The sequence below is a fragment of the Thermocrinis ruber genome (assembly GCF_000512735.1).
In the GTDB taxonomy this organism is placed as follows: Bacteria; Aquificota; Aquificia; order Aquificales; family Aquificaceae; genus Thermocrinis; species Thermocrinis ruber.
Genome location: NZ_CP007028.1, coordinates 1,386,553 through 1,441,158, shown reverse-complemented (window position 1 = coordinate 1,441,158; position 54,606 = coordinate 1,386,553). Strand labels below are relative to the sequence as shown.

Here is a 54,606-nt window from a genome sequence, read left to right as displayed (position 1 = left end):
TGGGTTTGAGCCTGGCCAACCGCACTCAATGTAATCTATACCAAACTCGTCAAGCTTTTTTATGATCCTGAGCTTATCCTCTATGGAAAAGTTTACTCCTTCTGCTTGGGAACCATCCCTTAAAGTGGTGTCGTAAATATAAACTTTCTCACTCATATTCATAAGAAAGTTTAAGCTAATAGTTTGCAAAAGGCAATACTTCTCAAGAGCGCCCGTGAGGGTTGCCGTACAGGTTTAGTAAGTATATAATTACTATCCATGTACTACCTTTCAAAAATAACACCCTTTTTCTTTGTTAAAGCCTTTGTTTTTCTTGGACTTTCTCTTTTTTTAAGGCATAGCCAAGACTGGACTCTTTTTGTACTGCTTTTGATATATGGCTTTGTTGGGTCAATGCTCGTTGGTGCTATGTATCAAATTGTGCCCAACTCCCAAAACAGGAAGCTGTTTTTGCCCCAGCTTTCCTATCTTACCTTCTTTTTGAACATTGCTGCCCTCCTTCTTTTTCTCATGTCCCAAAAGCTTTTGGGCTCTGTATTTTTGTTGTTTTCTTACATTCTTTTTTCTGTAAGTATTCTTCCCACCGTAAAGAACAGGTAACCCATAACAGTTAAGTTTCTTCTTTCCTCCTGGTTTTTTCTTATTCTCTCCGCTTTGTTTTTGCTTTTATCCCAGTTTGAGATCGTTCCCTTTCAGTTGGCGGTGCATAGCCTTACAGTAGGTTCCCTGCTCAATGCTGTCTATGGGGTAGAGTTAGCTTGGATCCCCATGCTAACAATGACCACGTTAAATTTCAAGGATGCCTTAAGGTTTTTCTACGCAAAGCAATTTTCCACATTACTTATGCTACTCTCCTTTTACATAACTACCATTAACCTATTAGCCTTTGCCTCTTTTGTGGAATTTGTCCTCTCTCTTCTGTTTTTACTTCAGATTTACAGGCTCTTAAGACAGAGAAGGATAAAGGTTCCATTGCCTATTGTGGTTAAGTTTTTCCTCTTTGGTATGGGACTTTTGCCCCTTGGTATGTTGGTGGGCGTTGCAATGTCCTTTGAGAGGGCATTGATCCCATTCTTTGTGGGCATACACTACGGTTTGCTCATATACGGCTTTACCGTCTTTACTGTGTTCGGAGGAGTAGCCCACTTGCTACCAAGGATACTTTACACTTGGAGATTTTCTGGCGTGCAGGGCGTTTCTATCAGCGACTTAGTGGACGAACCTGCCTTTCCAACATTCTTTAAGTTCTCTATAGTCTTTTACCTTTTATTTTTGCTACTTAGCTTACTCCCACACCCAGCGAGCTTAGTTTCCTCGGTGATATACCTAATTTTACTGCTATACTTTGCCAAGCTAACCTTTCTTAAGGGACTATCTGCGTTCCTATTCCTTCGTCGGTATTATAATTAAGCTTACATGACAAATCCTAACCTAAGAAAGACCATTGAGCTATATTCAACGAGGCCCTCTGAAGAGCTTGTTCAGTTTTTGAATGGGCTTTCAAAACCATCCTTGATAGCCCTTTGTATAGACCTTTTGACCCTTTACTTTAATGACAAAAACTCATCAAGGCTCAGAGAACTAACCACTTTGTGGATTTGTGGCTTTCAACCAAACTCGGAAAAGCTCGGATACAATGGATACAGAATGGATGTGGATGCTGGAGGAAGGGTTGATTGTGAGGTCAAGCCTCAAAATACGGATGACCCTAGGAAAAAACTAAACGGCGGTGGAAGTTTTAACGACTACACCTTAGAAAGGTTTAGTAGGGATTTGGAAAATAATCCTATAATTTTGGTTAGCGGTTTTGTGGGAGGGAAGCTTATATACATCTTTGAGTTTAGGTTTGAGTGTTTAAAGGAAAAGCTTAAGGGTTTGCTTGAACGCAGGTTTCCGGAGGGACAAAGAAGAGAGGGAGAATACTTACGTTCAGCCGGATTTTCCTTTAGGGATTATAAAGATTGTCCTTCTTTGAAACTTGCCTATTTAAGGGATGATTGGTACAGTTTTAAGGATTACCTCTCAAGGGACCTGACAAAATACTTTGAGGAATTTAGGAGATGGAAGGTTTAGAAAAGTTTATCAACCAAGTTATATGTGGTGATGCCCTGGAAGTTTTAAGGAAAATGCCAGATGAAAGTATAGATTTGGGTATAACCTCTCCACCATATAACAAAAAAGAAAAGCACGGTGGTTGGTTGGTGGATAAAGTCCGATACAAGGGCTACAGGGATGTTATGCCAGAGGAGGAGTATCAAAGCTGGCAGGTGGAGGTTTTAAATGAACTCTACAGAGTGATAAAGGAAGGAGGCTCCTTTTTCTACAATCACAAAGTGCGCTACGAGGACGGAAAAATGATCCATCCCTTACAGTGGCTACTTAAAACCAAGTGGAACATATGGCAGGAGATCATTTGGAACAGGAAAATTGCGGGCAACATAAGAGGATGGAGGTTTTGGCAAGTTGAAGAAAGAATTTATTGGCTTGTGAAAGGAAAGCCAAAAGAGTTAAAACCCAAGCACGCCAAATTAACATCCATATGGGAGATCCGCCCGGAGCAAGGACATAAAGAACATCCCGCAGTATTTCCCATAGAACTTCCCACACGGATCATAGCAAGCCTGCTTGAGGAAGAGGATGGAATTGTTATAGACCCTTTCTGTGGAACTGGAACAACCCTTGTAGCTGCTAAGCTTTTGGGAAAGAAATACATAGGGATAGATATCTCCGAGGAGTATGTGGAGTATGCAAAAAGAAGGCTTGAGAAAGCGGAAAAGGAAAAGGCAAGGGTTCTAAAAGAACTTTCCCTTCACAGTATAGAACTAACCTTCAAAGAGAGGAAAGAGAGAGGATTTTGGAACAAAAGGGCTTAGACTACGGAACTATCTGCGTTCCTATCCCTTCGTCGGTGAAAACTTCCAAAAGTATGGAGTGGGGCACACGTCCGTCTATTATATGCACCTTCTTTACTCCTTCCTTTAAGGCGGACATACAACTCTTGAGTTTTGGGATCATGCCTCCCTTTACCACACCCTCAGAGATAAGCCTTGGAATATCACGTGCATGCAAGGTGGATATGAGCGAACCATCTTTGTCTTTTACACCCTCCGTGTCCGTTAAAAAGATCACCTTCTCCGCCTTCAGGGCTTGTGCTATCTTTGACGCGCAGAGGTCTGCGTTTATGTTGTAAGCCTGACCACCCTCTCCTACACCCACCGGTGCAATAACTGGGATGTAGTTTCTTTCTAGGAGTGCCTGCAGGAGCTCCACGTTCACCTCCTCCACTTCCCCCACAAAGCCAAGGTCTTCCTCTGGCACTTCTAAACCAAGCTCTTTAAAGTAGCTTTCCTTGTCAAGCTTTTTTGCCCTCAATAGCTCCCCATCCCTTCCGGAGAGCCCCACCGCGTATATAGGTTTTTTGGTGTGGGTGTTTATAAGGGCAACTATGTCCTTGTTTATGTCCCCCGAGAGAACCATCTCCACCACATGCATGGTTTCTGCGTCCGTCTTTCTGACACCACCCACAAAATGCGCCTTTAGACCAAACTTTTCCAGGGTTTGGCTTATCTGAGGACCTCCCCCATGTACCACCACCACCTTTATACCCACATAAGCCAAGAGCACCACATCGCGGGCAAAGCTGTCCCTTAGTTGTTCGTTTATCATAGCGGAACCGCCATACTTTATGACAAAGACCTTTCCGTAAAATTCCCTGATGTAAGGAAGCGCAGACTGTAAAATCTTTGCCCTATCCAGCAGTGTTTGCATCCTTTACCCTCTCTATGTCTGCACCAAGTTGGTTTAACTTTTCCTCTAAGCCTTCGTAACCTCTGTCTAAGTGGTATATGTCCCTGACTGTGGTCGTTCCCTCCGCAATGAGCCCCGCCAAAACTAAACTGGCGCTTGCCCTCAGGTCTGTGGAAAAGACCTCTGCCCCGCTCAATCTTTCTACACCGTGCACGATGGCAGTTCTACCCCTAAGGCTTATGTTTGCCCCCATTCTTTGAAGCTCATTTACATGCTGAAAGCGATTTTCAAAGATGTTTTCCGTTATGTGAGAGATACCCTTTGCCACTGTGCACAGTACCATAAACTGGGCTTGCATGTCTGTGGGAAAGCCCGGATACTCTGCGGTGGATATTTCCAAAGGTTCCGGTCTCCCGTCCCCACAGACCTTAACCCGGTCTATGCCCAAGATTTCCACCTTCGCACCCGCCTCCTTTAACTTTTCTATCTGGGCACCCATGTGGTCTATCCTAACACCCTCTAAGAGCACCTCTCCACCCGTCAAAAAGCCCGCCACCGCCAAGGTGCCCGCCTCAATTCTATCCGGTATTACCTCATGCTCAAAGCCCGCCAAATCCTCCCTTCCCCTTATAACCATAGTCCTTCCTTCCACCTCTATCTCCACACCCATCTTTCTAAGAACCTCCACCAGGTCCATCACCTCTGGCTCCAGGGCAACGTTTCTGAGAACGCTTCTCTTTGGACATCTACTCAAAAACATAAGGGCATTCTCTGTGCCCGTAACAGTTATAACCTCAAAGGTATACTCCACCGGTTTTATTTTTTGAACCTCCATATGAAGGTAGCCCTCTTTCACGTTTATAATTGCCCCCCCCCTTTCAAAGACTTTTAGATGTTGGTCGATGAGCCTTGCCCCTATGGAACAGCCGCCGGGCATGCCTACCACCGCGCGACCAAACCGTGCCAAAAGGGGGCCAGCCACAAGGATAGAAGCCCTCATCCTTCTGACTATATGGTCTGGTGCAAGATAAGAGTTCAACGCCTGTGCATGGACAAAAGCCTTCCCCTCTTCAAAATGCACCTGTGCCCCAAGGGTGTTCAAGAGCTCAAAGGTAGTTTTAACATCCAAAAGATTGGGCACCCTTTTTACAATGCAGGGCTCTTCGGTTAAAAGGCTTGCTATGAGTATGGGAAGGCTTGCGTTTTTTGAACCGGAGACCTTTACCCTTCCCCTTAACCTCCTGCCTCCCCTTATCACAAGAAAGTCAGAGCTTAATGATGTGATGCTTTTCATCCTTCTTGATAACTATTTTAACCACTTCCCAGAGCTTGGAGTAATATATCAAAACGCCGTCATCCTCCTCCACGTAGTGGTGGGGCTCCTCCGAGTATATAACGATTATCCTGTCCTCTTCCTCCACAACCTTTGGGTAGTTCATATTCTCACCACTACGCAGGTGAGAGCCTCCTTCACTCCCTCCAAGGAGTGGATCTTGTTTATAACGAGCCTTCCCAGTTCGTCTTGATTTTTTACCTCCACAAAGACGATAATGTCGTAAGGACCTGTTACCACATCCGCGGTTCTGACGCCTTCAAAGGTGGAAAGGGCAAGCATTATTGACGGGATCTCCCTTGGGTCTGCCTTTATGAGTATGTACGCCTTTATGGAGTATTCAGACTCCAGCTCCATCAACTCGGTTATGGACATAGGATAGCTCTCTGGCCTTGTTTCCATCTTCTTTAACCTCCTCAAGGAGTATTTTAATCAACTTTTCACCATCTGAAGGATTCCTTTTTATCTCCTCAAGGGCAAGGTGCAAAAACCTCCTAAACTTTGGCTCCCTTTTTTCCACATCCGCCCAATAACTTTTGATTTTCACGATCTTTTCCTCTATTGGAAGAAGCTCAAGCCAACGGAAGAACTTTTCCACCTCGTCCCAGACGATGATCTCACCCTTCTCCTTTTCCCTGAGCCTACCCTTTAGGTTCTCTTGGGCTATACCCTTAAGGTCGTCAATGTTATACAGGAAGGCTTGGTCTATGCTTTCTATGTCTGGGTCTGCGTTCCTGGGTACAGAGATGTCTATGATAAACATGGGGCGATAGTCTCTCTTTTTCATTGCGTTTTCTACCATCTCCTTGGTGAGTACATAGCCCTTTGCACCTGTGGATACAAGAACTATGTCAAACTTATGAAGATGGTCTGCCAGTTCCTCGTATCTTAGCACGTTGCCCTCCAGCTCCCTTGCCAGTTCCAAAGCCCTCTGGTATGTTCTGTTGGCAATAAATATGCTTGCCTTTAGCTTTTTAAAGTACTTTGAAGCAAGCTCCGCCATCTCTCCCGCACCTATCAAAAGCACCTGCGCCTTGCTTAGATTTCCAAAGATCTGCTTTGCCAACTCTACCGCCACATAGCTAACGGACACTGCGTTCTTGCCTATGCCCGTCTCCGTGCGCACCTTTTTGGCAGTTCTCAGGGCCTTTTCAAAGACCCGGTTTAGGATCTTTCCAAGTCCTCCACACTCCTTGGCTAACCTAAAGGCCTCTTTAAACTGGTGTACTATCTGACTCTCTCCCACCACCATGGAATCAAGACCACTGGCAACCTTGAATATGTGCGCTACGGCTTCCTTCCCTTCCAAAAAGAAAGAGTACTTTTTATATCTGGGGCTTACCTTCTTTAGCTCCAAAAAGGCGGACACCAAAAGGTGCATCTGATAGTAGTCTTCTGCCACTGCGTAGGCTTCCACCCTATTACAGGTATTTAAAATTACAAGCTCCCTTACCCCGGAGTAAGATTTTACCGCAGTCAAAAGGTCGCAAAGTTCCTCCTTACTACAGGCTAAAAGCTCCCTTATCTCCACTGGGGCGGTTTTAAAGTTGTAGCCCCATGCAAATATGCGATCCATCATATACAAATATAACTCCTACCTGCACTTTTTCCAAAGCTCCAAAAACTCCTTTAACTTTCTCAGTGCCTTGCCTCTGTGAGAGATAAGATCCTTTTCCTCTGGAGCTAGTTCTGCCATGGTTTTTTCATAGGACTTTGGCTTGAAAATAGGGTCGTAGCCAAAGCCCCCTGATCCCCTAGGACTGTGTACAATCTCCCCTTCACAGGTGCCCTCGGAAAAGATGCACAGCCCCTCTTCCAAAACAAGGCACAGGACCGCCTTAAAGTACGCCCTCCTGTCGGAAACATCCTTCATAAGCCTGAGAAGTTTTCTTATGTTTGCCTCATCCTCCGAAGTTTGAACCTCCTCCCTTCCGCCCCAATCTATGGAGTAGAACCGACTGGAAAAGACACCTGGATAGCCCCCAAGGGATGGAACCACAAGCCCTGAATCATCTGCCAAGGTGGGAATACGGTATTTCTCAAAGTATGCCATTGCCTTTATGTATGCGTTTTCCATAAAGGAATTTCCCTTCTCTTCCACGTTCAACTTTTCCTCTGGCAGAATAACTTCTACTCCGAGAGGTTCTAACATTCGCTTAATTTCTCTGTATTTTCCCAAGTTTTGGGTTGCAAGTAGGATTTTCATTGAATAAAATATATTATCACGGGGTGTAGCTCAGGTGGTAGAGCGCTGGCTTTGGGAGCCAGAGGTCGCAGGTTCAAGTCCTGTCGCCCCGAGGGCCCGTAGCTCAGCTGGACAGAGCAAGGGATTTCTAATCCCTAGGTCGGGGGTTCGAGTCCCTCCGGGCCCGCTTGTTTTTATTCATGGCTTTGGCTTTTCCTCAGAGGTCTTTAAAACCTTCCCCGGTGTAAAGATAGACCTGCCCTTTCACGGAAATTCTAAGCTAAAAAGCAAAAGCCTTAGGGCTTTAGCCCAAGAGATTGCCGTTAGAATTCCCAACAACTCTACGGTGGTAGGTTGGTCTATGGGTGGCACCTTAGCTTTGCTTTTGGCTCTGCTCTTTCCCTTTAAGGTAAAAGCCCTACTTTTAATAGGTGCCACCGCATGCTTTCCTTGCCTTTGGGATAGGAAAAACCTAAAGGGCTTTTTGCTAAGGCTCAGGAAGGAAAGGGAGGAGTTTTTAAAGGAGTTCAGAGAGAGGGCATACCCAAAGCCTTTTGATGCAAGGGTGGAACTGGATGGAGCCCTTGAGCTTTTGGAGGATTACTTTTCCACAGACCTAAGAAGCTATATCCCTCATATAAATAAACCCGTTCTCTTACTTCATGGCACAGAGGACCCTATCGTTCCTCTCAGAGGTGCCCTTGAGCTTTACAATCTGAGCAGGAGGGCTAAATTAATAACCTTTGCTGGAGGACACTTCCCGGAAAATGAAGCTATTATCCTTAAGGTTTTCAAGGGCCTCAAGTACCTATGAGGATTGGGCTATTCCCCAAAGGCAGAGTGCGGAGATTTTAAAGCGCTTAGACACAATTGAGGGTTCGGTCCTTGATGTGGGTTGTGGCACAGGCTTTTGTAGTGAAGGTTTGGAAAAAGTGGTGGGTATTGACATATCTCAGAGCATGCTGAGGACGTACAGACAGAAAGGTTTTTTGGGTATTTGTGCTATGGCTGAGGCAATGCCCTTTAAGGACAAGAGCTTTGACTGTGTGGTAAGCAACTTTGCCCTGCACTGGACTTCCATAGACCAGAGCTTTAGGGAAATATTCCGGGTTTGCAGAAAGAAATTCCTCTGTGCCATGCCCGTTAAGGGAAGTCTTGAGCCTTTGGACTTCCCCTTCCTTTCTCCAGAGGATATCCTTGAAAGGCTTCGCCATCTTGGAGGAAAGCTGAGAAAGGTGGAGCTGAGAGAGTTGGAAATTCCCTTCAAAGGTTGGGACCTTTTAAGGTTCTTTCATTACACGGGTTCTTCTTACAATCCTTCAAAAGGGGATATTCTCAGAACCAAAAAGAGCGTTGAAAGACTCATCCTTTCCATTGACAATCCTAGCTTTTTGGTGTTATTCTTTTCCTGCGAGGTTCCGCAGTGAGGAGGGTAGCCATGACCTTTCTATCCTTGTTATTCTTGCTACTACTTTTTAGCATAGAAGGTTGTAAAGCGCAAAAAACGACCTCTTCTTCTGGGACTGCGCCACAACCTCAAGCGCAAGAGGTATCCGTTAGGTCTGGACTTCTGGCACAGTTTGAAAAGGAACTGACGGAACTTGTGGAAAGGGTCTCCCCATCTGTGGTAGCCATATACTCTACCCAAGAGGTTTCAAGGGGTTTTGGCGAGGATTTTCCTTTCTTCTTCCCATTCCAAATTCCACAGGAGAGGAGGTCCTTAGGCTCGGGTGTGATCATGGCCTATAAGAACGGAAAGTTTTACATCCTGACCAACAATCATGTGGTTCAAGGGGCAAAGAGAATAAGGGTAAGGTTTGACCCGCATACAGAAAAGGACGGAAGGCTGGTGGGAGGAGACCCCAAAACGGATGTGGCAGTGGTGGAGGTGGATGCTAAGGGCATAGAAAACCCTGAGGGTAGAGTGGCAAAGCTGGGAGATTCGGACAATTTGAAGGTGGGTCAGTTGGTGATCGCCATAGGAAACCCTTACGGTCTTGAAAGAACTGTGACCTTTGGAGTGATCTCCGCTCTGCGCAGGTCCATAGGGATAACCCAGTATGAGAGCTTTATTCAAACGGACGCACCCATAAACCCGGGCAACTCGGGAGGACCTCTAATAAACATAAAAGGTGAAGTTATAGGTATAAACACTGCCATAGTGGCGGAGGGTCAGGGTTTGGGCTTTGCCATACCCATAAACCTTGCCAAATGGGTGGCAGACCAGCTTATGGCTAAGGGTAGAGTGGTTAGAGGGTGGCTTGGTGTGGTTATTCAGGAGATCACGCCGGAGATCGCCGAAACCATAGGAGTGAAGGAGGGCATACTCGTAGCCCAGATCGCACCGGGTAGCCCTGCGGAGAAGGCTGGGCTCAAAGTTGGAGACATAATAGTCGCCGTTGACGGTGAAAAGGTCAGAGAGGTTAGGGATCTACAGTTTAAGATCATGAAAACACCCCCTGGTACTGAGGTAACCTTAACCATCATAAGGGGAGGAAAGGAACAGACCATTAAGGCAAAGGTGGGCGAAATGCCGGAGGAAGTTAGCTTTGGGAAACCACGGGAACAAGCGGGAGATCTGGGTCTGTTCCTCAGGGATCTATCGCCGGAGGAGGTAAGTAGGTTTGGAGTAAAGGGTGTCTTTGTGGAGGGTGTGGCACCCGGTAGTTTAGCCCAAAGGAGCGGTTTAAGGAGGGGAGACATAATCCTTGCGGTTAATAATGAGCCCGTGGAGAGTCTCTCTCAGTTTAATGAGAAGATAGACAGGGCAAGGAACGAGCAGAGGACGAGGGTGCTCCTTTTGATAAGGAGAGGCGGAAACAACCTATATGTAGTACTTTATTTGAGGTAAAGCGATGATTCCGGACAGCGAACAAGAACTTATAGCCCAATACTTAAAGAAGGTTTCAAAAATACCCCTCCTAAAGCCCGAGGAGGAAAAGGAGCTGGCAAGAAGGGCAAAGGAGGGAGACAAGGAGGCTTACAGAAAGCTAGTAGAATCAAACCTGCGTTTTGTTATAAGCATAGCAAAGCAGTATCTGGGTTATGGACTTCGTCTTTCAGAGTTGATAGCAGCGGGTAATTATGGGCTTATGGAAGCGGCAAAGAGGTTTGACCCCGACAAGGGTGTTAAGTTCATATCTTACGCAGTTTGGTGGATCAGGCAAGCTATAATGCAAGCCCTATCTCAACAGACTGGTGCGGTGCGCATACCTCTAAAACAGTCCCATCTGATCAATAAGATCAACAGTATATACAGCAAGCTATACAAGGAATACGAGAGGGAACCAACAGCGGAGGAGGTAGCAGAGGAATACACCAAGGAGATCTTGCAAAAGGAAATGGAAAGGGAACTGGGAAGGAGACCCACAGAGGAGGAAATCCAAAGGAGAATAGAAAAAGAGGGCTACAAGATTGATCCTGCGGAGGTGGAGAGGATTCTGCAAATATCCAAAATGCCCTTGTCCCTTGATGCACCCGTTGGAGAGGAGGAGGATACTTTCTTTGTGGATTTTCTCAGTAAGCATGGCACTGCCGATGTGGAAGAAAAGGTAATGAACGAAATTCTGAGCAAAGAAATAGAGGAAATGCTGGATAAACTGCCGGAAAAGGAAAGGCGAGTGATAGAGCTCAGGTTTGGATTGAGGGGAGAAGAGCCAAAAACATTGCGGGAGATAGGAGAGATATTAAACATTTCAAGGGAAAGGGTCAGGCAGTTGGAAACAAGGGCTCTAAGAAAACTAAGAAACATGGCAATAAAAAAACATCTAAAAGACTTTCTAAGCGGATGATCCCCTCTATCTTGCTTTTGGATAAGCCCAGGGGGCTTACCTCCTTTCAGTTGGTGGATACGGTTAAAAGGAAGTTTAAGCTGAACAAAGTAGGACATACTGGCACCTTAGACCCAATTGCCACGGGACTTTTAATCCTCTTACTTGAGGAGGCAACACGTTTTGCGGAGTTCTTTGTTAGACTTCCAAAAACTTACATCACAAAAATAGTTCTCGGTGCCATAACGGACACCTACGACGCGGAAGGAACCATCTTAGAAAGGAGGGATGTGAACGTATCCTGTGAGGATGTGGCAAAATTACTGCCCAATTTTACCGGCAGAATTCTCCAAAAGCCCCCACCCTACTCCGCAAAGAAAGTAGGGGGAGTTAGGGCTTACGAGTTGGCAAGAAAAGGTTTAGAAGTACCTCTAAAGCCCGTAGAGGTGGAGGTTTACAGTGCCAAGCTTTTGGAGTGCAACCTTCCACAGGTGGTCCTTGAATTTGAAGTTTCCGGAGGAACTTACATAAGAAGCTTGGCGCACGATATAGGTTTAGCCCTTAGATGCGGAGCCTATGTGTCGGAGCTAAGAAGAACAAAGATAGGAGACTTTAGCGTCAGTATGGCTCTCTCTTATGAGAGGCTAAACAGCCTTGAAGACCTCTGGGGCGTAATAATTCCCATATGGGAAGCTATGAGCTTTTTGCCGGCGGTCAGCTTGCGGACAAAAGAAGCCAGGCTTTTTAGAAACGGTGCAAAGATAAGGGCAGAGGCAAAGCACTATGGCTATGTTAGAGTCTTTTGGGATGAGGAGTTTCTTGGGGTAGGTCTATTGGAGGGCGGTTTTTTAAAGCCCTACAGGCTCATGCCTCTAAAGTAGTTTAAAAATCTCTCAAAAAGCGCCTTAACATCAAAACAGACTCTTTCTTGGCAAGTGTTTGGAAAACATGGGCTACATCTGAGGTTTAAGCTTATCTGAAAAACACTCTTTCCTATAGGTTTCCACACTACTGGGTCCGTAGGTCCATAGAAGATAAAAGTTGGCAAATCAAGGTAGGCAGAGAGGTGCGAAAGTCCGCTATCATTACCCACAAAAAACAGGGCAGACTTCAAAGCTTTGGCGATTTGCAAAGGTTGGTACATCTCCACAAAGTTCTTTACATGCGCCTTTAGCCACTGGTCTGCCTCTCCAACTAAGTACACACATTGGTAACCAAGCCCTGTGAGAAAGTTTTCAATCTCAAAAAACAACTCAATGGGTGGGTTTTTCTTTGGAGAACCGCTGGATGGATGCAAAACCACCTTTCCCCTAAAGGGTGAGTTTGGGTCTGCATCAAGGGGCAGTGTTTGGGAATAGTGAGAAGGAAGACCTAAGATTTTTAGATAGTATTCCAAAACCCACACCCTTTCATTTGGAAAGGGGTCTATTCCGTCAGTTCCGATTATTATCCTTTTGTCAAAGTCCTCCTTGGGCATTTCCGATAAAACTCTGTCTGCCCAACCCACCTCTTTGGCTATCTCAAAGTAATCGGTATTCCCTACTGTGGTTATGTGAAAGCCCTGCCCTTTGAAGATCTCTAAGATGGGGAAAGTGAGCAATGTATCTCCAAGCCCACCCCTTCTGTAGAGCAAAAGCTTCTTCAAACGTTTGTGTCTATTAGAAAAAGTGGCTGGTTGTATTCTACCGTCTCTCCGTTTTCTACAAGGATCTTTACCACCTTGCCCCTAACATCACTTTCTATCTCGTTCATCACCTTTAGGGCTTCTATTATGCACAGCACTTGACCGGGGGATACAATGTCGCCTACCTCCACGAAGGGAGGTGCTCCGGGAGAGGGTGCCCTGTAGAAGGTTCCCACCAGAGGGCTCCTAATCACGTGTAGCTTATTCTCTTCCAAATCTTCGGAGGGAGGAACCACCTCAATATGTTTTACCTCCCGTGGTGTTTCTACTTTGTGCACTAACTCCCTCTGATGGGTCTCTATCCTAAGCCTAAAATCTTGATGCTCTATCTCAAACAGTTTTATATCGCTGTTTTTTATAAGGTTTATAAGCTCCCTTATAAAATCTTTGTCCATCACTTGACCCTTTCTATGTAAGTGCCCGTCCTTGTATCCACCTTTATTATGTCCCCCTCTTCCACAAAGAATGGTACTTGCACCACCGCGCCGGTTTCCAACTTGGCGGGCTTAGAACCACCCGCAGCGGTATCTCCCTTAAAGGCGGGCTCCGTTTCCACCACCTTTAGTTCCACATGTCTTGGCAACTCTATACCTATGGGCTGACCCTTATATATAAACACTACAACCTCCATGCCCTCTTTCAGGAACTTTATTTCGTTTTCTATGTTCTTGGCGGGAACAGCAAGCATCTCGTAGGTGGTCTTGCTTACAAAGTAGTAATAATCACCGTCGTTGTATGAGTATTCCGCAAACACCTGCTCAAAGTCCGCCAGTTCTATGCTGTCGGAGGCCTTGTAGGTTATTTCAATCACATTGCCCGTGCTCATGTTCTTTGCCTTTACCCGCACAAAGGCTTGTCCTTTGCCCGGCTTCACGTGTTCATAGTCCAAAACTCTGTGGGGTTGTCCGTTATGCTCAATAAACATATCCCTCTGTATGCTGTTTATGTCTATCTTAACTCCCATGGCTTTATAATTTTACCACATGAGGAAGATAGAAATCACCGATGTATCCCTAAGAGATGGCATTCAGTCCCTCCTTGCCACAAGGGTAAGGACGGAGGATATGCTGGATATCGTTGAAATCCTTGATAAGTGCGGTTTTTACTCCTTAGAGGTTTGGGGTGGAGCCACCTTTGATGTGTGCTTGAGGTTTCTAAAGGAAGACCCTTGGGAAAGGCTCAGGAAGTTCAAAGAGAGGGCTAAAAACACTAAACTGGAAATGCTTTTGAGAGGTCAAAATTTGGTAGGCTACAGACACTATCCGGATGACGTGGTGGAAGCCTTTGTGAAAAAAGCTTACGACAATGGTATAGAAGTTTTTAGGATTTTTGATGCCCTTAACGATACCAGAAACCTAAGGAAGGCAATAGAAACTGCCAAGAAGGTGGGTGCCATTGTTAAGGGGGTTCTCTCTTATACCATAAGCCCTGTGCATACGGTGGAATACTATGTGGAGATAGCCCGGCAGTTGGTAGATATGGGCATAGACATAATATCCATAAAGGACCAGGCGGGGATTTTATCTCCAAAGGTCTCTTATGAACTTGTGAAAGCCCTGAAATCTGAATTTCCCAAATATCCGGTTCACCTTCATACCCAAACCAGTGCCAACTTGGCAGAGATGGCACAGCTGAAAGGCATAGAGGCTGGCGCAGACATGATAGACACTGCCTTTTACTCCCTCTCTTCCCAGACCTCCCACCCTGCGGGAGAGATCATGATATATGTGCTAAGGGAGTTTGGCTACCAAGTGGATGTGGATGAAAAGCTGTACCAAAAGGCTGGAGACCTATTTGTTCAAGTAAGGAAGAAATACAAAAAGTTTGATGTTTTGCCACCATACCCAGATGTGGGTGTTCTTTTGCATCAAATTCCGGGCGGTATGATCACCAATTTCATAAGCCAGCTTAGGGAACAGGGAATGGAAGAAAAACTCCCAGATGTTTTGGAGGAGGTGGTCCGGGTTCGGGAGGACCTTGGCTATCCACCTTTGGTAACGCCCACCAGCCAGATCGTGGGCTCTCAAGCCTTCCTGAATGTGCTCCATGGAGAAAGATACAAGGTTGTTACTAAGGAAGTCAAAGACTATGTGAAAGGTCTTTATGGCAGACCGCCCGCACCCATAAAGGAGGAGGTTCTAAGGAAGGTTTTGGGTGATGAGGAGCCTTTGTATCACATAAGACCCGCAGACCTTTTGGAGCCTGAGCTGGAAAGGATCAGAGAAGAAGCCATAAAGGCGGGAGCAAAGAGCGAAGAGGATGTGCTCTCTTATGCCCTCTTCCCATTGGTGGCAAAGGAGTTCTTTGAGTGGAGAGAAAAGGGAGAGCCTTACGTGCCCGAACTGGAGGAGAAGGAAGAAAAGAGGGAAAACATCCCGGTGGAGTTTGTAATCACCGTCCATGGAGAGCAGTACCATGTGCAGATAGCGGGAAGGGGTGAGCCCACCCAAGATGGAAGGACCTTCTTTATAAGGCTGGACGGCAGGTTAGAAGAGGTGCTACTTAAACCCGTCAGGGAGCTCAGCCCAACGGAGGTAGTTAGCGGAGACCTTTCAAGCCTTGGCACAGAGGTAAAACCCAAGAGGTCCAAGCCGGTAGCCTTGGGGGATGTGGCATCTCCCATATCGGGCAAAATAGTCAATATAAAGGTCAAGCCGGGGGATGAGGTGAAAGAGGGGGATGTGCTCTTTGTAGTTGAGGCTATGAAGATGGAGAACGAAGTGCATTCACCCATAAGTGGAGTTGTGGAGGAGGTTCTGGCACAGGTGGGCGAAACGGTCAATCCAGATGAGGTGGTTGTTAGGATCAAACCCAAAACATGAAGGTTTTCCTCTTGGAGGATGACACAGACCTTTTGGAGCTTTTAACCTACCATCTACAAAAGGAAGGCTTTGAGGTTGTTTCCTTTAGCAAGGGTGTTGAACTCTTGGAGAGGGTAAAGGAGGAAAGGCCAAACCTTTTTATATTGGATGTGATGGTACCCTCCTTGGATGGCTTTAAAGTGGCAAACATACTCAGGTCCTCTCCAGAAACTAAGGATGTTCCAATAATTTTTTTGACTGCCAAAACTGCGGAGGAGGACAAGCTAAAGGGTTTTGAGCTTGGGGCAGACGACTACATTACCAAACCCTTTTCCATAAAAGAGCTTTTGGCACGAATAAGGGCGGTTATGAGAAGGTACGGTGCCTTAAGGGAGGGTGGGATTGTAAGGCTTGGTAGTTTGACGGTGGATATGGAAAGGATGGAAGTAAGAAGGGGCAAAGAACCCATAAACCTAACAAAAACGGAGTTTGCCGTTTTGAAGACCCTTTTGGAAAACTATGGAAAGCCCGTAAGCAGGGAATATTTAGTGGAACATGTTCTAAAAAAGGAGGTCTATGATAGAACCATAGATGTTCATGTAAAAAACCTTAGGGAAAAGTTAGGAAAGGAGGGCGAGTGGATAAAGACTGTTAGGGGTGTGGGATATAAATTAGAAGAAGCATGAAATGGTTTATCCTTGCCTTCTTGAGTATATACCTCCTTATGAACCTCTATGTGTATCTTAGGTTAAGGCACAGGGCTATATTACCGGTCCTTGCTTTGGGCTTTTTCTCTCCCTTTTTGATGAGGTATGCGGACGCCAACTTCTCTCCTTCCCTTTCCTATATCATAGGTCTTGGCACCCTCCTCTACATGGGCTTTTTGCTATACTTGATTATATCTTTCCTCCTTTTGGACCTCTATTCTCTCTTTGTTAGGGCTATGCATTCCATCTTTGGGATAAACCCTCTACCAAGACCAAGCAAAAAGTTATCCATTGTCATAGCCCTTTCGCTTGCCCTTAGCCTGTCCGCTTACAGCTACTACGAAACCCTAAAGCCGGAGGTTTATCACTTTCATATAAAAACCGACAAGGTTTCACAGAGAATAAGGATCATGCATATCTCCGATGTCCATTTGGGACCTGTTATGGGGATGGACAAGATCAAACTTATAAAAGAGGTGTATGAAAAGTACAAGCCAGACCTTTTGGTATCTACGGGCGACTTGGTGGATGGAAACATGAAGAGAAAGGACGGACTGGCTCAAGCCCTAAGGGAAATGTCTCCGCCCTTGGGTAAGTTTGCGGTGCTTGGCAATCACGAGTACTATAGGGGTGTCCAGCAGGCTATAGAATTTACAGAGAGTGCAGGTTTTGTGCTACTCAGAGGTTCTTGGGTAGATTTGGGCTCCATTATTGTGGTAGGAGTGGATGACGACGACTGCCGGTTTTTTAATGCCTGCGTAGGACCTCTCAGCGAGTATGAGATCTTAAAAGACCTGCCAAAGGATAAGTTCATCCTTGTTTTAAAGCACAAGCCAAGGGTGGATAAAAGGGCGTTGGGACTCTTTGACCTTATGCTTGCGGGACACACCCACGGAGGGGTTTACTACCCTGTGGGAAAGTTTATCATTCCAAGACTATTTGATGCTAACGCAGGATGGGTAGAATTGGGAAAGGGAAGTGTCCTCTTTGTTAGCAAAGGTGTTGGCACAGGCGGTCCTCCCATGCGCTTTTTTGAACCACCAGATATGGCTATAATAGATATACAGTGAATAAGGTAGTCATAGTTGGAAGACCGAACGTAGGAAAATCCACCCTCTTTAACCGCCTGGTGGGAAAGAGGCTTAGCATAGTTCATGATATGCCCGGCATTACCCGGGACGCCTTGGAGGCAATCGTCCATTGGAAGGATAAAAGCTTTTGGGTGGTGGACACGGGAGGGCTTTTGGAGGACAAAGACTACATAGCCCAAGAGATCAGAAAAAGGGTTCAGGAGCTTCTAAACCAGGCGAGCGTGATCCTTTTTATGGTGGATGGAAAGGAAGGTATTACCCACGCGGACAGGGCAGTGGCGGAGCTCTTGTATCCATACAGGGAAAAGGTCTTCCTGGTGGTAAATAAGATGGATGTTAAAAAAGCAAAGGAGAACCTCTACGACTTTTACAGCTTGGGCTTTGAGAAGGTCTATCCTATATCCGCCCAGCATGGAAGAGGTGTGGGAGAACTGCTTGACGATGTGGTTAGTATGCTCCCGGAGGAGGAGGTTGCCCAAAGGGAAGGGCTGAGGCTTTCTTTTGTGGGCAGACCTAATGTGGGAAAGTCCTCTCTGGTGAATGCGGTGCTTGGTAGCGATAGAGTGATTGTCTCTCCAATACCGGGCACCACCCGGGATGCGGTGGAGGTCTATTTTGAATACAAAGGAAATCCACTGATCTTAGTGGATACTGCTGGCATAAGAAGACCGTCCAAGGTAGAGTACGGCGTTGAGTTCTTCTCGGTGGGAAGGTCCATAAAGGCTATAGAGATGTCCGATGTGGTTTGCTTGGTGGTAGACCTCTCGGAAGGTGTGGTTCATCAAGACCAAAGGATAGGAGGACTCATAGCAAGAAGATACAAAGGTTGTGTGATCGTAGGCAACAAGTTTGACCTGATAAACTCCACCGAAGAGGAAGTTAAAGAGTACTTGAGAAAAAGGCTAAGCTTTTTGGACTATGCACCCATTGTGCTGACCGTTGCCACAGAAGGTAAGGGAGTGAGAGAACTCTTAGACAACGTCCTATTGGTTTATCAAGATTACTGCAAACAGCACAAAACATCCTTTGTAAACCGATGCGTGGAGAAGGTTCTATCAGAAAAGGCACCGCCCGGCAGGATAAAAGTTTATTATGCATACCAAGAGAGCACAAAGCCACCTACTTTTGTGCTATACACCAACAACCCAGAAGAGTGGAAAAGCCACTACAAGAAGTTCTTTGAAAGAAGGTTGAGGGAATGCACTAACATAAAGCACGCACCCATTAGACTGATCCTGAGGTCTCGGGAAGAGTGATGAAAGTTTTCTTTGGTGGGAGCTTTGACCCGGTGCATCTGGGACACCTGCTCATAGCAAGGGACCTCTTGGAAGAGCTTAACATAGAAGAGCTTGTCTTTTTGCCCGCCTATCAATCACCGCTAAAGGAGCCTCACAGGGCAAGCCCGGAGGATAGGCTTGAGATGTTAAAGCTTGCAATTAAAGGGATGGAAAAATTTTCCATAAGCACACTGGAGTTAAACAGAAAGGGCGTATCCTACACGGTGGATACCGCCAGACAACTCTTCCAGGAGCTAAAAGAAAGACCCACCTTTTTGATAGGTGCAGACAGTGCCCTAACTTTGCATCTGTGGAAAGATCCCGACGAGCTGGTAAAGCTTGCCAAGTTCATAATAATAGACAGGGCTTCTAAGGGTAAGGAAGTGAAAACCTACTTCAAAGAGAGATTTCCACAGCTAAGGGAAGGTGAGGACTATCTCATTCTTAGCATAAGAAGGATTGATATATCCTCCACTGAGATAAGGCAGAGGATAAAAGAGGGAAAGAGCATAAGGTGGCTGGTGCCACAGGATGTGGAGGAGTATATTCTAAACAGGGAGCTTTATAGATGAGGGTGGGGTTCTACGGAGGAGTGGAAGGAGTAACGGGCAGTTGCTTTCTCTTAGAGGCAGATAACAAAAAGGTTTTGATTGATTGCGGGCTGTTTCAGGGTTTGGAAGAACACAAAAATTACGAACCCTTTCCCTTTAACCCGAGGGAAATTGACTATGTTGTGCTTACACACGCCCACATAGACCACTGCGGAAGAATACCCTTGCTCGTTAGGGAAGGTTTCAGAGGAAAAATTATCTCCACGGAAGCCACAAAGAGAATAGCCCTTTTGATGCTGTTGGATGCTGCAAAGGTGATGTATGAAAATTACAAGGTTCAGCTCAGAAAGCTACAACGTGTCGGCAAAGTTCCAAACCCTCCTCTCTACGAAGAGTACGATGTTTTAGAAGCTATTGAACTCTTCCGGATAACCCTACCTTACGACAAGGAGTTTAACATCACCAATAACCTGAAAATAACCCTCAAGGATGCAGGGCATATACTTGGTTCAGCTTTTGTGGAAGTAGAGGTATATGAGAACAAAAAGAGTAAAAGGCTTATCTTTTCTGGAGACCTTGGCAACAAAAACAAACCCATAGTTAGAGATCCTCAAAGACCATCAAAGGCGGACTATGTGTTTGTGGAAACCACCTACGGAGACAGAAACCACAAGAGCTTTGAAGAATCCAAAGAAGAGCTTTTGGATGCCATAAATTACGCCTTCAAGATGGGCGGTAACGTGATCATACCTTCTTATGCATTAGAAAGGGCTCAAGAGGTGCTATTCGTTCTGAGGGAATTTTATGAGATGGGAAAACTTCCCAAGTGTAAGATCTTTCTGGACAGCCCATTAGCCATAAGCTTAACCAACCTGTTTAAAAGCCATCCAGAGTTTTTTGATGAAGAGACCTACAGGATCTTTCTTGAGAGGGATCCGTTTAAACTTCCCAACCTCTACTACACAAGGGATGTGGAAGAGTCTAAAAGCATAAACTCTATAACCTCCGGTGCCATAATCATAGCGGGTTCTGGTATGCTGACCGGTGGAAGGATTCTATACCATCTTAAGTACAACCTTTGGCGACCTGAATGCGCTTTGGTTTTTGTGGGCTATCAACCCAAAGGCACCTTGGGAAGAAGGATCATAGAGGGGGAAAGCCCTGTCAGGATCTTCGGAGAAGAAATAGAGGTTAGGGCAAAGGTCTATACAATAAACGGCTTTTCCTCCCACACTGACCAAAAGGGACTGTTGGATTGGCTATCTTACACCCAAAATCCAAAGAAGGTCTTCCTGATCCACGGAGAAAGGGAAAAGATGACAATCTTTCAACAGAAGCTAAAAGAAAGCCTTGGCTTTGATGCGTACATACCCACATACGGGGAACTCTTGGAGCTTTAATATTTATCTCTATGGACTATACAGCACTTATAGATTACGGAATGGGAAATCTCAGAAGCGTAGAAAAGGCTCTGGAGTATGTGGGACTTAAAGTTATCAGAACATCAGATGCGGACGTGGTAAAAGGGGCAAGGGCGGTGGTATTGCCCGGTGTGGGTGCCTTCAGGGATGCAATGGAAAATTTGCACCGATTGAACCTCTACGGACCTATACTCTCCCACATAGAAAAGGGCAAACCCTTTTTGGGGATATGTCTTGGACTTCAGCTCCTTTTTGAAAGAAGCTTCGAGTTTGGAGAAGAAAAGGGTTTTGGTGTTTTGGAGGGAGAGGTAGTCTTGCTCCCACCGAAGGTAAAAATTCCACACATAGGTTGGAACCAACTGTGGAAGAAAAAGAACTCATCCCTGTTGGAGGGCATCAAAGATGGAGATTTTGTCTATTTTGTCCATTCCTACCGAGTGGTCCCAAAGAGGGCAGAGGTTATTCTGACCACCACCGACTACGGAGAGGAGTTTGTTTCTTCCGTAGAATATGAAAATATCTTTGCGGTGCAGTTTCACCCAGAAAAGAGCCAAAGGGTTGGGCTCAAGATCCTTCAAAATTGGGCTTTGGCAAAGGGGTTAATTTATAATTTCTGAGGAGGTGGTTGATAATGTCAAATAAGGCAATCTTTAACTTGCTTCTATTCTTGGTCCCTCTCTTTATCTTTTCATGCTCTACCACTGTGGCAGTGGGAGAAAGTCCAAGGTCAGAGGGCAGACCGCCCGGTTTGATAATAGCCTCTGATAAGGCCGTAGAAAACGGCAAAAAGCACCTTAGGAAAGGGAAATGCGATAAAGCTATACATGAGTTTAACAAAGCCCTGGCGAAAAATCCTAACAACTTTGAAGCCCTATACTGGTTGGGTGTGGCAGAGGGGATGTGCGGTTATTACTCCACAGCCTACGACAGGTTGATGTTGGCCCTAAGGTACTCTCCCAATAAGGGGTGGGAAGCAAGGGTAAATGCTACGATAGGGCTTGTATTGCTTCTGTCGGACAGGGACGAAGACGCCCAAATATACTTTGGTAGGGCAAGGATGATAGACCCAAGGAATGAGCTCGTGATCAGATACTACGAGTGGGAGCGGGAGATGAAAGGCAAAGGTAAAGGTAAAAAGGAAAAGTTCAGAAGGGAAGAGGGCTTTGAAGTGGTGTTAAGGTGGTTAGACTAAGCTTTCTGCATACTTTCTGCTAAGCTTAAACAGTTTGCTTGCCCTTTCTTTGTGCTTTTGCTTTTCTTCTTCCGACAGATTTGGGTCGTCAAGCATAAAGGACTCCACCTTTCCGCGCACATAAGCCCGGTAGCACTTAAAAAAGGGCAAAAACAGGTCAAACTCGGGGTCCTGACTCAGCCTTTTGTACTCCTCCTCATAAACTTTGGCTAAATCTTCCCTTCCGTTAAACTCCAACTCCATGGACAAAAAGCACATATCGTTTAGCACATCTCCGCACCTGAACCTTTCGTTAAACTCTATGCAGTCAAAGATGCAAATTCCCTCCTCCAAAAAGGCTACATGCTCCAGCCTTATGTCTCCATGTCCGTCCCTTATTCTTCCCTCCTTCATCCTCTTTTCAAAGAGAGGGGCGTACTTTTTGTAAAACTCTTCGGTGGCTGACTTTATAAAGTTATAATCCTGCTCCTCTATGGTTATTCCCACATACTTTTGGGTTTGCATGAAGTTTTCATCGGTGTTGAACTTCATAAGCTCAAGCCTTCCGAACTCATCCTTCCTTTCCGCCCTCTGGTGGAAGTCAAAGAGGTGCTTTGCCAACCTTCTGAGGTCTTCTTCTGTCAGTTTGTCCAAAAGATTTTTCATAAGCCTCTCCTCTGGAATCCTTCTCATCTTCACTGCATACTCTACCACTTCGCCCTCACCCTCCAAAAAGTACTCAGAGTTCACCTTGACCACCTCAAGAACGCCCACATAGACCCAAGGGCAGAGCCTCCTGTTGAGCTCCACTTCCCTAAGGCAATTCTCCCTTCTCTTTTCTAAGGTGGAATAGTCCAAAAAGCCAAAATTTACGGGCTTCTTTATCTTGTAGGCAAAGTCTTCTGTCAGTATTACCCAGCTGGCGTGGGTCTGCACCAACTCACCCTTCAACTTTTTAACAAGGGCATCTATCAGGTCTGTATTCACTGTGGGCACCTCCTACCAAGTCTTTTAAAGTTAGTTGGTGTCTTTTGAGGTAGTCCTCTATGCCTTCAAGGATTTTGAGGGGACTGAGTGGGTCAAAGAAGTTGGCGGTTCCCACCTGCACCGCAGACGCACCCGCCAGCATGTGCTGAAGGGCAGAATCCGTATCGTAGATGCCACCAACTCCTATGATGGGAACGGAAGTACCAAGGGCTTGATAGAGCTCCCAGACCATTCTAACCGCAATGGGCAGGATGGCTGGACCCGAGAGTCCACCCTTCACGGTGGATAGAACGGGGGTCCTTTTTTCCACATCTATTTTCATACCCAAAAGGGTATTTATGGCTACGAGCCCGTCCGCACCGTTATCCACGCAAACCTTGCCAAACAAAACCACATCTCCCGTGTTTGGAGACAGTTTAACAAGTACAGGCTTTTTTACCTTTCCCTTTATTTTACTTACCAACCTTCCCAAGACCTTTAGGTCATGCCCAAAGGCAAGCCCACCCTTTTTAACGTTGGGACAGGACACATTGAGCTCATAGGCTACTATTTTGTCCGCACTCTCCAAAGCCAAGCAAACCTCCAAGTATTCCTCCTCCGTCTCTCCAAAAACGTTGGCTATGAAGTGGGTGTCTATGTGCTCTATTTGGGGGTATATCTCCTTTAGAAAGGCTTCTACGCCCGGGTTTTGAAGTCCTATGGAGTTTAGCATACCGCAGGGAGTTTCTGCTATGCGTGGGGGTTCATTACCGATGCGTGGCTTTAGGGAAAGTCCCTTAGTTACCACCGCACCCAGCTTGGAGATGTCATAGAGCTTGAGGGCTTCCAACCCATAACCAAAGGTGCCCGACGCCACCCAAACGGGATTTTTAAAGGAAATACCAAAAAGGTTAACGCTCAGGTCCATTGGGCTTAAAATTATAATGCCATGCGTGTAGCCATAGTTGGTGCGACGGGTGAAGTGGGAAGGACCTTTTTAAAGGTGCTCGAAGAAAGAAACTTCCCGGTGGATGAGCTTTACCTTTATGCCTCCGAAAAATCGGAGGGTACCGAGCTAACCTTCAGGGGTGAGAAGTTCAAAGTAAGGGCGCTAAACAAAGAGACCTCCTTTAAGGGCATAGACATAGCCCTCTTTTCGGCAGGTTCTGCGGTGAGCAAAGAGTACGCTCCCCGCTTTGTCAAGGATGGTGCGATAGTTATAGATAACTCTTCCGCCTGGAGGTTAGACCCTGATGTGCCACTGGTTGTGCCGGAGGTAAACCCGGAGGATGTGGAAAATCACAAGGGCATAATTGCCAATCCCAACTGCTCTACCATACAGATGTTGGTAGCACTAAAGCCCATATACGACGCGGTGGGAATTTCTGCCATAGTGGTGGCAACCTATCAGTCGGTCTCCGGTGCGGGTGCCAAGGCAATAAGAGAACTAGAAGAACAAACAAGGGCTTGGTGCCGGGGTGAACAGATGGAGGTCAAAAATCTCCCGCGCAGGATCGCCTTCAACGTGATCCCACAGATAGATGTATTCACAGAAAACGGATACACCAAAGAAGAGATGAAGATGGTGAACGAAACAAGGAAAATATTGCACGACCCAAACATAAAGGTAAGTGCCACCACAGTGAGGGTTCCCGTCTTTTACGGACACTCGGAAGCAATTTCTGTAAAGCTAAACCGTCCACTGGAACCAGAATCCGCAATGGAGCTTTTAAGGAAGGCAAAGGGTGTGGTGCTGGTGGAAGAAGGTTATCCCACTCCAATAGATGTGGCGGGCAGGGATGAGGTCTTTGTGGGCAGGATAAGGAAGGACTTGGTTTTTGAGCCAGGGCTTTCTATGTGGGTGGTGGCGGACAACATAAGAAAGGGTGCAGCCACCAACGCAGTACAAATAGCGGAGCTTTTGATCCATGCTAAGGCTTAAAAGGTCTGCCCTTCAGAAGATGATCCTACAAGCGGAGAGGGATTATCCCTACGAAACCTGCGGACTGTTGCTGGGCAAATTCCAACAGGATGTGCGCATAGTCTTTGGTGCTTATGAGACACCCAACGCATATCCGGAGAGAAAGAACGATAGATACCAAATAGACCCAAAGGATTACCTTAAGGCAGAACAGAAGGCTAAGGAGTTTGGGCTTGAGATAGTAGGGGTCTATCACTCCCACCCAGACCATCCGGACAGACCCTCTGAATTTGACAGGGAAAGGGCCTTTGAGGGCTTTTCTTACATAATACTGTCTGTTAGCAAGGGTAAGGTAGTGTCCTATAGAAGTTGGGAGTTGATAGATGGAGAATTCAGAGAGGAACCCATTGACATATTCGGATGAGCTTATAAAAAACCTTAAATGGAACCAAGAGGGGCTACTGCCTGTAATAGCCCAGGATTATAGGACGGGCGAGATAAGGATGTTCGCCTGGGCTAACCAGCAGGCACTCCAGCTTACCTTGGAGACAGGCTATGCCCATTACTATTCCCGTTCAAGGAAGGAGATATGGAAAAAGGGAGAGACCTCTGGAGAGCTTCAAAGGGTTATAGAAGTCCGTGTTGATTGCGACGAGGATGTGTTGCTTTACATAGTGGAACAAAACCTAAACAGGGCATGCCACACGGGAGAAAGAAACTGCTTTTTTAGGAATATTCAAGGGAACAGAAAGCTCAGACCCTTGCCCTTTGAAACGCCAAGCAGGTTGGAGGAGGTTATAAAGGATAGGCTAGCCCGAAAGCCTAAAAATTCTTACACCGTCAGGCTCTTTTTGGAAGGGGAGGACAGAGTTTTACAAAAGTTTGGCGAGGAAGCCATAGAAACCCTCATAGCCCTCAAAAACTCCCAAAAGGATCAGATAGTTCTTGAAACCGCAGACCTCTTGTATTCCTTGATCCTTTCCCTTGTGGTAAAGGGTGTTGCGTGGCAGGAGGTTATGGAAGAGCTTGCAAAAAGGTTCAAGGAATGATAAAATGTATCTTTACCTCGTTCTCACCGTAAGGGTGAGGACCTAAACTTAGGCCAGGAGGTAGAAGATGGCAAAGAGATATTATGAGACCATAAGGCATTATGAGAGCGTAGTGGTCTTAAAACCCACCCTCTCAGAAGAAGAGGTAAACAGAAGGGTTCAGGAGATAAAAGACTTTATAACCAAAAAGGGCGGTGAGATTCTGAACGTCTTAGATTGGGGGCTAAAGCCTCTCGCTTACAGGATCAACAACTTTACCCACGGCAGATATTTCATCATTGAAATAAGATCCGAAAACACTGATCTGCCTAACGAATTGGATTTTTATTACAAGATCAATGATGACGTTATAAGGTGGCTCAACATAAAGCAAAAAGCGAAAAAAGAAGCAAGCCATGCTCAATAAGGTACTAATTATAGGAAACCTGGTGAGGGACCCTATAATAAACTATCTCCCTTCCGGAACGCAGGTGGTGGAGTTTTCCATAGCATACAACAGAAGGTTTAAAGTTAACGATGAATGGAGAGAAGAGACCCATTATTTTGATGTTAGGGCCTACGGCAGGTTGGCAGAAGATTTGGGTACAAGGCTCTCCAAAGGCTACATGGTAGTGATAGAGGGGAGTCTCCGTCAGGACCGCTGGGTTGACAAAGAAGGCAGGCCACAGAGCAAGGTGAGAATTGTAGCCAGTGCGGTCAGGATCATAAGGAAGCCAAAGGCGGAAGGACCTATAGAGGAGGAGGTCCTGCCGGAAGATACAGAAGTGGGCTTTGAAGAAAGGCCCTTTTCTTCAGAAGATGATGAACTACCCTTTTAAGGAGGTTGAAAAATGGAGATAAAAAAAGGTGCAAAAAAGACCTGTTATTTCTGTGAGAAGGGTAAAGATCCTTCTTACAAGGAGTATGAAGAGTTAGCAAAGTTTTTATCTGAAAGAGGCAAGATCATAGGCAGAAGGCAAACAGGCGTGTGTGCCAAGCATCAACGGATTCTGTCAAGGGAGATAAAGAGGGCAAGACAATTGGCACTACTACCTTATCTCATAACCTAAGGAGGTACAGGTATGAAGGTGGTGCTTATTAAAGATTTTGAGGGTTATGGTACTATAGGGACGGTGATAAATGTAAAAGACGGCTTTGCCAGAAACTACCTCATACCAAGGGGTATAGCCCTCCCTGCCACCGAATCCAACCTAAGGCATGTTCAAAGCATACTCTCTCAAAAGCAGAGGAAACTACAGAAGGAAAAAGAAAAAGCCCTTGCCTTGGCGAAGAAGTTGGAAGGCTTGGTGCTGGAGATCAAGCATCAGGTAGGCGAAAAAGGAAAACTTTATGGCTCAGTTACCAGTACGGAGATCGCCAAAGCTTTGGCAGAAAAGGGATTTGAAATAGACAGGAAGAAGATAATCCTTGCCAAACCAATAAGGGATGTGGGTATACACACAGTGTCCATAAGGCTACATCCCGAGGTGGAAGTTCAGATAAAAGTGGACGTGCAACCTCAAGAGTAGGTGTTATATTTATTAAGGCTATGAAGGAAGTTTCTTTAAAGAGCGGTAGGTCTTTTGCCCTTCAGGGCTGGCTAATTCCAATCCTTGGGCTTTTGCTCTCTGTGATTTTAGCATCCCTGCCATACGATAATGTCTTTTGGTATAAATCCGCCACGCTAGCCTACGGGCTTTCAGCCATTTCTTACCTTGCCTTTCTTTTCCTAAGAGAGCGCATTATCGGTAATGTGGCTACCGGCATACTCTTTTTGGGTCTTTTGTTGAATCTAACTGGTATGATCCGAAGGGGTTGGCAAACCTATGAAATGGGTGCCTTTCATCCACCGTGGTCTAACCTCTTCGAAGCCCTTACCTTTTGGAGTTTTATTGTGGGAGTGATATACCTGCTACTGGAAAGAAAATACGGTGTAAAGTTTTTGGGAGCTCTTATAACTCCGATTATCTTCGGTCTTTCTCTCTTTGCTATAACAAAGGCAAACACAGAGATAACGCCCTTAATGCCTGCGCTAAGAAGCTATTGGCTATACATCCATGTTATAACTGCCTTTGTGGGCTACGCGGGTTTTACCGTAGCCTTTGGGGGTGCAGTTCTTTATCTTTTGAAGGCTAAATACAACCTTAGCTTTTTACCATCTTTGGAAGTTTTAGACGAGCTTTCTTATAAGTCTGTGGTTATCGTTTTCCCTATATGGACAGCGTCTATAATTCTGGGAGCTGCTTGGGCTAACGAAGCGTGGGGTGGATACTGGAGCTGGGACCCAAAGGAGGTTTGGTCTCTGATCGTATGGCTCTTCTTTGGAGCATATCTTCATGCAAGGCAGATGCTGGGTTGGAAGGGCACAAAAACCGCCTGGATCCTTGTCTTTGGGTTTATAACCGTTCTAATATGCTTCTTTGCCATTAATCTATTCTTCCCTGGGCTTCATAGCTACGCCACCGATTAAGCCAGCTCTTGGGTGATTGTCATTGATTCCTTTTTTGCACTTTCAATAATGGATTTTACTATATCGGGGCTTGTTTTCAGTATCTTTGCGATCTTCTGTAAGATCTCAGGATTTTGGGTGTCCTCCAATAGTTCTACCAAAGAGAGGATAAAACCCAGCTCAGTGTTTTTTTTCTCAAAGGCTTCTACAATATCTTTGTCCAAACCCAGCTCAAGGGCTAAATTCTCTGGCCTTTGTCCAAATATCTCCTGAGAGAGAGAAAAGAGCCCCGCGGTATGAGCCTTTGCTTTTAAATTGGGGGAGTATATTTTTGCTAACTTTTCAGCTAAACAAGCCCTGTAAAGGGCCCTTTCCCAATGCCTTTTCTCATCTCCCTTTGCGAACATCTCGGAAATGGCAAGCACTATGGCAAACTTAACTATGTTATCGAAACCCAGATAAACAACAGCTTCCTCCAAACTGCTTAACTTTTTGGCCCTCGGAAAAAGGGCAGAGTTAGCAAACTTCAGAAGTTTATACGCTGCACCTACGTCTTTTTCAAGAACATTCACTATCCGTTTCATATCACCCTCTGTCAAGGCTTTATACAACTCCAATATAGTGCTTTTAAGGTAGGAAATTGTTCGTGTATCCTTTACAACAGTGGGTGGTGAAAGATAGGAACCTTGGAAATAGTCAAAGCCATAATCCTTTGCCCTTTTATAGTCTTCTTCTGTTTCTATGTTCTTTGCTATTACGCTTTTTTTCAAGTTCTTTAATATAGTTATAACCTCTTTTAACTCATCCAAATCGTAGGGACTGTTTTTAATGTCTATTTTTACAAAGTGGGCTTTGCCTAGCAAGGGTAGATAATCTATCCTTTCAAAGCCAAAATCATCTATGCAGAATTTGAAACCTCTTTTTAGTAAGAGTTCTATAGCATTGTAGGTTTGGGTAGTAATGTTTTTGTTTTCTACGAGTTCTATGCCTACATATTCTGGAGAGAGAAGGTCAAACATAGAGGCCTCTAAAAATATAGCTGGGACATTAACAAAAATGGTCTTTCCTTCGCCAACCCTGTAGGCACCCAACTCTACAAGCAAATCTACCGCTATGGTAGTAGCTTTTAGGGGGTCAATGTTTTTCGGATATTTACCAGTAGTAGCATCCTGAACGAAAACCTCCCAAAAGGCTACATTCCCCCTCTTGTCATAGATTGCCTGCTTGCTTAAAACATGCATATTTAGGAGTATAACCCAAAATTTTTAGAATAGTTCCCTATAAACTTCCTCCTTAGAAGGCTTTTCTTTTAGCGTTTTCAACTTGGAAGCGTAATACATAAGGGGTATGAGGACCAGAGTTAGGGTGGTGGAACCTATTGTGCCAAAGATCAGAGAGATAGCAAGCCCGTTGAAGATAGGGTCAAAGATGATCACAAAAGAGCCCACTATTATTGCCACTGCGGTGAGAATTATAGGTCTTGTTCTTATAACTCCCGCTTCAACTATCGCCCTATGCAACGGCACACCTTCCTTTATCTTTTCTTCCGCAAAATCCACCAACAGGATGGAGTTTCTGACTATTATACCCGCGAGGGCGATAAAACCTATCATAGATGTAGCAGTAAAGAAGGCACCCATTAGAAGGTGTCCGGGAATTATACCCACCAAGGTTAGTGGTATGGGTGCCATGATTATGCCTGGGATTTTAAAGTCTTTGAACCAACCCAGGATCAGCACATACATCACAAAAAGGGCAACACCAAAGGCAAGCCCAAGGTCCCTGAATACCTCAAGGGTTATATGCATCTCACCATCCCACTTTACGTATATACCGTCCTCTATAAGAGGCAGGCTCATCCAGAGCTCCTTAGGCGGACCGTAAGGTGTAGGAATGGAAAGCACATCCTTTCTAACGTCAAGAATACCATAGAAGGGAGCCTCCTCTCTTCCTGCCACATCTCCTATCACATAAACCACCCGCCTTAGGTTCTTGCGGTATATACTTTTGGGTGCATCCTGTTCTATGATTTCCACAAGCTCCGACACAGGAACAAGCTTGTCATTTTTGGTGGGAACTTTGAGGATCTTCAAAAGCTCCAGATTTCTGTAGTTTTCCTTCAGTTGAACTATTATGGGTGTATGCTCTGTGTCTGTGTTTTGAAGCAATCCCACTCGGTAGCCACTGAGCAAAGCAGTTAGGGTATTCACAAACTCCTCTTTAGACATGCCCACCAGCTTTAGCACATCATCCTTTGCCTTCAGTATGAGCATTTTGTGGGGGCTTTCAAGGTATATACCCTCGTCGGTTATGGAGGGGGATTTCTTGAATATATCCAAGACCTTCAGGGCGAATTCCTCTTGGCTCTTTAGGTCAGGACCATAGATTTCAGCCACTATAGGGGAGAGCACGGGAGGACCTGGTGGTACTTCCACCACAGCTACATACTTGGCACCGTATTGTTTGGCAATTTCATGGACTGCGGGTCTTATCTTTTTGGCAAAATCGTGGGACTGGTCCTTTCTTTCCTTCTTATCCACCAAATTCACCTGAATGTCTGCCATGTTGGAGCCTTGCCTTAGGTAGTAGTGTCTTACAAGTCCGTTGAAGTTGAAAGGAGAGGATGTTCCCACATAAATCTGATAGTCTTTAACTATGCTCTGCTTGGCTATGTAGTCCGCTATTGCCTTGGCGGTTTCCAAGGTCTTTTCCTTTGGAGTTCCTTCGGGCATGTCTATGACGATCTGCAGTTCGCTCTTGTTGTCGTAAGGTAGCATCTTAACTATCACCACCTTGGTGATCAGAAGTCCCACAGAGAGTGCCATTAGACCTAAGGTAAAGCCATAGAACATGTATCTTTTTGGCTTGCTAACCAGCAAGGGTGCCATAATGCGTGCGTAGAACTTCCAGAACTTAGTTTGCTTAATGTCTGTTTCGTGATGTTCCTTTTTGTCAAACTGATCCTTTAAAAAGATGTACGCTGCCCAGGGGGTGATTATGAAGGCAACCAAAAGGGAGAAGAACATGGCAACGGAGGCGTTTATGGGTATGGGTCTCATGTAGGGACCCATCAAACCACTGACAAAAGCCATGGGCATAAGCGCCGCAATGACCGTAAAGGTTGCCAGTATGGTGGGGTTTCCTACCTCATCCGTTGCCCTGACTATTGCCTCCCTTGGGTCCTTGGCAAGCTTTAGCTCAAACCATCGGTGTATGTTCTCCACTACCACTATGGCGTCATCTACCAAAATACCTATGGCAAAGATGAGGGCAAATAGAGTAACCCTGTTTAGGGTAAAACCAAGGGCTTCGCTTATAAAGAGGGCTATAGAGAGGGTAACGGGCACTGCAATACCCACCACTATAGCTTCTCTGATGCCGAGGGCGACAGCTATTAAGAGGATCACCGAAGCGGTTGCAATGAATAGCTTTTTAAGTAGCTCGTCGGACTTTTCTTTTGCAGTCTTTCCGTAGTTTCTTGTGATGGTTATGTTTAGGTCTTTGGGAAGGTGTTTACCCTTTAGGTGTTCCACCAACTTTATAACTTCGTTGGCCACATCTATAGCGTTCGTGCCCTTCCTTTTGGCAACTGCTATAGTTACCGCCGGATAAAGCTCTCCTGGCTTTACATCTTGATCTTTAGCGGACGGTCCAAAGCCCATCAGCACATAGTCCTTCACCTCAGAGGGACCATCCACCACGTCCGCCACATCTTTCAAATAGACGGGTCTTCCACCAAAGACGCCTACCAAGAGGTTTTCCACATCTTTTTTTGACTCAAAGAAGGTGCCCGTTCTAACCTTGTATTCGTAGTTTTGGCTCAAAAGGTTCCCGCTCTGCATCTGCACATTGGCAGACCTTAGCACCTGTGCCACATAGAGGGGTGATATTCTGTAGTGTTCCAGCCTTTGTGGGTCCAGGATTACCCTTACCTCTCTTGGTCTTCCCCCCACAAGGAACACATCCGCCACATTCTGGATCTTCTTTATCTCGTTTTCTATGCTTGCGGCGAGCCTTCTTAACTCATACCAATCGTAGTTTTTGCCCCAGAGGGTAAGGGTCAGAATAGGTACGTCGTCTATGGACTTGGGCTTTATCAGTGGAGGAAGGATTACACCCGGCGGAGCCAAATCCATTGCGGACATCATTTTGGTGTTTAGGTCCACCAGAGCCTTAACCGGGTCAGTACCCACATAGAACCGGGCGGTAACCACCGCCATTCCCTCTCCCGCGTAGGAGTATATGTATTCAATATCCTTGAGCTCCCAGAGCTTCTTCTCTAAGGGAACAACTACCCTTCTTTCCACCTCCTCAGGAGTTGCACCCGGGTAGGAGAGCATTATGTCTATCATGGGCACTACTATTTGGGGCTCCTCCTCCTTTGGTGTGGTTACTATGGCAAAGAGTCCAAGGGCTAAGGATACCAGTATGAGGATGGGGGTGAGCTTGGAGTCTATGAAATAGTGGGCTAACCTACCGGCGAGTCCGTACATTTTTAGCCTCCTACCTTACAACCTTCGCAGGCTTTTTCTGTGCCTTGGATTACCACCCTCTCACCTTCCTTTAGCCCACTGAGCACCTGAACCTTGTCTCCCAAGGTATCTCCAAGCCTTACAAACCTAAGTTCAAGGGTGTTGTCCTCCCTTACCACCCAAACGCCGGTGAAGTCAAAGCGTCTAACGATGGCAGATTGAGGAACTACAAGAGTGCTTTGATCCTCTGGTATTAGCACCCTTGCCAGCTTACCGCTGGAGAGCCCACTGGATGGAACTGAAAGCTTGACCCTAAAGGTCCTGGTGGCTGGGTCCACAGAGATACCAATTTCTACTACTCTTCCCTCAAGCACTTTCCCATCTATCTCCACCTTTAGGGAGCTTCCCACCTTAACTTTACCCAAAAACCTCTCGGGCAGATAGACCTCCGCCCTGTAGGGTGCCTTTTCTAAAATCAACATGGGCTGTCCTGGTACTGCCAAGTCTCCCACATCAACGTTCTTTTGGACCACACAGCCATCAAAGGGTGCGGTAAGGTTTGCGTAGGCTAAATTGGACGCAACCGCCGACTTTTGAGCCTTTAGTGCCTCTATGCCTGCCTTTGCTTGCTCCACCTGAGCTTTTGCAGATTCAAACTGGGCTTTAACCTGGTCAAACTCATGCTGGGTAATAGCGGACTGATTTAAGAGGGCAGAGTATCTTTCGTAGGTTTTCTTTACCGCTTCATACTGGGCAAGGGCAGACTCGTATGCCTTTTCTGCCTGTTTCCTTTGCTGTTCAATGGCATTGACCTGTGCCTGCACATCGGATGCATCTATGCTAACCAGAAGCCTCCCTGCCCTCACACACTCTCCCTCCTTAACATGCACTTTCAACACCCTGCCCATAATACGGGTAGAGACCTCAGCCCTCTGGTCTGCCACCACCTGCCCTATGTAGGGAGTTTCTACATAGTCCAGTTTTTCCACCGTGCCCACCGTTAGCCCATACACCACCTTGCTCTCTTTGGCGACTTCTTTTGTGGGAATCTTCTTAGAGAAAAAGCCACCAAGCCAAAGGATGCTCAAAAGGATCACCACCAAAAAGGCTATATACTTGATGTATCCTTTCATTTTTGTACCTCCTCAAGGATGGTTCCCATGCTGTGCTTTAGCCTTGCATAAGCCTTCCAGCAATCCACCAGAGCCTTCACCTCTTCCAACTTTGCCATATCCAACTCCGTTTGGGCATCCAGGACATCCACCATCCTTGCTAGACCGTTTCTGTATCTAACCCGCATTACTCTTAAAACTTCCTCGCTTGCCTTTATCCTCTCCCTCGCAGAGTTGAGGGCGCTGAGGGCTTTTTCGTAATCTGCCCTTGCCCGATCTACCTCAAAGGCGATGAGTTCCTCCATACCCTTTATCCTTTCTTCCAGTGCTTTTTTTCTTTCCAAGTGTGCTCTAGCTTTGTTTAAGGTGCTAAGCCCCGTATCAAAGCTCCAAGATATACCAAGCATGAGCATATAACCCTTTCCGTCCGCACCAAAGGGAAAGTCCTTTGAGTTCAGAGAGTAAAAGGCACCCGCATACACCTGAGGTAGGTTGTTGGAAAGTTCAAGGGTGTAGTATTCATCAAAGAGCTTAGCCCTATCATACATAGCCTTTAGGTCCTCTCTCCTTTGGAGGGCTGTTTCTTTGAGCCCCTTTAGTTCCACCGCCGGACACTCCTTTATATTTGCCACATCAAAGTCTCCAAGGGAAGTTCCCACCACCAACTCTAAAGCCTTCTTGGCGGTTTCGTAGTCCTTTTGAGACGCAAAGAGCCTTTCCCTTGCTTTTTCCACATACACCTTTGCCCTGAACACATCCGAAAGCAATGCCATTCCTACCTTATAGGTTTCCTCCGCGAGCCTTTGATGTTCCTGGGCACTTTCTAAAGCCTGCTTGGAAACATCAACAGCCATCTTGGCAAGAACTGCATCTCCGTAGGCTTCATAGACCTTCAGGGCTACATCCTCTTTCTTTCTTATGTTTTCCCTTTGTAGTATGGAGAGGTTCAGCTTTGCCAGCCTTTCCCCCGCTTGAATTTTCCCTCCAAGCCATATGGGGATTTCCAAGCCTATCTTTGTTTCAAAGTTGTTTATGGCGCTTGGGTTGTTGAGTTTGTTTGGATCAAAATCTTGTAGTGTTATGCGTTCCTGGTTGAGCCGACTCATGAAGGCATAGGCGGGTATGTCCGTTCTGGTAAAGTTCTCCTCAAGCTTTATGCGAGGGTAGTATGCTCCCCTTGCTGACTTTAGCTCCAGCTTACCTGCGGAGATTTCCCTTTGCATAGCCTTTATTTCCCTGTTGTTTTCCAGAGCCTTTTGGAGCACGTCCGATACACTTAGCTCCACCGCCCACCCGAAGCCAACCGTAAAGGCAAAAGCCCACAAGATCTTCATTATAAGAATATCATTATATTCTAATTTTCTCATTTTGCAACCCATAGAGAACCTCCTCAAGACGCATACCCCTTGAACCCTTAAAGAGAACCACCGCGGGCTTGTTCAAAAGCCCTAATAAAAAGCTTGCAAGGGCTTCCTTGTTCTCAAAATGCTCTGCTTTTCCACCGTGCCTTACGCACTCCTCCCACGCATATTTCATGTTAGGACCGTAAAACAAGCATAGGTCTATGCCAAGCTCCGCACAGAGCCTTCCCACCTCCCTATGAAATCTCTTAGACTCCCTGCCCAGTTCTAACATATCTCCAAGCACTGCTATTTTAAAACCTTTAAACCTACAAAGGGTCTGCAAAGCCTTGCGCATGGAGGGAGGGTTGGCGTTGTAAGCATCATCTATCACAAACCAGTTATCCATTTGGTAGGTTTTAAATCTTCCTTCCACCGCCTTGAAATCCCTCAGATAACCCACAAAGTTCTTCCAATCAAAGCCAAGGGCTTGTAAAACTGCAAAAGTGCAGAGGGCATTTTCCACTACTCCAAGGCTGGGAATGGGAATAAAAACCTCCACATCCAAAACCTTAAAGCGTACCCCTTCCGTGCTAAGGTCTATCTCCTTTGCGGACAGTTCTGAGCCTTCACCAAAGGTTATCTTTTTGGGCAAAAGGTAACAATGGGAAACCTCATTAGGGCAAACGCCCACATCCTCTTCCCCCATGTCCTTGAAGACCTCTCCGTTTCCCACCACCACATCGTCCAAACAGCCAAAGGTCTCCAGGTGCTCCTCCCCTATGGCGGTTATAACCCTTATGTGGGGTTTTATTAGCTCCACAAGCCTTGCCACATTTCCCTTTTGGCTTGCGCCCACTTCCACCACCCAAAACTGGCAATCTTCCTCAAAGTTTGCCACTGAAAGGGGCACTCCTATTTGGGAGTTAAAGTTTTTTGGTGTCTTACAGGTTTTTGCGATTTTTGAAAGTAAGAAAGCAACCATCTCCTTGGTGGTGGTTTTTCCTGCAGAACCCGCAATGGCTATGACCTTTCCTTTAAAGCTCTCCCTCTTTTTTCTTGCCAAGTCCCTCAAAAATTCAAGGCTGTCCTTTACCACTAAAGCAAACTTTCCCTCCGGCACTTTAACCTCCTTTTCTACCACTACCCCCACCGCACCCCTTTGGAAGGCTTCCTCCACAAAGTCGTGTCCGTCGTGCCTTGAACCCTTTAATGCCACAAAAAGGTCTCCCTCCTGGACTTCCTTACTGTTTATAACTACCCGTTTGTAGAACATCATTCTTAAAATCTAATCAACGTTGCACCCCAGGTTAGCCCTCCGCCCATGGCGGTCATGAGCACCAAATCTCCCCGCTTCAATCTTCCCTCCAAGTATGCCTCTGTTAGGGCTATGGGTATGGATGCGGCGCTTGTGTTTCCGTATTTGTGAATGTTTGAATAAACCTTCTCCATGCTTATGTTTAGTCTTTCTGCAAGGGCTTCCATGATCCTTATGTTCGCCTGATGGGGCACAAAAAGGTCTATCTGCTCCACGCTCAACCCTGCCTTCTGCAAAACCTCAAGGCACACCTCCTCCATACTCCTAACTGCCAGTTTAAAAAGCTCCCTCCCTTTCATGTTTATATAACCACACCTTTCTGCGTACAGGATCTCCCATGCATTCCCATCAGACCTCATAACAGAAGCCAAGATCTCACCCTCTCCTTCATTGGAAACAACCACTGCGCCCGCACCATCACCAAAGAGCACACAGGTGCTCCTGTCCTGCCAGTTAACAATGTCTGAGAGCTTTTCTGCACCCACCAAGAGAACCTTTTTTAGTCCATTTCCTTCTATTAGACCCTTTGCCACCTCCAAGCCATACAAAAAGCCACTGCACGCAGCGGATATATCAAAGGCAAAGCCCCTTTTGCATTCAAGTTTGCCCTGCAGTAAGCAAGCGGAAGCAGGAAAACCAAGCTCGGGTGTAATTGTGGCAAAGACTATAGCGTCTATGTCTTGGGGAGAGATCTTTGCCATATCCAGCGCCATCCTGCTTGCCTTTTCTGCCATGTCCAAAAGGCTTTCCTTTTTTGCGATCCTTCTCTCCTTTATACCCGTGCGCGTTACGATCCATTCATCAGATGTATCTACCATCTTCTCTAAATCAAAGTTAGTGAGCACATCCTCCGGCACATAGTAGCCCAATCCTTGCAGTGTAATGCCCATCAGATTTTTACTCCTTCTGGAGCCAATTTTATTAGATTTTCCCTTAGTTTTTCGTTAAAGCGATGGGTTAAAAACTCGTTGGCTACCCTTATGGCGTTCTTTATAGCCTTGGCGTTTGCCCTGCCGTGAGTTATTATGACGGGCTTTTTTGCACCCAAGAGGGGAATGCCCCCATACTCCGCAAAGTCCGCCTTCTTCTTAAAGTTGTTCAAAGCGGGCAACATCAACAAGGCACCAAGCCTTGCCAGAAGGCTCTTTTGAACCTCCTCCTTTATCATTTGAATAACTGCTAAACCGAGGCTTTCACTTGCCTTTAGCACCACATTGCCCACAAAACCATCACACACGATCACATCAAAGGTGCCCGCGTATATATCTCTACCTTCTGCGTTGCCCAAAAAGTTTAGCTTGGACATCTTTAGGAGGGGATAGGTTTCCTTCACCAGTTCATTGCCCTTACCCTCTTCCTCACCTATACTCAGGATGCCTACCCGCGGGTTTTTTATACTCAAAATCTCCTCCACATAGGTATGCCCTATTATGGCAAACTGCAGAAGATGTCTGGGTTTACAATCCACGTTGGCACCCACATCCAAAAGGACCGTTTTGCCCTTTGGATTTGGAAGTGGCACTCCTATGGTGGGCCTTTCCACCTCCTCCGCCGTACCTACCACAAACTTACCTACTGCTAGCACTGCACCCGTGTTGCCTGCAGACACAAGACCATCCGCCTCCCCCTCTCTTACCAGCATACCCGCCACATAAAGGGAAGAATTCTTCTTTTTAAGTACTACCGAGGGAGGTTCGTGCATTTCCACTTTTTCCTCCGCATGAACTATGGTCAGGGCTTCACTTTCCTTTACTCCCTCTTTACGTAGGATAATTTCTATTGCCTTTCTGTCTCCTACCAGGTAGGTGCTCAGACCAAGCTCTTTGTATGCTAAGATGCAACCCTTGACGATTTCCTCGGGGGCGTAATCTCCCCCCATACAATCCACTGCGATCTTAGGCATTTATCCTTATATTTTATTTAGAACCTGTTTGCCCTTGTAATAACCACAGTAGGGGCATACCCTGTGGGGCATAATCATTTCACCACAGTTAGGACACTCTGCTAGCGCCCTTACTTTTAGCTTTGCAAAAAAGTTTTGCGCCCTTCTTTGATCCCTTCTCCAGCTTGAAGTCCTTCTCTTCGGAACAGCCATCTAAAAACCTCCGTATGGTAGTTTGAAAAAGATATTATAATAAAATGCCATGGAATACGCTTTCTTTGAAGACCAAATAGTCCCCGTAGAGGAAGCAAAGATAAGTATAAAGACAAACTCTTTTCATTATGGCACCTGCGTTTTTGAGGGTATAAGGGCTTATTGGAACGAAGAGGAAGGTCAGCTCTATATCCTCTTTGCAAGGGAGCACTACCAGCGAATGATAGATAACTGCAGGGCAATGTTTATGGAGCTCAGATACACGGTGGATGACCTTATAAATATTACAAAGGAAATTCTTGTCAAAAGCCAAATAAGAGAGGATGTCTATATAAGACCTATCGCATACTTTAAAGACCTTGCCCTCACACCTAAGCTTACGGGCTTTACTCCTACCGTAGCCATATACCTGTACAGGTTTGGCAGATACTTGGATACCTCCAAAGGTGCAAGGGTTAAAGTTTCCTCTTGGCGTAGGAACGATGACAACTCCATTCCCTCCCGGTGGAAGGTTTCAGGCGCTTATGTGAACAGTGCATTGGCTAAGACGGAGGCTCTGCTTTCTGGATATGATGAAGCTATATTGCTAAATCAAAACGGCTTTGTGGCTGAAGGCTCTGGAGAAAACATATTCTTGGTTAGGAACAAGAAGCTCATTACACCCTCCTATTCGGAGCATATACTTGAGGGCATAACACGCGCTGCAGTTATAAAGCTGGCAAAGAACGAGCTTATGCTGGAAGTGGAGGAAAGACCTGTGGCAAGGAGTGAGCTTTACGTGGCCGACGAAATATTCCTAACGGGTACCGCCGCAGAGATCACCCCCGTGGTGGAGGTGGATGATCGTAAAATCAACGGTGGAGAGGTAGGACCTATCACAAGGGAACTTCAGGAGCTATACTTTAACGCAGTAAGAGGGAAGATAGAAAGATATAAGGGATGGCTAACGCCCGTTTATGAAAAGTAAAACCTACAGAGAGCTCAGAGAGAGGGCTTATGAATACCTAACTTTAAACCGATTCCCCAACACCAACGGCCACAGGGAAGCAAAGAGGTTTTTAAAAAACCTCCTTAGAGAAAAATCCATCCCCTTTTGGGAGGAGCACTTTAGTGTAGAAAAGCGTGTCCCTATTGGTGCCAGCTTGGAGGTGGAGGGAAGAAAGATTCAAGCTTTTCCTTTTGTGGGTAGCATAGGCGGAAGCTTTGAGGGATATTTGAAAGAAGATTTTATAGAGGGTGACATTGCACTGCAGACCGCCAAGGGTATAGATTGGAACGCTTTAAAGTCCAAGAACATAAAAGCAGTAGTTTGCTATCTAAAGGAGTTAGACCAGGTCTTTTATGGTATCACGGAGGAAGAGATGGCTGTTGTTTGCATCAAAAGGAGCGACCTTCCAAAGGTAAAGGACTTTTACATCAAGTTAAAGGTGGAGGTCCGAGAGGAGGAGCTAAAGCTCAGCAACCTTGTGTTTGAGCTGGGCAGAGGTCCGGTGGTTTATATAGTAGCCCACATGGACACAAAACCCAAAACCCAAGGTGCCATAGATAACGGCTTGGCATCTTTACTTTTGCCCTATCTTTACGAAGAACTGAGAGAGAATTACAACATTCCTTTCAAGCTCAGGTTTTTGATCACCGACGGAGAGGAGGTAGGCTTGGAGGGTTCCAAGTTTCATACATTAAAAAAGCCAAAGCACGCCTATTACTGTATAAACTTGGACGGCATAGGTTGGCAAAATCCTGCCATCCTTTACGAAGATAAAGAGGGCTATAATGATTATTGGTTGGCGGAGGCCTTCTACAGAAGTGCAAAGGAGATAGGTTTTGAGGTGGAGCTTAGGGCAGTTCCTTCTGCAAAGAGCGATCACATACCCTTCAAGAAGGTAGGGCTTAAAACCCTCTTCTTGAGTTCTCACCCACTCCCAATAAGGCATACTATGTGCGATAATTACGACGCGGTGGATTGGCATATTGCAAGGCTTTGGTTCTTTAGCATTGTAAATTTTTTGAGAAACCTCGGTAGGCTCTAGAAAACAAAAGCCAAAACCACCATATCCTCCAAGGCGTAAAAACCGTGCGGCTCTTGTCTTTCATAAAAGACATAATCTCCCTCTTTGAGTTCTACGGAGTTCTCTTCGGAACCTAAAAAGAACATTCCTCTTCCGGATAGAACCAATGTTATCACCCTATAAGGTGAAGTGTGTAGAGGGATTCTCTGACCTTCTTTCAGGCAGAAGAGTATGGAGCGCAAACCCTCTTGGTTAAGGAGAACCTTTTTTGTGGGCGACAGAGGAGAAAACTCCCTCTCTTGGGTAGATACCACCTGTGCCATGTTTTAACCTCCAAGCCTGAGTTTTATTGCGAAGAAAACGACCAAAAGGGAAAGAATGAGGTTCAAAAAGCCCAAAAACCTTGCCATGTAAAGGTTAAACCTCCTTTCGTAAGCTCTCTTTCCAAAATACAGATCATGGGCTAAAGAAACGCCAACCACACAAAAGAAGGCAAATAGCTTGTTCCAAAGGGTTTTAGTGTATGGATTTGAAAGGTCCAAAAGCTGAGAAAAGCCAAGAAGATAATGTATGTTTATCAAGCCGGTTATGAAAAGCCCTCCCAAGGATAAAAAGGTACCGTAAAAGCTAAGGCGCCTTCCCAAGGTTAAAAATAGCTCCTCTCTGTTTTTAAGTCCTCTCAACACAGGTGCTACAACGAAAACCAAAGCTAACATTCCCCCCACCCAGATGCAGGCAAAAAGCACATGAAGAAAGAGGGCTAACTCTTTGAAAGTGAGCATTTACCTATGATTATAGGCTAAACTTCCAAAAAGTTCAAGGGACCTCTCTTTCTCCTCGTCCAAAAAGTAGTCAATGCAGTGATAAAAGTAATCCTTTAGCTCATCCCTTGAGAAACCCTCCACCTTTACCCTTCCTTGTGCAAAATCCTCATAAAAGGCTTTTATGGACTTGAGGGCTAACTCCTCTATGAGCCTATCCAAAGAAGGGTCCGCATCCTTTCTCACCAAAAATAGGGCAAACACAAAGGGTAGACTATAAACCTTGTGCCACTCTTCCGCCAAGTCATAGACATATTCAAACTTGCCCAGCCTTTTCTCATATAATGCATCATCTCCTATTAGCAAAAGGGCATCCGCAGACTCTCTGCTTTCCACATACTCGGGCTTGAGCTTATAAACATCCTCTAAAAGGTGTTTGCATAATATCTTTGAAGTCAAGGAAGCGGGAGTAAGATACACCCTCTTTATCTCCAACATTGGTCTTTTTGAGAATAAAAGAACAGAGCAAACCCTTTGCTTGGAGGCTATGCACAGTCCTGACACAACTCTATATTGGGAGCGATTAAAAAGATACTCCACCGAGGAGACAATGCCCGCGTGAATTTTCCCATATCTAAGTAGAGAAACCAAATAGGACGGCTCCCCTTCCACAAGTTCAATCATTGGGTCCTCAAAGCGGTAAAACAGGGGTACAGTGTTGAGGTAAGACACCTTGCCTACTTTAAACATTAAAGCCTTTTTGATAGATCAATAAACTCGGAGAGTTTCCTTTGGGCTTTACCACTTTTTATGGAGTCCCTTGCCACCTCCAAGGCGGTTTTTAAATCATCAACCATACCAGAAACAAACACCCCAAAGGCGGAGTTCAAAAGAACCATATCAAGGGCGGGAGATGGTTCTCCCTTTAAAACGGACATAGCCACCTTTGCGCTTTCCTCCACAGATTTTACTTTTATGTAGTCTATAGGATAACGCCTAAAACCAAGCTCCTCCGGTGTAAATTCGTATACGCGTACCTCTCCACCACTTACCTCCGCCACGGTAGTAGGGGCGGATATAGAAACCTCGTCAATACCATCCTTCCCGTGCACCACCACCGCCCTTTTTACACCAAGCCTAAGCAAAACGTGGGCTACTTTTTCCACAAACTGGTCTGAAAAAACTCCCAAAAGTTGCCTTTTGGCACCCGCCGGATTGGATAGAGGACCTATAAGGTTGAAAAGGGACCTTATACCCACCTCCCTTCTGGGACCCACCACCCTCTTCATGGCAGGGTGGAAGAGGGGTGCGAACATAAAGCCTATGCCTATCTCCTCTATCATCCTCTTAACCTGCTCTGGTCCCAGGTCTATCTTTGCACCCAAAAACTCTAAAAGGTCCGCACTACCGCTTTTTGAAGAGACAGACCTATTGCCATGCTTTGCTACCCTTATACCCGCACCCGCCAACACAAAGGCGGTTATGGTGGATACATTGAAGGTATCCGAAAGATCTCCACCCGTTCCGCAAGTGTCCACCAGGTTATCCGGGTCCTCCACATTCACCTTAGTGGCTTTTTCTCTGAAAAAGCTCGCAGCGCCCTCCAACTCCTCTACCGTCTCCCCCTTCATCTTCATAGCCATTATGAAAGCACCTATCTGGGCGTCGGTAGCCCTCCCCTCTGTGATATCCTCAAGGCACTGAATTATCTCTCCTTTGGTCAGGTCCTTGAACTCAGAAAGCTTCTTTAGAAATTCCCTCAAGGTTAAAAGCCCCCAGCTATGGCGGGCACAATAGAGAGCACATCTCCGTCTTTCAGTTCTGTGTCTATACCCTTCAGGAACCTTATGTCCTCGTCGTTGAGGTAGATATTGACAAACTTTCTCAACTCTCCGTTCTCATCCAAAAGGCGCTCCTTAAAGCCCGGATAAAGGCTCTCCAGCTTTTCCACAGCCTCTCTGATGGTATGGGCTTCCACCTGCACTTCACCCTGTCCGTTTGTAAGCCTTCTAAGGGGTGTAGGAACTCTAACTATCACAGCCATGGCAAATATTATACTATAAGAGGCTATGGAACCAGTAGTAGAAGTGGAAAACCTCAACTTAATCATAGAAGGCAGGCACATTTTAAAGAATGTCTCCTTTAAGATTAATAGGGGCGAGATATTTACCATACTTGGTGGTAGCGGAAGCGGTAAAACTACAATCACCAAGTGCATAGTGGGGCTGTTAAAGCCCACCAGCGGAAGCATAAAGGTCTTTGGGAAAGACCTAACCCAAATAAATCCATTGGAGCTAAATGGTCTAAGGAAAGAGATCGGCTACGTTTTTCAGGGTGCAGCCCTTTTTGACAGTCTGAAAGTCTGGGAGAATGTGGTTTTTTATTACTTAGAACATTCTAACATGAAAGAAGAAGAACTAAAAGAAATAGCCCTCACTTACCTAAAGATGGTAGGTTTGGGAGAACATACCCTTGAGCTTTATCCCTCTGAACTCTCCGGCGGTATGAAAAAAAGGGTAGGAATAGCCCGGGCTATAGCTACACAACCCAAGCTGGTAATCTACGATGAGCCTACCTCCGGCTTAGACCCTATAACGAGCAGGTTAATAGACAACCTAATAAAAGAACTTAGAGACAAAACCTCATCCACTGCCCTGGTAGTCTCCCACGACATGGTCTCTGCCTTCACCATTTCAGACAGAATTATGATCCTAAGGGAAGGTGAGGTTGTTTTAATAGGCACACCACAGGAGGTTCTGGAAAGCCAAGACCCCTTTGTGAGGGAGTTTTTAAGAAGCGGGCTTGGAGAACTTCAAGCCATCAACAGAGGCTGAAGGAAACTCCTCCTCATAACTGGATAGTTATTGACAACACCCTTGGAAAAGAGAAACTGGAAGAGATGATTGCTACCGTTGTAAAAGGAAACTGCAGATGCCACCAAGTACAATTCCCACATTCTAAAAAACTCTTCTCCATACTTTTCTTTTACATAATCACCCACAGAGTAGAACCTTCTTAGCCACTCCTTAAGGGTAAAGTAGTAGTGAAGCCTCCAATCGTCTATGTCAATCAGGTTAAAGTCTAAGTGCCTTACTGCCCTTAGCACTTCCTCTATGGAAGGAAGGTAGCCACCGGGGAATATGTATTTTCTTATCCACCTGCTTTGCGAAGAAGGATGAACCTTCCCTATGGTGTGTAGCAAAAACAGTCCCCCATCTTCCATTATTTTTGACACCACCTCAAAGAACTTTCTGTGCCTTCCCTTACCCACATGTTCAAACATGCCAACGGAGACAACCTTGTTGAACTTTAAACCTAACTTGGGAAGGTCTTCATAATGCATCAGGTAAACCTCTACCCTACCTTCAAGTCCCTCCTGTTTTATCCTTTCCTTTACATACTCATACTGGTTTTTTGAAAGGGTTATTCCTACTGTAGTTATCGGATAAAGCTTGGCGGATTCAAGGATTATAGAACCCCACCCGCACCCAATGTCCAAAAGCCTGTCTCCTTCCGATAGTTGTAGCTTTTCGTATATGATCCTTCTTTTTTCCTCCTGCGCCTCCTCTAAGGTGCAATCGGGAGACTTAAAAAAAGCACAGGAGTATGTCATAGAACTGTCAAGCCAAAGACTGTAAAAGTCGTTCCCAAGGTCGTAGTGCCTTTGAACTTCCTTCTCTTCTACAAACTTCAACAGCCCTAATATTTTTAATAGGGATCTGAGTGGCATAAACCTTAACTTTTCTCCTCCATCCTTCAAATACTTCGTGCAACCGCGGAGGAACTTTTCCAAGTCTCCAATTATCTGAATGTTTCCTTTCATATAATGCTCACCAAAGCCCATCTCCGGGTCCTTGATTATATCCCTTATAACCTTTGGGTCCTTCACCACCACTTTGCACTTGCCCTCCCCAATAACCCTGCCATCGTAAAGCTCCACAGATAGACCACCTTCAACAAATTTTGCCAAATCTTTTACCAAGTTTTCTATCATTTTTCCACCCTCCGTGTTAGAATAAAATTTATGGTAAGAAAAGCAGTTTTGCCAGTGGCAGGGTGGGGAACGAGGTTCTTACCCGCTACCAAAGCTATGCCCAAGGAGATGTTCCCGATAATTGACAAGCCAGTGATCCAGTTCATAGTGGAGGAGTGCCTGCATGCGGGCGTAGAAAACATAATATTTGTTACAGGAAGACACAAAAGACCCATTGAACACTACTTTGATATAAACACAGACCTTGAAAAACACTTAGAACAGATGGGTAAAGAAGAACTTCTAAAAAACATAAGGGAAATTAGCAGGCTTACCAACCCAATCTACGTAAGGCAAAAGGAACAGTTAGGTCTTGGTCATGCGGTTCTTGTCTCTGAACCCGTAGTTGGAAACGAGCCTTTCATAGTGGCCCTGGGTGATGTGATTATTGAAGGCGAGAAAAACGTAATAAAACGCATGTTGGAAATATACGAAAGGTTTGGCAAAAGCGTAGTGGCAGTCTTTGAGGTAGATAGAAAGGATGTAAGCAAATACGGCATAGTGGATGGAAAGCTAATAGAGGAAGATATATACCTCATAGATGACCTTATAGAAAAGCCAAAAGAGGAGGAAGCACCCTCAAACCTTGCCATAGTCGGTAGATACCTTTTTACTCCAAAAATCTTTGAAAAACTAAAGATCACACCACCCGGCAAGGGGGGAGAGATACAGCTAACAGATGCCATAAGGCTTTTGCTTGAAGAAGAAGTGGTTTATGCCCTAAAGATAGACGCAAAGGTGTATGATACCGGAACACCCCTTGGATACCTCACCACCCTTGTGGAGTTTGCCTTAAAGAGAAGCGACATTCGGGATGAGTTTCTAAAATTTCTTGAAGGTGTGGTCAGTAGATATATCCAACAGACAGGTAAAGTTTGAACTTTTTTAAAAAGTCCCTTTCTCCGGGAAAGGCTAAATCTAATCTTATGGGTCCCACGGGTGTTTTTACGCCACCTCCAAAGCCAAAGCTATGTTTTATATCTCTTGGTAATCGGTTGGAAGATTCTCCCACCCCTCCCACATCATAGAAAGGTACAAAAACAAAGGAACCCTTCAACGGCACCTCCAACTCTACCCTACCAAAGACAAAAGATTTTCCACCCGTTGGACTTCCCACTTCCTCGTAAGAGTAGCCCCTTAGGTTGGTTAATCCACCCAAAAAATACCTGTCAAATATGGGCACCGAGCCCCAAGCGGAGCCTCCGGAGACCTTGAAGCTCAAGTTTAAGTTTGTGGTTATGGGAATGAAGTAAAAGGTGTTAAGTTCTACTTTTGTATAATTGAGATCTCCAGAAGCCTTTAAAAGGTTCAAGCTGTTGTAATGCACCCTACGAGGGTTGAAAATGTCGTCTTTGTACTCCCTCAAAAGAAATAAACCGTATTTATTAAGCCTTGCACTTGTCCCTAAGTATCGGTTATCAGAGATAGAAAAGAATGGACCAAAGGAGGTATATCTGGTTATCCTATAACCCATGCTGAGGGCAAAACCCTGAGTGTTTAAGGTAAATACTCTGCGTTCCTGATAGTCCTTAAAAACATTGCTTTTAAACCAAAGCTTTCGCGTAAAGAGGAAAGGATCTTCAAAATTTAAACTGTATGTTTCTCTTTTTTCACTACTTTTGTAGTTTAAGATGGAGGACAGACCTATACCAAATAGATTTTTTAAACCCAATGTTAGGTCCAAAATCAAACCTTCTTGAGAGTTATAACCCACTCCAAGGTCATAAAAACCTCTTTTGTCTTCTTGCAGTTTTATTAGCCGATGCACCTGCTTTTTATCCGTATCTATAAAGGTATCTATCTTTACACCAATAAAGAGATTGCTACTTATAAAGTTGTATAAGGTTTCGTCTAAAGTTTTCTCCGAGTAAAATTCTTCCCGAACTGTCATGTAAGAGAGTTCCCTATTGCTAGTGATTTTAGTGCCGTAGTAAAGGTCCAAGCCCGCTTTGTATCTAGGCCCCTCTGAAACTTTATAGGTGTATATGTAGTTTATGACATCCTCCTCTTCCTCCAACATAACCTCTGCCTCAAAGCTACCCTCCATATAACCATTGCCTTTAAGGTATTTTTCTATTCTTAAGTTCAACTGCTCTATCAAAGCCGAATCATAGATAGCTGGCAATTTCTTATTAACTTCTCTAAAAATTTTTGCTATATCTTTGTTGTTGCCAATATAGTTTATAGCCTTAAGTATTTGTTTTTTGCCCTTGTTTATATCAAAGGATACGTTTACTAATTTTTTGTCTTTATCAATGTTTGTTTTAATCTCTCCTTCTGCAAGTATATAGCCTTGTGCTTTTAATTGTTCTATCGTTTTTTCTACTTCTTTCTTTAACTCTTCCTCATCGTATGGCAGGGTTTGACCATTTACAATAGCATTGTATCTTTGACCTTCTTTAATGGAAAAGAATATTGTCTCTCCTTCTTGCTTGTATTCTACCTCTACATCAAAAAAACCCTTTGATTGATAGGCATTTACTATGCTTTCTTTAGCCTCTTCCAAGGAAAATATGTCTATTCCCTTTTGAGGAAGTCCTGAAATTTTCAACAGTTCCTGTGGACTAAAAAAGCTATTTCCCTCAAAAAAAGCTTGATATCTTGTCCCCTCATAGACATAAAAAACGGGATAGGCTAATTTTCCCTTACCTGATATTGCCTTTAGTGTGCTTATAGGATGGCTGAAAAGGTTTTTAATGCCCTCCGCCAAGGCGCCTATAAGCCTTAGGGGTCGCCTTTCAATGCTTGGGTCTGTGGGCAGAAGGACCCTCCAAAAGGGCTTTTCCATCTTAGCCCTTTGCAGTCCTTCATAGTAAACAAAGCTGTCCCAAAAGCCAAGGGATAAGTATATATCCTGCAGGTCAAAAACTTTCCTTGAAAGTTCTCCCTCCTTGGCTACCTTTCCTTTTATAATTCCCAAGCGTTCATCCAAAAAGCTTGGGTCTAAGCTGGAGCCCTTGTAAACTCCTCCACCGATGAAAAAAACATCTCCCTCCTTCACTTCTATCTCAATGGAAGCAAACCCAAGCTCGTCAATTTTTATATTTACCTTCGTCTTTGCCTCAATATAGCCCTTCTCTCTGTACAGCTCTTTAAGTTTATCCTCTAAGCTTTTAGGGTCCGTTTCCTTTAGAGGTGCGCCCTCATAGAGGGTCAAATAGTTCAAAATTTCATCCTTCCAAACCGCTACATTACCTTTTACTTTCACGCTTTTTAGTATTGGATACCTCTCCACTTTAATGGTTATTTGTCCATCCTTTTCCTCAACGGTTACATTTTTTACTTCATCCAAACTTTTAAGAATTTCCACGATTGTTTGGTAGTTTTCTTCACTAACCAAGCTCTCAAAGTTATTTTTTGGTAGAGGATAGTTGGAAAGGATAACTACCTCAGAAAAGGCAGTTATGGGTAAGAAAAGGCTAAGGGGAAAAAGCAATTGACTAAAAACTCTCATCGGGTTAAATTATACATTCAAGAATGAGAATAACGGGGGAGCTAAACAAGGCAGAGCTAAACATTGGAAAAAAGGGTGTTGGCTTTAATCCGTCATCCCAAGCGTCAAACTTTGAGGATGTTTTGAATTTAATAAAAGCTGCTGATATCTCTTTCAACCCGGCCATAACTCCTGAGGGTTCTTTGAAAGTTCAAGAGAAAGGGAAAGAAGCTCCAACGACTGGCAAGGGGCAAAAGAGCAACGACTTTCTAACTAACCTCTCAATCTTTGGCTTGTTTGCCTATGGACAGATTAAACAGATCTCTGAAGAAGAAAATGCAAAAGCATACAATGTTCTTAACGGAACTGATACAAACTTATCCACCGAAGAAAAGTTAAATGCTTTGCTGGTACAGCTTAAAAGCTTGAAAGAACAATCTCAAGACACAAATAATGAGCTTTTCCTAGTTAAACCCGAGGCTTCAAACATTAAAGTAAACATCGCACAGTTTTCTACCAAAATTTCTTATCAAACCTTAGAAAATCAAATTCTAACCAATTACCAGAAACTACAAAGCCCTTTGAACATTAACCAAACTAATGCTGGTAATGGTTTGAAAAATAGCGACGAACCTCAAACAGAAGAGTTTGCACAGGGATTTTTTGATGGTTCGGAACTTGAGCTTTATCCAAAGGAAGAGTATACAAAGGCAGACCTACGCAACAATCCTGCTACTATTTCCTTAAAGGTAGCTAAAAATGTTCTTGAGGATTTACCTCAAAGGGTTGAGAAATCTGAGTTATCGCCCATAGAAAAGAGCAAAAAAGAGGAAGAACATTCACACCTTTATAACATGGGAGTTTCTCCCCAAAGGTTTGAAGATAAGATAGAAAATGTCCAAGAGGTAAAAAATACAAAGCACTTCCACACTTTTCACGAGGCTAAGAGTTTGTATGTAAAGCTTGAGGAAGGAGACTTTAGAATAAGGGTAATTAAAGATGCCATAAGTGTTAAGGTGGATTTTAGGGGAGACTTTAGACCGCCCACTGTCCAAGAGGTGCAAAATCTAATAGAAAGTCTCTCTAAGGTAGGTTTTAGAATGGAGATGCTTAGTTTGAACGGTAAAAACTTGCAGTGGGAATTTAGACAGGGGCAAGAGGACAAAAGGGGAAGCAGGTCAAGGGAAGTAAACCTCTATCAAGTTAAGGATAGACAGGAGTTTAGTCTTTATTTATAAAGCCCCCGGAGGGGGAAGGTTTTAGAGTAGTGATTTTACCTTTTCTACCACTTCCTCGTAATTGGGCTCTTGGGTGATTTCTGGCACCAGTTGGATGTAGGCTATGTTTCCTTCCTTGTCTACCACAAAGACCGCCCTTGCCAGTATGCCCTTTAGTGCGCCTTCACAGATTAGAACGCCGTACTTTTCCATATCCCTATAACGGAAGTCGGAGGCTACGGTTATGTTGCCTATGTTGAAGCTCTCGCAAAACCTCTTTTGAGCAAAGGGTAGGTCCATAGATACCACAGTTACATCCACCCCAGACATACCACCCATAAGCTCGTTGAACTTTTTGGTCTCCGTCTCGCAAACGGGAGTATCCAAAGAGGGCACAGTTATGATCACTTGAACTACACCTTTGGCACCGCCAATAACCTTTTCCTGAAGGTCTTTGGTAACCACCACAGCCTCGGGTGCCTTCTGACCCACCTGCAAAGTGGGACCACAAAGGGCAACAGGATTGCCTTTTAAATTAACAGTTTGAGCCATGACACTTCCTCCTTTTTGGTTTTGTCTATATTTTAATGGCAAGTCAAGCCTTTAAAGGATGATAAAGCTCAGCTTTCTAAGAGGGCAAGGGCGTTTTTGAGCCTTTCTATGCCCTCCTTTATTGTATCCTCCGAAAGGCAGTAGGAAAGGCGCAGATAACCTTCCCTTCCGAAGGCAGAACCCGGAACTCCCGCCACTTTACCTTTCTCCAGCAAGAACTCCGCAAGGGCAAGGTCTGAACCCAGCTTAGAGGAATAGTAGCTTAGGTTTGGAAAGATGTAAAAGGCACCCTTTGGTTTTACCACAGAAATGTTGGGGATATCCTTAAGTAAGTTGTAAGCTAAATCCCTTCTTTTTTCAAAGGCAGAACGCATGGTTTGGACAAAGGTTTTGGCGTCGGGATTTTTTAGGGCCTCCAAGGCTCCATACTGGGCAAAGGTGGTGGCGTTGGATATGGTCTGGCTGTTTAGGTCCTCAATTACCTTGGCAAACCTCTCCGGACAGGCAACATAACCAACCCTCCAACCGGTCATAGAGTAGGTTTTTGAAAAGGCGTTCACTGTAAAGGTAATTTCTCGGACCTCCTTTGAAAGACTGGCGGGGCTAACAAACTTCTCTCCATCATAGACAAAGGCTTCGTAGCATTCATCGGAAATAATAAACACATTCTTTGAAAGACAGAGCTCCGCGATCTTTTTTATCTCTTCCTCGGGTACCACCGCACCTGTGGGGTTTGAGGGAGAGTTAAGCACCAAAGCCTTTGTCCTGTTGGTTATGTATGGTTCTATATCCTCCGCCCTCAGGATGAATCCATTTTCTTCTTTTAGTTTGATCTCTACGGGCTTTGCACCGCAGAGTAAAATTTGTTCGGGGTATGTTACCCAGTAGGGGGATGGCAGCAGGACCTCATCACCCTCGTCCAATATGGCACTGAAAACTAAGTAAAGAGCCATCTTGGCACCGGCTGTTACTACAATTTCAGAAGGTTTGTACTCAACGTTGTTCTCTTTTAGGAGCTTTTCTGCTAAGGCTTGTCTTAGGGGAGGTATTCCACCGGAGGGGCTGTACTTGGTTTTACCTTCCTTTAGGGCTTTTATACAGGCTTCCTTGATGAATTCGGGGGTATCAAAGTCTGGCTCTCCGGCGCCAAAACCGATCACATCAAGACCTTGACTTTTGAGCTGATTGACTTTAGCACTGAGGGCTAAGGTTGGGGCGGGCTTTATATGAGAGACCCTCCTTGAAAGCATGGCTTTTTTATTATAAACCTCCTTGACATTTTAAGTCCGTTAAAATAACTTTAAAAGCATTTAGAAAAGCAAAAGGAGGCAGTAAATGTACTATGTGGCAGAGGTTATAAACGAGGAGTGTTCAAAGTATAACTGTAAGCAGTGCACCCTTTTCTGCCCAGAGCCTAACACCCTGATGTATTCGGACGAAGAGCACCATGCTTATGTCAATACGGAGCGGTGTAAGGGCTGTGCTCTATGCGTTTATGTCTGTAGTACCCTTTTAAAGCGTAATGCCATCCGTATGGTTATGCCAGAGGTCCATGCGGGCAAATAAAACACCTTAGGAGGTAAATTATGGCGACTTTAGGTCCTTCAGGATTTTCACCATACCCAGTGGCGGTTTATGAGGGTGTGCTCAATCCACCACCAGGTAAAGCCCTCATGTTCAACGAGATAGTAGATGAAGAAATCGCTATGAGGGAAGCGGCAAAGGCTATGCTTACCCTGCCAAACGCTACCATATTCCCAGGTCCTCAGGTTTTGTATGCGTGGAACGAAGAGGCAAAGGAAAAGGCAAAGCTGGTTAGAAAGATGGCAGAGGTGCTAAACGCCAAGATCATTCCCATGTATGATTACAGGCCCAAGTATCCGAAGATTGATCCTGCGGTGGAGATCAACCCTAACCATCCCAACCTTACCATATGGCACAACAAAATCAAAGCCTGCATATTTGTGGGTGTGCATTGCCACTATGCTAACGTAGCATTAAAGATCATAAGGGCGGAAACGGACTGCTTTACCATAGCCATGTGCGGTATGGCAGGGCACGAGGATGCCATGATCACCCTGAGGGATCAACACATAGAGGAGATGGAAAAGTTTATAAAGATCGCAGAGGAAGTAAAGAGAGAGTTAGGAAAGTAGTTTCTTAAGGTTGTCAAGCAAAGTGGGGGGCTTTTCTACGCCCTCCTCCTTTAACTCCTTTGCCAGTTCTGTTAAAAGTTTCTTTAGCTTTCCGCTTGGGTTTTTTGGTACCTCAATGCGGAAGGTGATAACAAGGTTTCCTTCTGCAGAAAAGCCCATACCGGGAATGGTTTTAGTGGAACCGCACTCGGTTCCCGGTTGAATGAAAATCTCCAATTCTTCACCCTTGAGGGTTTTTATTTTGGTGGTTCCGCCCAAAACCGCCAGAGGGAAGGATATTAGCTTTTCTGTGTGTAAATCCTTGCCCACCTTTTTAAAGATGGGATGGGGTTTTAGGGAGATTCTCAGATAAAGATCTCCGGGTTCTCCGCCCCTTTCTCCTTGATGTCCCATGCCTATCACCTTTAGAACATCCCCTTCGTCAGTGCCCGGTGGGATGTTTACCTTAACGGTGCTGTGCTTGGCTACCCTACCCCTGCCTGCACAGACGGGACAGGGATTTTTTACTATGTAGCCCCTACCTTTGCATACAGAACACGGTCTTGGAAAGCTAAAGATTCCGCTTACCCTCCTACCCGTTCCCTCGCAGGCTGAACAGGGCTCCTTTACCAACTCACCCACATAACCCTTGGCACCACATTGAGGACAATCTATCCATCTTTCGTACTCTACGAGCTTTTCAGTGCCGAGGTATGCCTCCTCCAGGCTAAGCTCAAGCCGGAGTCTTATGTCTTGTCCCCTCTTTGGCTTTGGTGTTCTTCTCATACCCTGCCAGATGCTCTCCAAAAATTCCTGTATATACTCCATAAAATCCCTGTAGCCCTTTTCATCTCCACTTTTCAGCAGTTGGTCATACTGCCGTCTCTTTTCTTCGTCCGAAAGGACATAGTACGCTTCGTTAATCTCTTTGAACTTTTCCTCCGCCTTGGGGTCCGGGTTAACGTCCGGATGCCACTCCTTTGCAAGCCTTCTGTAGGCTTTTTTGATTTCCTCTTTGCTTGCGTTTCTATCTACGCCCAAAATCTGATAGTAATCTTTAAGGGCCATAAGTGAATATTCTAAGCCTTTATGTGCTATGATAACTGATTGAATGGAACATTTGATTTGGGTAGTTAAACGGCTGAGGAACTATTATCTTTACATACTCTTAGCCCTCTTTGGGGTGCTTTTGGAATCGGTTAGCACTGCGGGCATAAGTCTTATGGTAAAGAAGTTGGTGGATGAGGGTATGCTACTACGAAGCTGGGAGGGATTGACCTTTGGGACCCTTCTTCTTCTTGGGCTTGCCCTTGCTCAGCAGTTAGGAAGCTTCCTCGTGTCTTACTATACCAACGCCTACGCAGAAAAGGAGGCAAAGGAATTAAGAAGGCTGGTTTTTGAAAAGCTTCTGAGGTCCTCCTTTTTGTCTGTAAGGGGCTACTCCCTCGCAGAATACACCACGCGAGTTCTTTCGGACCTAAAGCTCTACAGGGACCTAATAGGCTCCTCTGTGGTAAAGCTGGTTAGGGACCCGGCTACTGTCCTTTTGCTCTTTGGTGTGCTCTTATACAGGGATTGGAAGCTGACCCTCACCTTGCTTGCACTTTTGCCCATTATAGCCCTCTCGGTGGAGTACTTTGGAAGAAAAAAGGGAAAACATCTCAGGAGGTCCCAAGAATCTTTGGAAAAGCTCGTGAACAAGCTTGGGGATGTGTTTAGAGGTTATGAAAGCATAAAGACCTTGCCCGCCCAAGAATTACTCTTTGGTTGGTTCAGAGACATAAACGAAAAAGCCTACAGGGCAGGGTTGAGGATGGCATTGTATTCATCTTTTAACTCCGCTTTTAACTATAGCGTGGGCTATTTGGCAACCGCCCTTCTTTTGTTTTACGGTGGTTTAAAGGTCCTTGAGGGAAGTTTGACCTTTGGGGAGCTCCTGTCTTACCTTACCGCCCTTATGCTAATTCAAATGCCATTGGTGGAAACCCAAAAGGGAATAGTGGAGGTAAAGGCAGGTCTGCCGGTAG

63 protein-coding genes and 2 tRNA genes (2 of these 65 cut by a window edge) are annotated in these 54,606 nt (G+C 45.3%); 35 read left to right on the top strand and 30 right to left on the bottom strand.

Annotated features, from left to right (window positions below; all coding sequences use genetic code 11):
• Positions 1-156 carry the start of a citramalate synthase gene (gene cimA / locus THERU_RS07820; protein WP_025306719.1) on the bottom strand. Its footprint begins 1,428 nt before the window's first position, so only the first 156 of its 1,584 coding nucleotides appear in the window; it begins with the start codon at positions 154-156; its stop codon lies off the left edge, out of view.
• A gap of 102 nt (positions 157-258) precedes the next feature.
• Between cimA and THERU_RS08390 the strand changes: the two genes are divergently transcribed.
• The 4 genes from THERU_RS08390 to THERU_RS07805 are packed head-to-tail and all read left to right on the top strand — an operon-like array spanning position 259 to position 2,873.
• Positions 259-600, top strand: a complete 342-nt coding sequence (locus tag THERU_RS08390; RefSeq protein WP_051402165.1) for a hypothetical protein — start codon at positions 259-261, stop codon at positions 598-600.
• Positions 601-654: 54 nt separating this feature from the next.
• On the top strand, positions 655-1,410 hold the full coding sequence (locus tag THERU_RS08385) for a hypothetical protein (protein WP_156916210.1): 756 nt from the start codon (positions 655-657) through the stop codon (positions 1,408-1,410).
• Positions 1,411-1,416: 6 nt separating this feature from the next.
• Positions 1,417-2,073: a hypothetical protein gene (locus THERU_RS07810; RefSeq protein ID WP_025306718.1), complete on the top strand. Its 657-nt coding sequence runs from the start codon at positions 1,417-1,419 to the stop codon at positions 2,071-2,073.
• Positions 2,061-2,873 (top strand): DNA-methyltransferase, encoded by an 813-nt coding sequence (locus tag THERU_RS07805; RefSeq protein ID WP_025306717.1) that lies wholly within the window; start codon positions 2,061-2,063, stop codon positions 2,871-2,873. Before THERU_RS07810 ends, THERU_RS07805 begins: the two co-directional genes overlap by 13 nt.
• 1 nt (position 2,874) lies before the next feature.
• On the opposite strand, the gene argB is transcribed toward THERU_RS07805, so the two are convergent.
• Genes argB through rdgB form a run of 6 tightly spaced genes read right to left on the bottom strand, consistent with a single transcriptional unit; the run spans position 2,875 to position 7,286 of the window.
• A complete protein-coding gene (gene argB, locus THERU_RS07800; RefSeq protein WP_025306716.1) occupies positions 2,875-3,768 on the bottom strand; it encodes an acetylglutamate kinase in 894 nt (297 codons plus the stop codon).
• Positions 3,749-5,041: a UDP-N-acetylglucosamine 1-carboxyvinyltransferase gene (gene murA, locus THERU_RS07795; protein ID WP_025306715.1), complete on the bottom strand. Its 1,293-nt coding sequence runs from the start codon at positions 5,039-5,041 to the stop codon at positions 3,749-3,751. The genes argB and murA overlap by 20 nt, the downstream gene beginning before the upstream one ends.
• On the bottom strand, positions 5,013-5,186 hold the full coding sequence (locus tag THERU_RS08630) for a hypothetical protein (RefSeq protein ID WP_169727103.1): 174 nt from the start codon (positions 5,184-5,186) through the stop codon (positions 5,013-5,015). The genes murA and THERU_RS08630 overlap by 29 nt, the downstream gene beginning before the upstream one ends.
• A complete protein-coding gene (locus THERU_RS07790; protein ID WP_025306714.1) occupies positions 5,183-5,482 on the bottom strand; it encodes an Lrp/AsnC family transcriptional regulator in 300 nt (99 codons plus the stop codon). The genes THERU_RS08630 and THERU_RS07790 overlap by 4 nt, the downstream gene beginning before the upstream one ends.
• Positions 5,421-6,659 carry a glutamyl-tRNA reductase gene (hemA, locus tag THERU_RS07785; RefSeq protein ID WP_025306713.1) on the bottom strand — a complete coding sequence of 413 codons (1,239 nt, stop codon included), beginning with the start codon at positions 6,657-6,659 and terminating at the stop codon, positions 5,421-5,423. The genes THERU_RS07790 and hemA overlap by 62 nt, the downstream gene beginning before the upstream one ends.
• A 15-nt stretch (positions 6,660-6,674) precedes the next feature.
• Complete coding sequence (rdgB, locus tag THERU_RS07780; RefSeq protein WP_025306712.1) at positions 6,675-7,286, bottom strand: RdgB/HAM1 family non-canonical purine NTP pyrophosphatase; 612 nt, start codon at positions 7,284-7,286, stop codon at positions 6,675-6,677.
• A 19-nt stretch (positions 7,287-7,305) separates the two neighbouring features.
• On the opposite strand from rdgB, the gene THERU_RS07775 reads away from it, so the two are divergent.
• The 7 genes from THERU_RS07775 to truB all read left to right on the top strand — a co-directional run bounded on the left by THERU_RS07775 (position 7,306) and on the right by truB (position 11,916).
• A tRNA-Pro gene (locus tag THERU_RS07775) sits at positions 7,306-7,378 on the top strand.
• A tRNA-Arg gene (locus tag THERU_RS07770) sits at positions 7,379-7,452 on the top strand.
• On the top strand, positions 7,417-8,079 hold the full coding sequence (locus THERU_RS08500; protein ID WP_084326302.1) for an alpha/beta fold hydrolase: 663 nt from the start codon (positions 7,417-7,419) through the stop codon (positions 8,077-8,079). The genes THERU_RS07770 and THERU_RS08500 overlap by 36 nt, the downstream gene beginning before the upstream one ends.
• A complete protein-coding gene (locus tag THERU_RS07760) occupies positions 8,033-8,692 on the top strand; it encodes a class I SAM-dependent methyltransferase (protein WP_025306710.1) in 660 nt (219 codons plus the stop codon). Before THERU_RS08500 ends, THERU_RS07760 begins: the two co-directional genes overlap by 47 nt.
• Before the next feature lie 11 nt (positions 8,693-8,703).
• The gene (locus THERU_RS07755) at positions 8,704-10,116 is read left to right on the top strand and encodes a Do family serine endopeptidase (protein ID WP_025306709.1); all 1,413 of its coding nucleotides are present in this window, start codon (positions 8,704-8,706) and stop codon (positions 10,114-10,116) included.
• A gap of 4 nt (positions 10,117-10,120) precedes the next feature.
• Entirely contained in the window at positions 10,121-11,056 is a 936-nt protein-coding gene (locus THERU_RS07750) for a sigma-70 family RNA polymerase sigma factor (RefSeq protein WP_025306708.1), read from the top strand.
• Positions 11,053-11,916 carry a tRNA pseudouridine(55) synthase TruB gene (gene truB, locus THERU_RS07745; protein ID WP_025306707.1) on the top strand — a complete coding sequence of 288 codons (864 nt, stop codon included), beginning with the start codon at positions 11,053-11,055 and terminating at the stop codon, positions 11,914-11,916. The genes THERU_RS07750 and truB overlap by 4 nt, the downstream gene beginning before the upstream one ends.
• Here truB and THERU_RS07740 read toward each other — a convergent pair.
• The 3 genes from THERU_RS07740 to efp are packed head-to-tail and all read right to left on the bottom strand — an operon-like array spanning position 11,892 to position 13,683.
• Complete coding sequence (locus THERU_RS07740; RefSeq protein WP_025306706.1) at positions 11,892-12,680, bottom strand: glycosyltransferase family 9 protein; 789 nt, start codon at positions 12,678-12,680, stop codon at positions 11,892-11,894. The two genes, truB and THERU_RS07740, sit on opposite strands and share 25 nt — an antisense overlap.
• Positions 12,677-13,114 carry an acetyl-CoA carboxylase biotin carboxyl carrier protein gene (gene accB, locus THERU_RS07735; protein ID WP_025306705.1) on the bottom strand — a complete coding sequence of 146 codons (438 nt, stop codon included), beginning with the start codon at positions 13,112-13,114 and terminating at the stop codon, positions 12,677-12,679. The genes THERU_RS07740 and accB overlap by 4 nt, the downstream gene beginning before the upstream one ends.
• Positions 13,114-13,683, bottom strand: coding sequence for an elongation factor P (gene efp, locus THERU_RS07730; protein WP_025306704.1), 570 nt, complete (start codon positions 13,681-13,683; stop codon positions 13,114-13,116). The genes accB and efp overlap by 1 nt, the downstream gene beginning before the upstream one ends.
• A 19-nt stretch (positions 13,684-13,702) precedes the next feature.
• On the opposite strand from efp, the gene oadA reads away from it, so the two are divergent.
• Genes oadA through THERU_RS07690 form a run of 8 tightly spaced genes read left to right on the top strand, consistent with a single transcriptional unit; the run spans position 13,703 to position 21,759 of the window.
• Positions 13,703-15,541, top strand: a complete 1,839-nt coding sequence (oadA, locus tag THERU_RS07725; protein WP_025306703.1) for a sodium-extruding oxaloacetate decarboxylase subunit alpha — start codon at positions 13,703-13,705, stop codon at positions 15,539-15,541.
• Positions 15,538-16,206, top strand: coding sequence for a response regulator transcription factor (locus tag THERU_RS07720; protein ID WP_025306702.1), 669 nt, complete (start codon positions 15,538-15,540; stop codon positions 16,204-16,206). The genes oadA and THERU_RS07720 overlap by 4 nt, the downstream gene beginning before the upstream one ends.
• Positions 16,203-17,297 carry a metallophosphoesterase gene (locus THERU_RS07715; protein ID WP_025306701.1) on the top strand — a complete coding sequence of 365 codons (1,095 nt, stop codon included), beginning with the start codon at positions 16,203-16,205 and terminating at the stop codon, positions 17,295-17,297. Before THERU_RS07720 ends, THERU_RS07715 begins: the two co-directional genes overlap by 4 nt.
• Positions 17,294-18,574, top strand: a complete 1,281-nt coding sequence (gene der / locus THERU_RS07710; protein ID WP_025306700.1) for a ribosome biogenesis GTPase Der — start codon at positions 17,294-17,296, stop codon at positions 18,572-18,574. Before THERU_RS07715 ends, der begins: the two co-directional genes overlap by 4 nt.
• Positions 18,574-19,167, top strand: coding sequence for a nicotinate (nicotinamide) nucleotide adenylyltransferase (nadD, locus tag THERU_RS07705; RefSeq protein WP_025306699.1), 594 nt, complete (start codon positions 18,574-18,576; stop codon positions 19,165-19,167). Before der ends, nadD begins: the two co-directional genes overlap by 1 nt.
• A complete protein-coding gene (locus tag THERU_RS07700) occupies positions 19,164-20,546 on the top strand; it encodes an MBL fold metallo-hydrolase RNA specificity domain-containing protein (RefSeq protein WP_025306698.1) in 1,383 nt (460 codons plus the stop codon). Before nadD ends, THERU_RS07700 begins: the two co-directional genes overlap by 4 nt.
• An 11-nt stretch (positions 20,547-20,557) precedes the next feature.
• Positions 20,558-21,184: an imidazole glycerol phosphate synthase subunit HisH gene (gene hisH, locus THERU_RS07695; protein ID WP_025306697.1), complete on the top strand. Its 627-nt coding sequence runs from the start codon at positions 20,558-20,560 to the stop codon at positions 21,182-21,184.
• 14 nt (positions 21,185-21,198) lie between these two features.
• Positions 21,199-21,759 carry a tetratricopeptide repeat protein gene (locus THERU_RS07690; RefSeq protein WP_025306696.1) on the top strand — a complete coding sequence of 187 codons (561 nt, stop codon included), beginning with the start codon at positions 21,199-21,201 and terminating at the stop codon, positions 21,757-21,759.
• Here THERU_RS07690 and THERU_RS07685 read toward each other — a convergent pair.
• Positions 21,751-22,725, bottom strand: a complete 975-nt coding sequence (locus THERU_RS07685) for a gluconokinase (RefSeq protein WP_245565819.1) — start codon at positions 22,723-22,725, stop codon at positions 21,751-21,753. The two genes, THERU_RS07690 and THERU_RS07685, sit on opposite strands and share 9 nt — an antisense overlap.
• On the bottom strand, positions 22,694-23,632 hold the full coding sequence (locus THERU_RS07680) for a dihydroorotate dehydrogenase (protein WP_025306694.1): 939 nt from the start codon (positions 23,630-23,632) through the stop codon (positions 22,694-22,696). The genes THERU_RS07685 and THERU_RS07680 overlap by 32 nt, the downstream gene beginning before the upstream one ends.
• Before the next feature lie 21 nt (positions 23,633-23,653).
• On the opposite strand from THERU_RS07680, the gene asd reads away from it, so the two are divergent.
• The 8 genes from asd (at position 23,654) to ccsB (ending at position 28,123) form a co-directional block, all read left to right on the top strand.
• Entirely contained in the window at positions 23,654-24,646 is a 993-nt protein-coding gene (asd, locus tag THERU_RS07675) for an aspartate-semialdehyde dehydrogenase (protein ID WP_025306693.1), read from the top strand.
• On the top strand, positions 24,633-25,049 hold the full coding sequence (locus THERU_RS07670) for a M67 family metallopeptidase (protein ID WP_025306692.1): 417 nt from the start codon (positions 24,633-24,635) through the stop codon (positions 25,047-25,049). Before asd ends, THERU_RS07670 begins: the two co-directional genes overlap by 14 nt.
• Positions 25,009-25,674 carry a bifunctional phosphoribosyl-AMP cyclohydrolase/phosphoribosyl-ATP diphosphatase HisIE gene (hisIE, locus tag THERU_RS07665; protein WP_051402162.1) on the top strand — a complete coding sequence of 222 codons (666 nt, stop codon included), beginning with the start codon at positions 25,009-25,011 and terminating at the stop codon, positions 25,672-25,674. Before THERU_RS07670 ends, hisIE begins: the two co-directional genes overlap by 41 nt.
• 67 nt (positions 25,675-25,741) lie before the next feature.
• Positions 25,742-26,080, top strand: a complete 339-nt coding sequence (gene rpsF / locus THERU_RS07660; RefSeq protein ID WP_025306690.1) for a 30S ribosomal protein S6 — start codon at positions 25,742-25,744, stop codon at positions 26,078-26,080.
• Positions 26,070-26,492 carry a single-stranded DNA-binding protein gene (gene ssb, locus THERU_RS07655; protein WP_025306689.1) on the top strand — a complete coding sequence of 141 codons (423 nt, stop codon included), beginning with the start codon at positions 26,070-26,072 and terminating at the stop codon, positions 26,490-26,492. Before rpsF ends, ssb begins: the two co-directional genes overlap by 11 nt.
• Positions 26,493-26,504: 12 nt before the next feature.
• Positions 26,505-26,723 (top strand): 30S ribosomal protein S18, encoded by a 219-nt coding sequence (gene rpsR / locus THERU_RS07650; RefSeq protein WP_025306688.1) that lies wholly within the window; start codon positions 26,505-26,507, stop codon positions 26,721-26,723.
• Positions 26,724-26,735: 12 nt separating this feature from the next.
• On the top strand, positions 26,736-27,182 hold the full coding sequence (gene rplI, locus THERU_RS07645; protein ID WP_025306687.1) for a 50S ribosomal protein L9: 447 nt from the start codon (positions 26,736-26,738) through the stop codon (positions 27,180-27,182).
• 20 nt (positions 27,183-27,202) lie between these two features.
• Complete coding sequence (gene ccsB / locus THERU_RS07640) at positions 27,203-28,123, top strand: c-type cytochrome biogenesis protein CcsB (RefSeq protein ID WP_025306686.1); 921 nt, start codon at positions 27,203-27,205, stop codon at positions 28,121-28,123.
• Here ccsB and THERU_RS07635 read toward each other — a convergent pair.
• The 8 genes from THERU_RS07635 to rpmF are packed head-to-tail and all read right to left on the bottom strand — an operon-like array spanning position 28,120 to position 38,439.
• Positions 28,120-29,343: an EAL and HDOD domain-containing protein gene (locus tag THERU_RS07635; protein WP_025306685.1), complete on the bottom strand. Its 1,224-nt coding sequence runs from the start codon at positions 29,341-29,343 to the stop codon at positions 28,120-28,122. The genes ccsB and THERU_RS07635 overlap by 4 nt on opposite strands.
• 24 nt (positions 29,344-29,367) lie before the next feature.
• A complete protein-coding gene (locus tag THERU_RS07630) occupies positions 29,368-32,595 on the bottom strand; it encodes an efflux RND transporter permease subunit (RefSeq protein ID WP_025306684.1) in 3,228 nt (1,075 codons plus the stop codon).
• A gap of 2 nt (positions 32,596-32,597) precedes the next feature.
• Positions 32,598-33,707, bottom strand: a complete 1,110-nt coding sequence (locus THERU_RS07625) for an efflux RND transporter periplasmic adaptor subunit (protein WP_025306683.1) — start codon at positions 33,705-33,707, stop codon at positions 32,598-32,600.
• Complete coding sequence (locus THERU_RS07620; RefSeq protein WP_025306682.1) at positions 33,704-35,020, bottom strand: TolC family protein; 1,317 nt, start codon at positions 35,018-35,020, stop codon at positions 33,704-33,706. The genes THERU_RS07625 and THERU_RS07620 overlap by 4 nt, the downstream gene beginning before the upstream one ends.
• 13 nt (positions 35,021-35,033) lie before the next feature.
• Entirely contained in the window at positions 35,034-36,305 is a 1,272-nt protein-coding gene (locus THERU_RS07615; RefSeq protein WP_025306681.1) for a UDP-N-acetylmuramoyl-tripeptide--D-alanyl-D-alanine ligase, read from the bottom strand.
• Positions 36,306-36,307: 2 nt separating this feature from the next.
• Positions 36,308-37,234: a beta-ketoacyl-ACP synthase III gene (locus tag THERU_RS07610; protein WP_025306680.1), complete on the bottom strand. Its 927-nt coding sequence runs from the start codon at positions 37,232-37,234 to the stop codon at positions 36,308-36,310.
• Entirely contained in the window at positions 37,234-38,247 is a 1,014-nt protein-coding gene (plsX, locus tag THERU_RS07605; protein WP_025306679.1) for a phosphate acyltransferase PlsX, read from the bottom strand. The genes THERU_RS07610 and plsX overlap by 1 nt, the downstream gene beginning before the upstream one ends.
• 6 nt (positions 38,248-38,253) lie before the next feature.
• A complete protein-coding gene (rpmF, locus tag THERU_RS07600; protein ID WP_025306678.1) occupies positions 38,254-38,439 on the bottom strand; it encodes a 50S ribosomal protein L32 in 186 nt (61 codons plus the stop codon).
• 49 nt (positions 38,440-38,488) lie between these two features.
• On the opposite strand from rpmF, the gene ilvE reads away from it, so the two are divergent.
• Both ilvE and THERU_RS07590 read left to right on the top strand, forming a co-directional pair.
• Entirely contained in the window at positions 38,489-39,406 is a 918-nt protein-coding gene (gene ilvE, locus THERU_RS07595) for a branched-chain-amino-acid transaminase (RefSeq protein WP_025306677.1), read from the top strand.
• Positions 39,396-40,469, top strand: coding sequence for a M28 family peptidase (locus THERU_RS07590; protein WP_025306676.1), 1,074 nt, complete (start codon positions 39,396-39,398; stop codon positions 40,467-40,469). The genes ilvE and THERU_RS07590 overlap by 11 nt, the downstream gene beginning before the upstream one ends.
• Here the strand turns inward: THERU_RS07590 and THERU_RS07585 are convergent.
• Genes THERU_RS07585 through THERU_RS07565 form a run of 5 tightly spaced genes read right to left on the bottom strand, consistent with a single transcriptional unit; the run spans position 40,466 to position 43,253 of the window.
• A complete protein-coding gene (locus THERU_RS07585; RefSeq protein WP_025306675.1) occupies positions 40,466-40,771 on the bottom strand; it encodes a cupin domain-containing protein in 306 nt (101 codons plus the stop codon). The two genes, THERU_RS07590 and THERU_RS07585, sit on opposite strands and share 4 nt — an antisense overlap.
• Positions 40,772-40,774: 3 nt before the next feature.
• Positions 40,775-41,230: a hypothetical protein gene (locus THERU_RS07580; protein ID WP_025306674.1), complete on the bottom strand. Its 456-nt coding sequence runs from the start codon at positions 41,228-41,230 to the stop codon at positions 40,775-40,777.
• Positions 41,231-41,959: a menaquinone biosynthesis protein gene (locus THERU_RS07575; protein ID WP_025306673.1), complete on the bottom strand. Its 729-nt coding sequence runs from the start codon at positions 41,957-41,959 to the stop codon at positions 41,231-41,233. It lies immediately after the preceding gene.
• The gene (trpD, locus tag THERU_RS07570; protein ID WP_025306672.1) at positions 41,959-42,972 is read right to left on the bottom strand and encodes an anthranilate phosphoribosyltransferase; all 1,014 of its coding nucleotides are present in this window, start codon (positions 42,970-42,972) and stop codon (positions 41,959-41,961) included. The genes THERU_RS07575 and trpD overlap by 1 nt, the downstream gene beginning before the upstream one ends.
• Before the next feature lie 2 nt (positions 42,973-42,974).
• A complete protein-coding gene (locus tag THERU_RS07565) occupies positions 42,975-43,253 on the bottom strand; it encodes a ubiquitin-like small modifier protein 1 (RefSeq protein WP_025306671.1) in 279 nt (92 codons plus the stop codon).
• 25 nt (positions 43,254-43,278) lie between these two features.
• On the opposite strand from THERU_RS07565, the gene THERU_RS07560 reads away from it, so the two are divergent.
• Positions 43,279-44,043, top strand: a complete 765-nt coding sequence (locus tag THERU_RS07560) for an ABC transporter ATP-binding protein (RefSeq protein WP_025306670.1) — start codon at positions 43,279-43,281, stop codon at positions 44,041-44,043.
• Here the strand turns inward: THERU_RS07560 and THERU_RS07555 are convergent.
• A complete protein-coding gene (locus tag THERU_RS07555) occupies positions 44,022-45,203 on the bottom strand; it encodes a class I SAM-dependent methyltransferase (RefSeq protein ID WP_025306669.1) in 1,182 nt (393 codons plus the stop codon). The two genes, THERU_RS07560 and THERU_RS07555, sit on opposite strands and share 22 nt — an antisense overlap.
• A gap of 30 nt (positions 45,204-45,233) precedes the next feature.
• Here THERU_RS07555 and galU point away from each other — a divergent pair, with 30 nt between their 5' ends.
• Positions 45,234-46,121, top strand: a complete 888-nt coding sequence (galU, locus tag THERU_RS07550) for a UTP--glucose-1-phosphate uridylyltransferase GalU (RefSeq protein ID WP_025306668.1) — start codon at positions 45,234-45,236, stop codon at positions 46,119-46,121.
• On the opposite strand, the gene THERU_RS07545 is transcribed toward galU, so the two are convergent.
• Positions 46,087-48,696: a BamA/TamA family outer membrane protein gene (locus THERU_RS07545; RefSeq protein WP_156916208.1), complete on the bottom strand. Its 2,610-nt coding sequence runs from the start codon at positions 48,694-48,696 to the stop codon at positions 46,087-46,089. The two genes, galU and THERU_RS07545, sit on opposite strands and share 35 nt — an antisense overlap.
• 23 nt (positions 48,697-48,719) lie before the next feature.
• Between THERU_RS07545 and THERU_RS07540 the strand changes: the two genes are divergently transcribed.
• Positions 48,720-49,913, top strand: coding sequence for a hypothetical protein (locus THERU_RS07540; protein WP_025306666.1), 1,194 nt, complete (start codon positions 48,720-48,722; stop codon positions 49,911-49,913).
• A gap of 21 nt (positions 49,914-49,934) precedes the next feature.
• Here the strand turns inward: THERU_RS07540 and tpx are convergent, their stop codons facing one another.
• Together tpx and THERU_RS07530 are read right to left on the bottom strand one after the other, a co-directional pair.
• A complete protein-coding gene (gene tpx / locus THERU_RS07535) occupies positions 49,935-50,444 on the bottom strand; it encodes a thiol peroxidase (RefSeq protein WP_025306665.1) in 510 nt (169 codons plus the stop codon).
• A gap of 68 nt (positions 50,445-50,512) precedes the next feature.
• Entirely contained in the window at positions 50,513-51,694 is a 1,182-nt protein-coding gene (locus THERU_RS07530) for a pyridoxal phosphate-dependent aminotransferase (protein WP_025306664.1), read from the bottom strand.
• Between the two features lie 85 nt (positions 51,695-51,779).
• Between THERU_RS07530 and THERU_RS07525 the strand changes: the two genes are divergently transcribed.
• A complete protein-coding gene (locus THERU_RS07525) occupies positions 51,780-52,010 on the top strand; it encodes a 4Fe-4S dicluster-binding protein (RefSeq protein WP_025306663.1) in 231 nt (76 codons plus the stop codon).
• Positions 52,011-52,030: 20 nt separating this feature from the next.
• Positions 52,031-52,600, top strand: a complete 570-nt coding sequence (locus THERU_RS07520) for a carbon monoxide dehydrogenase beta subunit family protein (RefSeq protein WP_025306662.1) — start codon at positions 52,031-52,033, stop codon at positions 52,598-52,600.
• Here the strand turns inward: THERU_RS07520 and THERU_RS07515 are convergent.
• The gene (locus THERU_RS07515; protein ID WP_025306661.1) at positions 52,589-53,647 is read right to left on the bottom strand and encodes a J domain-containing protein; all 1,059 of its coding nucleotides are present in this window, start codon (positions 53,645-53,647) and stop codon (positions 52,589-52,591) included. The two genes, THERU_RS07520 and THERU_RS07515, sit on opposite strands and share 12 nt — an antisense overlap.
• A gap of 43 nt (positions 53,648-53,690) precedes the next feature.
• On the opposite strand from THERU_RS07515, the gene THERU_RS07510 reads away from it, so the two are divergent.
• Positions 53,691-54,606: the 5' portion of an ABC transporter ATP-binding protein gene (locus THERU_RS07510; protein WP_025306660.1), read on the top strand. It continues 767 nt past the right edge of the window; the window shows 916 of its 1,683 coding nt (coding positions 1-916); the start codon lies at positions 53,691-53,693; the stop codon falls past the right edge of the window.

Excerpts from the sequence above, each read along its gene's own strand:
- THERU_RS07635 (WP_025306685.1), bottom strand. The coding sequence starts at position 29,343 with ATGCATGTTTTAAGCAAGCAGGCAATCTATGACAAGAGGGGGAATGTA.
- hisH (WP_025306697.1), top strand. The coding sequence starts at position 20,558 with ATGGACTATACAGCACTTATAGATTACGGAATGGGAAATCTCAGAAGC.
- THERU_RS07580 (WP_025306674.1), bottom strand. The coding sequence starts at position 41,230 with ATGCTCACTTTCAAAGAGTTAGCCCTCTTTCTTCATGTGCTTTTTGCC.
- THERU_RS07750 (WP_025306708.1), top strand. The coding sequence starts at position 10,121 with ATGATTCCGGACAGCGAACAAGAACTTATAGCCCAATACTTAAAGAAG.
- murA (WP_025306715.1), bottom strand. The coding sequence starts at position 5,041 with ATGAAAAGCATCACATCATTAAGCTCTGACTTTCTTGTGATAAGGGGA.
- THERU_RS07520 (WP_025306662.1), top strand. The coding sequence starts at position 52,031 with ATGGCGACTTTAGGTCCTTCAGGATTTTCACCATACCCAGTGGCGGTT.
- rpmF (WP_025306678.1), bottom strand. The coding sequence starts at position 38,439 with ATGGCTGTTCCGAAGAGAAGGACTTCAAGCTGGAGAAGGGATCAAAGA.
- efp (WP_025306704.1), bottom strand. The coding sequence starts at position 13,683 with ATGGGAGTTAAGATAGACATAAACAGCATACAGAGGGATATGTTTATT.
- THERU_RS07590 (WP_025306676.1), top strand. The coding sequence starts at position 39,396 with ATGAAAAGTAAAACCTACAGAGAGCTCAGAGAGAGGGCTTATGAATAC.
- hemA (WP_025306713.1), bottom strand. The coding sequence starts at position 6,659 with ATGATGGATCGCATATTTGCATGGGGCTACAACTTTAAAACCGCCCCA.
- THERU_RS07530 (WP_025306664.1), bottom strand. The coding sequence starts at position 51,694 with ATGCTTTCAAGGAGGGTCTCTCATATAAAGCCCGCCCCAACCTTAGCC.
- THERU_RS07700 (WP_025306698.1), top strand. The coding sequence starts at position 19,164 with ATGAGGGTGGGGTTCTACGGAGGAGTGGAAGGAGTAACGGGCAGTTGC.
- THERU_RS08630 (WP_169727103.1), bottom strand. The coding sequence starts at position 5,186 with ATGAACTACCCAAAGGTTGTGGAGGAAGAGGACAGGATAATCGTTATA.
- accB (WP_025306705.1), bottom strand. The coding sequence starts at position 13,114 with ATGGACAAAGATTTTATAAGGGAGCTTATAAACCTTATAAAAAACAGC.
- hisIE (WP_051402162.1), top strand. The coding sequence starts at position 25,009 with ATGGAGAATTCAGAGAGGAACCCATTGACATATTCGGATGAGCTTATA.
- galU (WP_025306668.1), top strand. The coding sequence starts at position 45,234 with ATGGTAAGAAAAGCAGTTTTGCCAGTGGCAGGGTGGGGAACGAGGTTC.
- ilvE (WP_025306677.1), top strand. The coding sequence starts at position 38,489 with ATGGAATACGCTTTCTTTGAAGACCAAATAGTCCCCGTAGAGGAAGCA.
- THERU_RS07810 (WP_025306718.1), top strand. The coding sequence starts at position 1,417 with ATGACAAATCCTAACCTAAGAAAGACCATTGAGCTATATTCAACGAGG.
- THERU_RS07790 (WP_025306714.1), bottom strand. The coding sequence starts at position 5,482 with ATGGAAACAAGGCCAGAGAGCTATCCTATGTCCATAACCGAGTTGATG.
- asd (WP_025306693.1), top strand. The coding sequence starts at position 23,654 with ATGCGTGTAGCCATAGTTGGTGCGACGGGTGAAGTGGGAAGGACCTTT.
- THERU_RS07690 (WP_025306696.1), top strand. The coding sequence starts at position 21,199 with ATGTCAAATAAGGCAATCTTTAACTTGCTTCTATTCTTGGTCCCTCTC.
- THERU_RS07515 (WP_025306661.1), bottom strand. The coding sequence starts at position 53,647 with ATGGCCCTTAAAGATTACTATCAGATTTTGGGCGTAGATAGAAACGCA.
- rpsF (WP_025306690.1), top strand. The coding sequence starts at position 25,742 with ATGGCAAAGAGATATTATGAGACCATAAGGCATTATGAGAGCGTAGTG.
- THERU_RS07525 (WP_025306663.1), top strand. The coding sequence starts at position 51,780 with ATGTACTATGTGGCAGAGGTTATAAACGAGGAGTGTTCAAAGTATAAC.
- truB (WP_025306707.1), top strand. The coding sequence starts at position 11,053 with ATGATCCCCTCTATCTTGCTTTTGGATAAGCCCAGGGGGCTTACCTCC.
- THERU_RS07610 (WP_025306680.1), bottom strand. The coding sequence starts at position 37,234 with ATGGGCATTACACTGCAAGGATTGGGCTACTATGTGCCGGAGGATGTG.
- THERU_RS07625 (WP_025306683.1), bottom strand. The coding sequence starts at position 33,707 with ATGAAAGGATACATCAAGTATATAGCCTTTTTGGTGGTGATCCTTTTG.
- ssb (WP_025306689.1), top strand. The coding sequence starts at position 26,070 with ATGCTCAATAAGGTACTAATTATAGGAAACCTGGTGAGGGACCCTATA.
- THERU_RS07630 (WP_025306684.1), bottom strand. The coding sequence starts at position 32,595 with ATGTACGGACTCGCCGGTAGGTTAGCCCACTATTTCATAGACTCCAAG.
- THERU_RS07670 (WP_025306692.1), top strand. The coding sequence starts at position 24,633 with ATGCTAAGGCTTAAAAGGTCTGCCCTTCAGAAGATGATCCTACAAGCG.
- THERU_RS07715 (WP_025306701.1), top strand. The coding sequence starts at position 16,203 with ATGAAATGGTTTATCCTTGCCTTCTTGAGTATATACCTCCTTATGAAC.
- plsX (WP_025306679.1), bottom strand. The coding sequence starts at position 38,247 with ATGCCTAAGATCGCAGTGGATTGTATGGGGGGAGATTACGCCCCCGAG.
- THERU_RS07620 (WP_025306682.1), bottom strand. The coding sequence starts at position 35,020 with ATGAAGATCTTGTGGGCTTTTGCCTTTACGGTTGGCTTCGGGTGGGCG.
- THERU_RS07755 (WP_025306709.1), top strand. The coding sequence starts at position 8,704 with ATGACCTTTCTATCCTTGTTATTCTTGCTACTACTTTTTAGCATAGAA.
- THERU_RS07545 (WP_156916208.1), bottom strand. The coding sequence starts at position 48,696 with ATGAGAGTTTTTAGTCAATTGCTTTTTCCCCTTAGCCTTTTCTTACCC.
- ccsB (WP_025306686.1), top strand. The coding sequence starts at position 27,203 with ATGAAGGAAGTTTCTTTAAAGAGCGGTAGGTCTTTTGCCCTTCAGGGC.
- THERU_RS07615 (WP_025306681.1), bottom strand. The coding sequence starts at position 36,305 with ATGATGTTCTACAAACGGGTAGTTATAAACAGTAAGGAAGTCCAGGAG.
- THERU_RS07585 (WP_025306675.1), bottom strand. The coding sequence starts at position 40,771 with ATGGCACAGGTGGTATCTACCCAAGAGAGGGAGTTTTCTCCTCTGTCG.
- THERU_RS07575 (WP_025306673.1), bottom strand. The coding sequence starts at position 41,959 with ATGTTTAAAGTAGGCAAGGTGTCTTACCTCAACACTGTACCCCTGTTT.
- THERU_RS08390 (WP_051402165.1), top strand. The coding sequence starts at position 259 with ATGTACTACCTTTCAAAAATAACACCCTTTTTCTTTGTTAAAGCCTTT.
- THERU_RS07565 (WP_025306671.1), bottom strand. The coding sequence starts at position 43,253 with ATGGCTGTGATAGTTAGAGTTCCTACACCCCTTAGAAGGCTTACAAAC.
- THERU_RS07720 (WP_025306702.1), top strand. The coding sequence starts at position 15,538 with ATGAAGGTTTTCCTCTTGGAGGATGACACAGACCTTTTGGAGCTTTTA.
- THERU_RS07560 (WP_025306670.1), top strand. The coding sequence starts at position 43,279 with ATGGAACCAGTAGTAGAAGTGGAAAACCTCAACTTAATCATAGAAGGC.
- oadA (WP_025306703.1), top strand. The coding sequence starts at position 13,703 with ATGAGGAAGATAGAAATCACCGATGTATCCCTAAGAGATGGCATTCAG.
- THERU_RS07805 (WP_025306717.1), top strand. The coding sequence starts at position 2,061 with ATGGAAGGTTTAGAAAAGTTTATCAACCAAGTTATATGTGGTGATGCC.
- rplI (WP_025306687.1), top strand. The coding sequence starts at position 26,736 with ATGAAGGTGGTGCTTATTAAAGATTTTGAGGGTTATGGTACTATAGGG.
- rpsR (WP_025306688.1), top strand. The coding sequence starts at position 26,505 with ATGGAGATAAAAAAAGGTGCAAAAAAGACCTGTTATTTCTGTGAGAAG.
- THERU_RS07760 (WP_025306710.1), top strand. The coding sequence starts at position 8,033 with ATGAAGCTATTATCCTTAAGGTTTTCAAGGGCCTCAAGTACCTATGAG.
- tpx (WP_025306665.1), bottom strand. The coding sequence starts at position 50,444 with ATGGCTCAAACTGTTAATTTAAAAGGCAATCCTGTTGCCCTTTGTGGT.
- THERU_RS07540 (WP_025306666.1), top strand. The coding sequence starts at position 48,720 with ATGAGAATAACGGGGGAGCTAAACAAGGCAGAGCTAAACATTGGAAAA.
- THERU_RS07555 (WP_025306669.1), bottom strand. The coding sequence starts at position 45,203 with ATGATAGAAAACTTGGTAAAAGATTTGGCAAAATTTGTTGAAGGTGGT.
- argB (WP_025306716.1), bottom strand. The coding sequence starts at position 3,768 with ATGCAAACACTGCTGGATAGGGCAAAGATTTTACAGTCTGCGCTTCCT.
- rdgB (WP_025306712.1), bottom strand. The coding sequence starts at position 7,286 with ATGAAAATCCTACTTGCAACCCAAAACTTGGGAAAATACAGAGAAATT.
- THERU_RS07680 (WP_025306694.1), bottom strand. The coding sequence starts at position 23,632 with ATGGACCTGAGCGTTAACCTTTTTGGTATTTCCTTTAAAAATCCCGTT.
- nadD (WP_025306699.1), top strand. The coding sequence starts at position 18,574 with ATGAAAGTTTTCTTTGGTGGGAGCTTTGACCCGGTGCATCTGGGACAC.